The 57164-nt window shown below is 61.7% G+C and carries 50 protein-coding genes, 1 other RNA gene and 1 pseudogene (2 of these 52 cut by a window edge); 29 read left to right on the forward strand and 23 right to left on the reverse strand.

Annotated features, from left to right (window positions below; translation table 11 throughout):
* Both ligA and ABHU32_RS00235 read left to right on the forward strand, forming a co-directional pair.
* On the forward strand, window positions 1-1286 hold the 3' portion of the coding sequence (gene ligA, locus ABHU32_RS00230) for an NAD-dependent DNA ligase LigA (RefSeq protein WP_346978392.1). It extends 943 nt beyond the left edge of the window; only the last 1286 of its 2229 coding nucleotides appear in the window; the start codon falls outside the window, past its left edge; the stop codon is at window positions 1284-1286.
* Window positions 1286-1465 (forward strand): hypothetical protein, encoded by a 180-nt coding sequence (locus ABHU32_RS00235; protein ID WP_346978393.1) that lies wholly within the window; start codon window positions 1286-1288, stop codon window positions 1463-1465. Before ligA ends, ABHU32_RS00235 begins: the two co-directional genes overlap by 1 nt.
* A gap of 86 nt (window positions 1466-1551) precedes the next feature.
* On the opposite strand, the gene ABHU32_RS00240 is transcribed toward ABHU32_RS00235, so the two are convergent.
* A complete protein-coding gene (locus ABHU32_RS00240) occupies window positions 1552-2898 on the reverse strand; it encodes an MATE family efflux transporter (protein ID WP_217107564.1) in 1347 nt (448 codons plus the stop codon).
* 260 nt (window positions 2899-3158) lie between these two features.
* Between ABHU32_RS00240 and ABHU32_RS00245 the strand changes: the two genes are divergently transcribed.
* The 20 genes from ABHU32_RS00245 to ABHU32_RS00340 all read left to right on the forward strand — a co-directional run bounded on the left by ABHU32_RS00245 (window position 3159) and on the right by ABHU32_RS00340 (window position 32254).
* Entirely contained in the window at window positions 3159-4988 is a 1830-nt protein-coding gene (locus ABHU32_RS00245; RefSeq protein WP_346978394.1) for an ABC transporter ATP-binding protein, read from the forward strand.
* A complete protein-coding gene (locus tag ABHU32_RS00250) occupies window positions 4981-6879 on the forward strand; it encodes an ABC transporter ATP-binding protein (RefSeq protein WP_346978395.1) in 1899 nt (632 codons plus the stop codon). The genes ABHU32_RS00245 and ABHU32_RS00250 overlap by 8 nt, the downstream gene beginning before the upstream one ends.
* 215 nt (window positions 6880-7094) lie before the next feature.
* Complete coding sequence (locus ABHU32_RS00255) at window positions 7095-8132, forward strand: hypothetical protein (protein WP_346978397.1); 1038 nt, start codon at window positions 7095-7097, stop codon at window positions 8130-8132.
* A 235-nt stretch (window positions 8133-8367) separates the two neighbouring features.
* Window positions 8368-9423, forward strand: a complete 1056-nt coding sequence (gene moaA, locus ABHU32_RS00260; RefSeq protein ID WP_346978398.1) for a GTP 3',8-cyclase MoaA — start codon at window positions 8368-8370, stop codon at window positions 9421-9423.
* A gap of 4 nt (window positions 9424-9427) precedes the next feature.
* Entirely contained in the window at window positions 9428-10732 is a 1305-nt protein-coding gene (gene moaC, locus ABHU32_RS00265; protein ID WP_346978400.1) for a cyclic pyranopterin monophosphate synthase MoaC, read from the forward strand.
* Between the two features lie 265 nt (window positions 10733-10997).
* Window positions 10998-12284 carry an MFS transporter gene (locus ABHU32_RS00270; RefSeq protein ID WP_346978401.1) on the forward strand — a complete coding sequence of 429 codons (1287 nt, stop codon included), beginning with the start codon at window positions 10998-11000 and terminating at the stop codon, window positions 12282-12284.
* 225 nt (window positions 12285-12509) lie between these two features.
* A complete protein-coding gene (locus ABHU32_RS00275) occupies window positions 12510-13331 on the forward strand; it encodes an HAD family hydrolase (protein WP_346978402.1) in 822 nt (273 codons plus the stop codon).
* Window positions 13332-13835: 504 nt separating this feature from the next.
* A complete protein-coding gene (locus ABHU32_RS00280; protein WP_346978403.1) occupies window positions 13836-17111 on the forward strand; it encodes a SpaA isopeptide-forming pilin-related protein in 3276 nt (1091 codons plus the stop codon).
* Window positions 17104-18768, forward strand: coding sequence for a SpaA isopeptide-forming pilin-related protein (locus tag ABHU32_RS00285; protein ID WP_346978404.1), 1665 nt, complete (start codon window positions 17104-17106; stop codon window positions 18766-18768). The genes ABHU32_RS00280 and ABHU32_RS00285 overlap by 8 nt, the downstream gene beginning before the upstream one ends.
* Before the next feature lie 114 nt (window positions 18769-18882).
* Window positions 18883-20631 carry an isopeptide-forming domain-containing fimbrial protein gene (locus tag ABHU32_RS00290; RefSeq protein WP_346978406.1) on the forward strand — a complete coding sequence of 583 codons (1749 nt, stop codon included), beginning with the start codon at window positions 18883-18885 and terminating at the stop codon, window positions 20629-20631.
* 366 nt (window positions 20632-20997) lie between these two features.
* Window positions 20998-22053: an IS1595 family transposase gene (locus ABHU32_RS00295; RefSeq protein WP_346978407.1), complete on the forward strand. Its 1056-nt coding sequence runs from the start codon at window positions 20998-21000 to the stop codon at window positions 22051-22053.
* 48 nt (window positions 22054-22101) lie between these two features.
* Window positions 22102-22287 (forward strand): type II toxin-antitoxin system RelB/DinJ family antitoxin, encoded by a 186-nt coding sequence (locus ABHU32_RS00300; protein ID WP_346978408.1) that lies wholly within the window; start codon window positions 22102-22104, stop codon window positions 22285-22287.
* On the forward strand, window positions 22271-23581 hold the full coding sequence (locus ABHU32_RS00305; protein ID WP_346978409.1) for a methyltransferase: 1311 nt from the start codon (window positions 22271-22273) through the stop codon (window positions 23579-23581). The genes ABHU32_RS00300 and ABHU32_RS00305 overlap by 17 nt, the downstream gene beginning before the upstream one ends.
* Window positions 23582-23585: 4 nt before the next feature.
* A complete protein-coding gene (locus ABHU32_RS00310; protein WP_346978410.1) occupies window positions 23586-24569 on the forward strand; it encodes a BsuBI/PstI family type II restriction endonuclease in 984 nt (327 codons plus the stop codon).
* Window positions 24570-24933: 364 nt separating this feature from the next.
* Window positions 24934-25086 (forward strand): hypothetical protein, encoded by a 153-nt coding sequence (locus ABHU32_RS00315; RefSeq protein ID WP_192919544.1) that lies wholly within the window; start codon window positions 24934-24936, stop codon window positions 25084-25086.
* A gap of 763 nt (window positions 25087-25849) precedes the next feature.
* Window positions 25850-26767 carry a class C sortase gene (locus tag ABHU32_RS00320; protein ID WP_195543875.1) on the forward strand — a complete coding sequence of 306 codons (918 nt, stop codon included), beginning with the start codon at window positions 25850-25852 and terminating at the stop codon, window positions 26765-26767.
* 270 nt (window positions 26768-27037) lie between these two features.
* Window positions 27038-27349: an Asp-tRNA(Asn)/Glu-tRNA(Gln) amidotransferase subunit GatC gene (gene gatC, locus ABHU32_RS00325; protein WP_346978411.1), complete on the forward strand. Its 312-nt coding sequence runs from the start codon at window positions 27038-27040 to the stop codon at window positions 27347-27349.
* Window positions 27349-28863: an Asp-tRNA(Asn)/Glu-tRNA(Gln) amidotransferase subunit GatA gene (gene gatA / locus ABHU32_RS00330; RefSeq protein ID WP_346978412.1), complete on the forward strand. Its 1515-nt coding sequence runs from the start codon at window positions 27349-27351 to the stop codon at window positions 28861-28863. The genes gatC and gatA overlap by 1 nt, the downstream gene beginning before the upstream one ends.
* Window positions 28863-30539, forward strand: a complete 1677-nt coding sequence (gene gatB / locus ABHU32_RS00335; protein WP_346978413.1) for an Asp-tRNA(Asn)/Glu-tRNA(Gln) amidotransferase subunit GatB — start codon at window positions 28863-28865, stop codon at window positions 30537-30539. Before gatA ends, gatB begins: the two co-directional genes overlap by 1 nt.
* Window positions 30540-30889: 350 nt before the next feature.
* Window positions 30890-32254 carry an ATP-binding protein gene (locus ABHU32_RS00340; RefSeq protein ID WP_346978414.1) on the forward strand — a complete coding sequence of 455 codons (1365 nt, stop codon included), beginning with the start codon at window positions 30890-30892 and terminating at the stop codon, window positions 32252-32254.
* A 64-nt stretch (window positions 32255-32318) separates the two neighbouring features.
* Here ABHU32_RS00340 and ABHU32_RS00345 read toward each other — a convergent pair whose 3' ends face one another.
* Window positions 32319-33323 carry a helix-turn-helix domain-containing protein gene (locus ABHU32_RS00345; RefSeq protein ID WP_346978415.1) on the reverse strand — a complete coding sequence of 335 codons (1005 nt, stop codon included), beginning with the start codon at window positions 33321-33323 and terminating at the stop codon, window positions 32319-32321.
* Window positions 33324-33437: 114 nt separating this feature from the next.
* Between ABHU32_RS00345 and ABHU32_RS00350 the strand changes: the two genes are divergently transcribed.
* The 6 genes from ABHU32_RS00350 (at window position 33438) to ABHU32_RS00375 (ending at window position 40512) form a co-directional block, all read left to right on the forward strand.
* A complete protein-coding gene (locus tag ABHU32_RS00350; RefSeq protein WP_346978416.1) occupies window positions 33438-35264 on the forward strand; it encodes an ABC transporter ATP-binding protein in 1827 nt (608 codons plus the stop codon).
* Window positions 35265-37022, forward strand: coding sequence for an ABC transporter ATP-binding protein (locus ABHU32_RS00355; RefSeq protein WP_346978417.1), 1758 nt, complete (start codon window positions 35265-35267; stop codon window positions 37020-37022).
* A 145-nt stretch (window positions 37023-37167) separates the two neighbouring features.
* Window positions 37168-37413, forward strand: a complete 246-nt coding sequence (locus ABHU32_RS00360) for a DUF6110 family protein (RefSeq protein WP_022094642.1) — start codon at window positions 37168-37170, stop codon at window positions 37411-37413.
* A gap of 78 nt (window positions 37414-37491) precedes the next feature.
* The gene (locus tag ABHU32_RS00365) at window positions 37492-39507 is read left to right on the forward strand and encodes a heavy metal translocating P-type ATPase (RefSeq protein ID WP_346978418.1); all 2016 of its coding nucleotides are present in this window, start codon (window positions 37492-37494) and stop codon (window positions 39505-39507) included.
* 139 nt (window positions 39508-39646) lie between these two features.
* Window positions 39647-40000 (forward strand): hypothetical protein, encoded by a 354-nt coding sequence (locus ABHU32_RS00370; RefSeq protein ID WP_346978420.1) that lies wholly within the window; start codon window positions 39647-39649, stop codon window positions 39998-40000.
* Window positions 39997-40512: a type II toxin-antitoxin system VapC family toxin gene (locus tag ABHU32_RS00375; protein WP_346978422.1), complete on the forward strand. Its 516-nt coding sequence runs from the start codon at window positions 39997-39999 to the stop codon at window positions 40510-40512. Before ABHU32_RS00370 ends, ABHU32_RS00375 begins: the two co-directional genes overlap by 4 nt.
* A gap of 58 nt (window positions 40513-40570) precedes the next feature.
* Here the strand turns inward: ABHU32_RS00375 and ABHU32_RS00380 are convergent, their stop codons facing one another.
* Entirely contained in the window at window positions 40571-41005 is a 435-nt protein-coding gene (locus ABHU32_RS00380) for a hypothetical protein (RefSeq protein ID WP_346978423.1), read from the reverse strand.
* A gap of 237 nt (window positions 41006-41242) precedes the next feature.
* Between ABHU32_RS00380 and ssrA the strand changes: the two genes are divergently transcribed.
* Window positions 41243-41606: a transfer-messenger RNA gene (ssrA, locus tag ABHU32_RS00385) on the forward strand.
* Between the two features lie 105 nt (window positions 41607-41711).
* On the opposite strand, the gene ABHU32_RS00390 is transcribed toward ssrA, so the two are convergent.
* The 20 genes and pseudogenes from ABHU32_RS00390 to ABHU32_RS00480 form a co-directional block, all read right to left on the reverse strand.
* Entirely contained in the window at window positions 41712-42023 is a 312-nt protein-coding gene (locus ABHU32_RS00390; protein WP_117637894.1) for a hypothetical protein, read from the reverse strand.
* Between the two features lie 3 nt (window positions 42024-42026).
* On the reverse strand, window positions 42027-42839 hold the full coding sequence (locus ABHU32_RS00395; protein WP_346978425.1) for an N-acetylmuramoyl-L-alanine amidase: 813 nt from the start codon (window positions 42837-42839) through the stop codon (window positions 42027-42029).
* 3 nt (window positions 42840-42842) lie between these two features.
* Window positions 42843-43148, reverse strand: a complete 306-nt coding sequence (locus ABHU32_RS00400; RefSeq protein ID WP_117637892.1) for a hypothetical protein — start codon at window positions 43146-43148, stop codon at window positions 42843-42845.
* 13 nt (window positions 43149-43161) lie between these two features.
* Window positions 43162-43575, reverse strand: a complete 414-nt coding sequence (locus ABHU32_RS00405) for a hypothetical protein (RefSeq protein WP_117765361.1) — start codon at window positions 43573-43575, stop codon at window positions 43162-43164.
* 86 nt (window positions 43576-43661) lie between these two features.
* Entirely contained in the window at window positions 43662-43907 is a 246-nt protein-coding gene (locus tag ABHU32_RS00410) for a hypothetical protein (protein WP_117637890.1), read from the reverse strand.
* Window positions 43904-45106 (reverse strand): RNA-directed DNA polymerase, encoded by a 1203-nt coding sequence (locus ABHU32_RS00415; protein WP_346978426.1) that lies wholly within the window; start codon window positions 45104-45106, stop codon window positions 43904-43906. Before ABHU32_RS00415 ends, ABHU32_RS00410 begins: the two co-directional genes overlap by 4 nt.
* A 192-nt stretch (window positions 45107-45298) precedes the next feature.
* Window positions 45299-45439, reverse strand: a pseudogene (locus ABHU32_RS10055) (DUF6273 domain-containing protein); the annotation flags it as partial.
* A gap of 31 nt (window positions 45440-45470) precedes the next feature.
* The gene (locus tag ABHU32_RS00420) at window positions 45471-45941 is read right to left on the reverse strand and encodes a hypothetical protein (protein ID WP_035136722.1); all 471 of its coding nucleotides are present in this window, start codon (window positions 45939-45941) and stop codon (window positions 45471-45473) included.
* Window positions 45942-46046: 105 nt separating this feature from the next.
* Window positions 46047-46955, reverse strand: a complete 909-nt coding sequence (locus tag ABHU32_RS00425) for a DUF6273 domain-containing protein (RefSeq protein ID WP_346978427.1) — start codon at window positions 46953-46955, stop codon at window positions 46047-46049.
* A 12-nt stretch (window positions 46956-46967) separates the two neighbouring features.
* Entirely contained in the window at window positions 46968-47870 is a 903-nt protein-coding gene (locus ABHU32_RS00430) for a BppU family phage baseplate upper protein (protein WP_346978428.1), read from the reverse strand.
* A 3-nt stretch (window positions 47871-47873) separates the two neighbouring features.
* Complete coding sequence (locus tag ABHU32_RS00435; RefSeq protein ID WP_346978430.1) at window positions 47874-48194, reverse strand: hypothetical protein; 321 nt, start codon at window positions 48192-48194, stop codon at window positions 47874-47876.
* Between the two features lie 21 nt (window positions 48195-48215).
* Window positions 48216-50768 (reverse strand): phage tail spike protein, encoded by a 2553-nt coding sequence (locus tag ABHU32_RS00440; RefSeq protein ID WP_346978431.1) that lies wholly within the window; start codon window positions 50766-50768, stop codon window positions 48216-48218.
* Window positions 50768-51481, reverse strand: a complete 714-nt coding sequence (locus ABHU32_RS00445) for a distal tail protein Dit (protein WP_117637885.1) — start codon at window positions 51479-51481, stop codon at window positions 50768-50770. The genes ABHU32_RS00440 and ABHU32_RS00445 overlap by 1 nt, the downstream gene beginning before the upstream one ends.
* The gene (locus ABHU32_RS00450; protein ID WP_346978432.1) at window positions 51478-54168 is read right to left on the reverse strand and encodes a phage tail tape measure protein; all 2691 of its coding nucleotides are present in this window, start codon (window positions 54166-54168) and stop codon (window positions 51478-51480) included. Before ABHU32_RS00450 ends, ABHU32_RS00445 begins: the two co-directional genes overlap by 4 nt.
* 2 nt (window positions 54169-54170) lie before the next feature.
* On the reverse strand, window positions 54171-54827 hold the full coding sequence (locus ABHU32_RS00455) for a Gp15 family bacteriophage protein (protein WP_346978434.1): 657 nt from the start codon (window positions 54825-54827) through the stop codon (window positions 54171-54173).
* On the reverse strand, window positions 54827-55330 hold the full coding sequence (locus ABHU32_RS00460) for a hypothetical protein (RefSeq protein ID WP_158573936.1): 504 nt from the start codon (window positions 55328-55330) through the stop codon (window positions 54827-54829). The genes ABHU32_RS00455 and ABHU32_RS00460 overlap by 1 nt, the downstream gene beginning before the upstream one ends.
* A gap of 108 nt (window positions 55331-55438) precedes the next feature.
* Window positions 55439-56155, reverse strand: a complete 717-nt coding sequence (locus ABHU32_RS00465; RefSeq protein WP_117637882.1) for a phage tail tube protein — start codon at window positions 56153-56155, stop codon at window positions 55439-55441.
* 2 nt (window positions 56156-56157) lie between these two features.
* Window positions 56158-56556 carry a phage tail terminator protein gene (locus tag ABHU32_RS00470; RefSeq protein WP_346978435.1) on the reverse strand — a complete coding sequence of 133 codons (399 nt, stop codon included), beginning with the start codon at window positions 56554-56556 and terminating at the stop codon, window positions 56158-56160.
* A 1-nt stretch (window position 56557) separates the two neighbouring features.
* Window positions 56558-56956, reverse strand: a complete 399-nt coding sequence (locus tag ABHU32_RS00475; protein WP_346978436.1) for a minor capsid protein — start codon at window positions 56954-56956, stop codon at window positions 56558-56560.
* A 2-nt stretch (window positions 56957-56958) separates the two neighbouring features.
* Window positions 56959-57164, reverse strand: partial view of a putative minor capsid protein gene (locus ABHU32_RS00480; protein ID WP_147336073.1) — the 3' portion only. It continues 88 nt past the right edge of the window; only the last 206 of its 294 coding nucleotides appear in the window; its start codon lies off the right edge, out of view — the gene reads right to left on this strand; it ends in the stop codon at window positions 56959-56961.

Raw genomic sequence — 57164 nt, forward strand, 5'->3', positions numbered from 1 at the left:
ACTACGACATCGACGGCGTGGTCGTAAAGGTCGATAGCTTCCAGCAGCAGCTCGACCTGGGCTTTACCGCCCGCGCACCGCGCTGGGCCATTGCCTTTAAGTTCCCGCCCGAGGAAAAGCAGACCGTCCTGCGCGAGATTCGCATCCAGGTGGGCCGCACCGGTGTGCTCACGCCGGTTGCCGAGTTCGACCCGGTGACGGTCGCCGGCTCCACCATCGCGCGCGCCACGCTGCACAACATCGACGAGATCCGTCGCAAAAACGTGCGCGAGGGCGACACCATCATCGTGCACAAGGCAGGTGACGTGATTCCCGAGGTCGTGGGCCCGGTACTTGACAAGCGCCCGGCCGACTCGGTCGACTGGCACATGCCCGAGGTCTGCCCCGTGTGCGGCAGCCCCGTGGTCCACGAGGACGGTGAGGTTGCCTACCGCTGCGTCTCCATCGACTGTCCCGCGCAGCTCAAGGAGTGCCTGCTTCACTGGGTGAGCCGCGGCTGCATGGACGTCGACGGCCTGGGCGACGAGATCGTCGACAAGATGATCGCCGCCGGCCTGATCCACGATGTCGCAGACTTCTACCAGCTCACGGTCGATGACATCGCAGGCCTGGACACGGGGCGCACCTATGCCAGCTCCAACAGCAAAAAGGGCGTCAAGAAGGGCGACCCCATTCCGGTGGGCCTCAAGACAGCCGAAAAGATCGTCGCCGAGCTCAACAAGTCCAAGAGCCAGCCGCTCGGTCGCGTGCTGTTTGCCCTGGGCATCCGCCACGTGGGCAAGAGCGTGGGCGAGGTCATCGCCGAGCGATTCCTGTCGATCGACAAGCTTATCTTGGCGAGCGAAGAGGACATCGCCGAGTGCGAGGGCATCGGTCCCAAGATTGCGGCGAGCGTCAAGCAGTTCCTGTCCGTGCCCGAGAACCTAGCCGTGCTGGAACGTCTGCGCCAAGCGGGCCTTTCGCTCGAGGTCGACCTGAGCGCCGCACATGCGCAAGCCGCAGCCGACGCTGGCGTGGCGGGCGAGCTCGCCGACGCACAACCACTCGCGGGCCTGACCTTCGTGCTTACTGGCACGCTTGTCAATCGCACGCGCGACGAGGCGGGCGCGGCGCTCAAGGTGCTTGGTGCCAAGGTCTCGGGCAGTGTTTCAAAGAAGACGAGCTATCTGGTCGCCGGTCCCAAAGCGGGCTCCAAGCTCACCAAGGCCGAGCAGCTGGGCGTGCCCGTATTAGATGAGGATGCACTCGAGCAGATCCTGGCGACTGGTGAGGTGCCGGTGGCGTAATGGATATAGAGAATCGCAATTGCTCGCAGGCGGAAGGGCGCACGAAGCACGACCAAGTGCAGGCAAAAGAGCACCTGATGGCGCGAATTCGCATTGCGGAACGTGAGCGCTCGGCAGGTGCGTCTCGCGATGCTTTTGAGGCGTTGACCGAGCTAGAGACGCGGCTCGGTCTAGCCTAGCGATACGGGCACCGTGATCTGCGTCACGTAGGTTGTGGGGTCGTCGCTGATGATATCGTCGATGAGGGCGATTTCGCGTCGTCCCGCTACGCTACCAACTTGTCAAAAGCCCCGCGCCGGTTGAGCACGGTAAACGCGACAACACAGATGACCGCCGACAAAATCGATCCGCACGGCGAGGCGATGCCCATGGGAAACAGCGTGTCGGAATAGGCGTTCGACAGCAGCCACGCGCCCGGCACGCGAATGAGCGCCACGGCTAGTACGTTGTGCGCAAAGCCGATGTAGCTCTTGCCGTATGCAGCGAAAAAGCCACTAAAGCAAATGTGGATGCCGGCAAAGATCGCGTCGAAAATGTAGCTGCGCATGTAGCCAGTGCCGGCCGCGACCACTGCGGCGTCCTTGGCAAAAAAGCCGATAAACGCCGGCGCTACCAGCCACATCAGCACCGTGATCAGGCAGCCGTACACCACCGAGATGGTCATGGCGTCTTTGAGCACCTGACGAGCGCGATCGCCCTTGCCCGCGCCGGCATTTTGCGCCGTGAGCGCGCTGACGGTGGCGCCCATGGAGCTCGGCACAATGAACAAAAAGCTGATCATCTTCTCGACCAGGCCCACGGCGGCGGCGTCGACCAGGCCGCGGTGGTTGGCGATGACGGTGATAAACATAAACGCCACCTGGATGCAGCCGTCCTGCACGGCCACGGGCACGCCGATCTTAAGAATGCTGCCGAGCACCTCGGGCTGGGGGCGCAGGTCGCTGCGCTTAACGTGGATGTTCGTGCGGCGGCTCTTGAGCCACACGAGCGCGAGGGCAACGCTGGCCGTCTGGGCGGTCACCGTGCCGAGTGCCGCGCCCACGGGGCCGAGCCCCATGTGGCCGATAAACAGAAAATCGAGCGCGATGTTGATGATGCACGCCACGCCAATCACGTACATGGGCGAGCGCGAATCGCCCAGGCCGCGAAAAATGGCCGAGAGGATGTTGTATGCGGCGATAAACGGAATGCCGACAAAGCAGATGCGCAGGTAGGCGGCGGTGCCTTCGACCGCCTCGGCCGGCGTGCCAATGAGCGCCACGATCTGTGGGCACAGTGCGAGCAGGACAGCGGCCAGCACCACCGAGACACCCATAAAGAGCGTAATGGTGTTGCCGATGGCGGTCTCGGCGCGGTCAAACCGGCGCGAGCCCACGGCGTGACCGACGATGACCGTCGTTCCCATGGCCAGGCCCACGAGCGTCACGGTAATGATATAGAGCGTCTGCGCGCCATTGCCCACGGCGGTGATGCCGGCGGCGCCGCTAAACTGCCCCATCATGTACAGGTCGGCCATGCCGTAGAGCATCTGCAAAAAGTACGAGAGCATATAAGGCAGGGCAAAGACCGCGATGGTCTTAAGGACATTACCGCGTGTGAGGTCGTGTTCCATGGGCGAGGCACTTTCTGGCTGGGTTTGTTTACGTACCAGTGTAGTGAAAACCCTATAACGATTGTAGAGTCAAGGTTTGTGATGACGCCGGAGCGAAAAAGTCTCGCGCACCATTATTCCGAGTGAATATGGACACACATCACGAGAACTCGCCGCCGGCGCTAACCTTGCAGAAAACGATTTCGGAATACTTGACACCATTATTCGGCGCGCAATAATACGTGCGTTTGCGAACAACGTTTGATGGGGGTTGAACCTGCGTGCGCAATCTCAAAATACTGTTTTCCTATCTAGGGGCATACCGTCGCGATGCCATCCTCGGCGTGTTCTTTGTGTCGGTCGAGACGGTGCTCGAACTGTTTATCCCGGTCATCATGGCCAACATCATCGATGTGGGCGTGCCTGCGGGTGATATCAACTACATGCTGCTGCAGGGCGCGTACATGTTGGTGTGCGCTGCGCTTTCGCTGGTACTGGGCTTGGGTTATGCCCGCACGTCCGCCCGCGTTGCCTCGGGCCTAGGCGCTAACCTGCGCGAGGCCGAGTACAAAAAGATTCAAACGCTCGCCTTTGGCAACCTGGACAACTACGACGCCAGCTCGCTCGTCACCCGCATGACCACGGACATCACCGTTATCCAAAATGCTGTGGGCAACGGCTTTCGCCCTATGGTGCGCGGCCCGGTGACGCTTATCGTCGGCCTTATCTACGCGCTGATGCTGTCGCGCCCGCTCGCCACCGTCTTTGCGATCATCTTGCCCGTGCTGGCAATCGTACTGGGCGTCATCACCTATCGCGTCAGTCCGCTCTACCGCCAACTCCAGACCTCGATGGACCGCCTCAACGGCGTGGTACAGGAGGACCTCACCGCCGTGCGTGCCGTCAAGGCCTACGTTCGTACCGAGCACGAGGAGGCCAAGTTCGACACCGTCAATACCGAGCTCGCCGGCACGGCGACCAAGACCTTCGGCACCGCCGTGCTCAACCTGCCGGTGTTTCAGCTGTCGATGTACGTGGCTGCGCTCTCCATCCTGTGGATTGGCGGCCGCATGATTCTCGCCGGCAAGCTGGGCGTGGGCTCGCTCACGGGCTTTATGAGCTACGTGCTGCTGATCATGAACTCACTCATGATGATTTCCAACGTGTTTTTGCTGCTCACGCGCGCTCTCACGAGTGTGGGCCGTATCGCCGAGGTGCTCGATGAGGAACCCTTTATCGCCAACCCCGCGGGAGACCTCGCGATTGCGGCGCCAGCGGACGGCAGTATCGAGTTTCGCGACGTTTCCTTTAAATACCGCGCGGATGCAGCTGAGGATGTGCTCGAGCATATCGACCTTCGCATCGAGAGCGGCTCGACGGTGGGCATCCTCGGCGGCACGGGCTCGGGCAAGAGCTCGCTTGTGCAGCTGATTGCGCGCCTGTACGACGCCACCGAAGGCGCCGTGCTTGTGGGCGGACGCGACGTGCGCGACTACGACCTCGCGACTCTACGCGACGCTGTGGGCATTGTGCTGCAAAAGAATGTGCTGTTTACGGGTACCGTGCGCGAGAACCTGCAGTGGGGCAATCCGCAGGCGTCGGACGATGAACTCCTCGCGGCTTGCCGCGCGGCGTGCGTGGACGAGTTCCTTGATCGCATCGGCGGGCTGGACGGCGAGTTGGGCCAAGGCGGCGCTGGTGTTTCGGGTGGCCAGAAGCAACGCCTGTGCATCGCGCGCACGCTGCTCAAGCATCCGCGCGTGCTCATTTTTGATGACTCCACCAGCGCGGTCGATATGGCGACCGACGCTAAGCTTCGCGAGCACATCGCTCGGATTTCCGATACGACCGTGCTCATCATCGCCCAGCGTATCGCGAGCGTCATGGATGCCGATCGCATTGTGGTGTTGGACGACGGTCGTGTCCACGGCGTGGGCACGCACGAGGAGCTGCTGGCGGGCGACAACATCTACCAGGAGATTTACGCCTCGCAGATGGAGTTTGCGGGGAACGCGGACGCCGGCGACGGCAGCGACGATGGTTGCGCGAATGATCCGTTTTCCTCCGTCCCCGGAGGATCGCCCTTGGAAGGGGGTGAGCGCCATGCCTAAGACCGCAGCCCAAGCACGCCCGGCCGACCTCAAGCGCACCGTGCGCCGCCTGCTCTCCTACATGGGGCATGCCAAGTTCTCGTTGCTCGCGGTGGGCGTGCTCGCCTCCGTCGCCGCCATCGCGAGCCTCGCCGGCACCTACATGGTGCGCCCCATCGTTAACGGCTTGGCTACGGGCGGGGAGGAACTGCTCGCCAAGCAGGTCATCCTGACGGCGATCATCTACGCCGCGGGCGTGCTCTCGGCCCTGGGCTACTCGCAGATCATGGTGCGCGCGGCCCAACGCGTGGTGTCCGATATTCGCCGCGACCTGTTCGCGCACATCCAGACGCTGCCGCTCAGTTATTTTGACAGCACGCGCTCGGGCGACATCATGAGCTTTTTCACCAATGACGTCGACACCGTCTCCGAGGCGCTTAACAACAGCTTTGCCAACGTGATTCAGGCCACCATTCAGGTTGTGGGCACCACGGCCATGCTCATCATCCTTAACTGGCAGCTCACGATTATCACACTCGTGTGCGATGCGGCCATTGTGCTGTATGCGCGCTATTCGGGCGCGCGCTCTAAGCGCTTCTTTGCCGCCCAGCAGGCATCGCTTGGCGACCTGGACGGATATATCGAAGAGATGGTCTCGGGCCAAAAGGTCATCAAGGTCTTTAACCGCGAGGCGGCGAATGTCACCGGCTTCACCTTCCGCAACGACGAGCTTCGCCGCACCGGCACCGCCGCCGTGAGCTATGCCAACTCCATGGTGCCCATGACCGTCGTGATCGGCTACGTCAACTATGCCATCGTCGCCGTGGCGGGCGGCATGCTCTGCATCAAGGGGCTTGCCGACGTGGGCGCGCTTGCAAGCTATCTGGTCTTTGTGCGCCAAGCCGCCATGCCCATCAACCAGTTTACGCAGCTGGGCAACTTCTTGCTCAACGCGTTGGCCGGTGCCGAGCGCCTGTTTGCAGCCATGGACCTTAAGCCCGAGGTGGACGAGGGCTGCGTGGAGCTGGTGCAGACGGGCGACGCCGCGTGGGCGTGGAAGATTCCCGAGGGCCAGGGCGTGGGCGCGTACGGGCACTTGCATGACGTGGCAGCCGTTGATGAGTCGGGCCGCGCGGTGGCCGCCGACGGCACCGAGCTCACGTGCGGCTTGGTCCCGCTTGCCGGCGACGTGCGCTTCCATGCCGTGGACTTTTCCTACGTGCCGGGCGCCCGCGTGCTCACGGACCTCAACCTGTTTGCCAAGCCGGGGCAAAAGATTGCGTTTGTGGGCTCCACGGGCGCCGGCAAGACGACCATCACCAACCTCATCAACCGCTTCTACGAGGTCGATGACGGCGAGATCACGTACGACGGCATCGACGTCAAGCACATTGCCAAGGCCAGCCTGCGCGGGTCGCTCGGCATTGTGCTGCAGGACACGCACCTGTTTAGCGGCACCATTGCGCAGAACATCCGCTTTGGCAAGCTCGACGCGACCGACGAGGAGGTGCGCGCCGCTGCCGAGGCCGCCTGCGCGGATTCGTTTATCCGCCGCCTGCCGCGGGGCTACGACACACCGGTCACGGCCGACGGCGCCAACCTGTCGCAGGGTCAGCGTCAGCTGCTCGCCATCGCGCGCGTGGCCGTCGCCGATCCGCCGGTGCTCATCCTGGACGAGGCCACTTCGAGCATCGACACGCGTACCGAAAAGCTCATCGAGCGCGGTATGGACCGCATCATGCGTGGACGCACCACGTTTATGATTGCGCACCGCCTGTCCACCGTCCGCGACGCCGATGCCATCATGGTCCTCGAACACGGCCGCATCATCGAGCGCGGCACGCACGAAGAGCTGCTCGCCCAGCACGGCGAGTACTGGCAGCTGGCGCATGGCTTAAAAGAGTTGGATTAACCCGTCCGAGCACGATGCCTTGACCTCTCCGTGCCTCTTACCTCGCCTCAAACCATCACAACATTCGACGTTTTTCGCCAAAATCGGGAAAAGCATCGAATGTTGTGATGGTTTTTCTACCACTTGACCGGGTGGAATCGCTTTCTTGCGCACGAAGGTGTGCGGACCCGTGGGCAGGGGAATAAGGTTGGTTATCCGACTCCATTGGAGGGCTCATGGACCTGCCGATCGTCCTGTCCCATAAGACTGCCTGGCTGTACCACAACGTGGCGCGCCCGTCCGAGCCGCTCTCGCGAGCAAGCAGCCTATACGATGAGGACTCGCTTGCTAACGAGGCGGAGCCGACCGCGAACCTGCCCAAATTGGGACTCGATGCCAAGGGGCTGAGGGCTTCAACGGCAGTTGGGATCGTTGCCGACCATCTAGTCTCGCTCGGTATTCCACGAGGAGAGCTCGATCATATCGACACGCTCGTCAACTTCGATTTTGAGCGCTCGACGCCGGCTGGATTCAGGTGCCACGTGTTTGGAGCGCCGGTACCTCCGGGCCATCTTATCGAGGTGGCAGAGGGCCTTCTGGTGGTTGATGAGGTCATGTGCTTTGTCCAAGCGGGTTCGTGGATGAGCGAGCCCGAGCAGCTGGAATATGGCTACGAAATCTGCGCCCGATACCATTTGAATCATCTGTCGACAGGCGATTATATCGAGATGGGTCAGAGGTATACCGTTGCCGACTTGATTGCCTATTGCAATGAGAACCGATCTCGTCAGGGGGCTATACGCGCGGCCGCCGTGCTCAAGCGCGTGCACGATGGCGCGCGGTCGCCCATGGAGACGGCCACCGCAATCATGGTTGTAGCAAAACGTTCCCAGGGCGGGCTGGGATACGCCAAGATCGAGCTCAACCATCGGGTCAATGTTCCCAACGAGTTCAAGTATCTTGCAAAGGCCGGGTATTTCGAGATCGATGTATATGCGCCTGCAAGCGGTACGGGGATTGAATACAACGGCTCGGACCATCTTGATAAACAGCGCAGCGCGTCGGATGCGGAGCGTATGACCGTGCTGAGCGCGCTGGGCTTTAGGATGATCGTCCTCACCGGGACTCAGTCTGCCCACCAGCTGCAATTGCACCGGGCGATGAACGCCATCGCGCTCGCTATGGGCCTTAAGTGCGACCGAAGCGAAGCGTTCCAGAAACGTCAAAACGACCTGCGAGAATTCGTGATTCGGCACTGGGACGGCGGCCTTTAGGGGCGCTTTGGTCCTTCTGCGGGGTGCCGTGGGCAGGCAAACCATCACAACATTCGACGTTTTTTGCCAAAATCGGGAAAAGCATCGAATGTTGTGATGGTTTGTATGCTGAGGATGGGCTTGGAAAGTCCGTTTTGCTCGAAGCGACCTGTCCTGTCGTACGGGTGTCGGCATGATTCTCTCGTGGGGTATTATGTTTTCCGAAGAATAAAACGCCGCGTGAGGGGAGGGCTGCGTGGACGGGCGCGTGCAACATGACGGCTTTGGTCGCGATATCAACTACCTGCGCATTGCCGTTACCGACAAGTGCAATTTCCGCTGCATTTACTGCATGCCGGCCGATGGCGTGGCGCCCCGCGCACACGACGAGCTACTCAGCGCCGAGGAAATTGCCCGCTTTGTGCGCTTGGTAGCGGGGGAGGGCATTCGCCGCGTGCGCCTGACGGGTGGCGAGCCGCTGGTCAGCCGCCGTATTATTCCGCTCATTCGCGATATCCGCGCGATCCCGCAGATCGAGGACATTTCGCTTACCACCAACGGCGCCCTGCTGCCCAAGCTGGCGCCGCAGCTCAAAGATGCCGGGCTTAACCGCGTCAACATCTCGCTCGACACACTCGACCCTACGCTGTTTGGGAAGATCACGCGCTTGGGTCGACTCGAGCAGACCATGTCTGGCATCGACGCGGCGCTGGCTTGGGGCTTTGAGCCCGTTAAGGTCAACTGCGTTGTGGTGCGCCGGCTCAACCAGGATGTAGCGGCCCTTGCGCGGCTCACGCTCGACCGCCCCATCCACCTGCGCTTTATCGAATACATGCCTATCGGCGACGAACACACGAGCTCGCATTGCGCTGTGGACCCGCATGCGCCCACGCTCAATCCCGAGCTGTGGGACGCGAGCGATACCGTGCCGAGCGACGAGCTGCGGGCGCGCATCAATGCCGGGGCCACCGCGGCGGGACTGGGCGAGCTCGAGCCGCTCGACATCAACGACGCTCCTGCCGGCGCGGGCCCTGCGCGCTATTGGCACTTTCCGGGTGCGGCAGGAACGGTCGGCTTTATTAGCGCCATGTCCAACCATTTTTGTGCGAATTGCAACCGCCTGCGCCTGACGGCCGATGGCAATGTGCGTCCGTGCCTGTTCAGCGATGCCGAGTATTCGGTGCGTGACGCCCTGCGCCGTGGTGATGATATGCAGGTACTTTCGATTTGGCGCGATGCCGTGGCCCACAAACCGCAGGAACACGCGATAATTGAGGGCACGCAACGATTTATGTCCCAAATCGGAGGATGATCATATGGCCAAGAGCAGGTACGCCGATGCCACCAAGGCCGCTCGCAGGGCCGCAATGTCTGCCCATAATGCCATGGCTGCGGCCAGCAAAGCCGCTGAGTCCGCGTCCGCACAGCCGACTGCCAGCGCTGGCACCGAGCCCACCCGTGACGCCCGTCGCGACGAGCTGACGCACGTGGACGCCAAGGGCGAGGTGCGCATGGTCGACGTGTCCGACAAGGCCGAGACCCATCGCATTGCCATCGCCGAGGGCACCATCCTCATGCACCCCGAGACACAGGCCATGGTGCTGCAGGACCGCGCCAAAAAGGGCGACGTGCTTGCCTGCGCGCGCGTGGCGGGCATCATGGCCATCAAACGCACGAGCGATATCATCCCCATGTGCCATCCGTTGCTCATTACCAAGAGCAAGTGCGACATTGCGCCCATCGCTCCGGCGGGGACGCCTGTCGAGGACGTGCCCGAGGACTGGGCCCCGGCGCGCACGGACGGACAGGTTGGCTTTCACGTGCTGGTCACGGCCGGCGTGACGGGCAAGACCGGCATCGAGATGGAGGCACTGACCGGCGCGAGCGCCGCGTGCCTAACCATCTACGACATGTGCAAGGCGGTTGATCGCGGCATGGAGATCGTCGACGTGCGCCTGCTGCACAAGGAGGGCGGCCGCTCGGGCGTATGGGACCGCGCAGAGCGTCAGGCCGCTGCTGTTGAGGCCGTGGGAGCCGCAGGCGACGCACCCGCGAGCGCACCCGTCGCCGTTGCGCCTGCAGCTCCGGCCCCGGCCGTCCCCGCGATCGCGTTTATCGGCTACCAAAACTCGGGCAAGACTACGCTCGTCGAGAAGGTCATTGCCGAGCTCACTCGCCGCGGCCTGCGCGTGGGGTCGCTCAAGCATCATGGGCATCACGGCTTCGATATCGATGTGCCCGCTAAAGATACGTGGCGCCATCACCAGGCCGGATCCAAGCATGTGGGCCTCATCTGCGCCACGCGCTGGGCGGAGTACGCCGACACGCGCGAGGAGGACGAGATGCCCGCGCGCGAGCTGCTGTCGCGTTACAACGATGTCGACGTGGTGATCATCGAGGGTTACAAGACCGAGGGCTTCGACAACATCGTCGTCGCGCGATCGGGTGTCGACCGTCTGCGCGGCAAGAGCTCGCTCGACCTGGTCGACGGCCACACGCTGGCCCTTGCCTGCAACGAGGCCCTGGCGCGTCAGGCCTTCGATGCCGGCTTTGCGACCCGAGCCATCAACATCAACGACGCTCGAGCCATCTGCGATCTGATCCAAGATCATCTGGCCTAAAACCTGCCAAAAAGGGACAGGATTCTTTTGGCAGGTTTTATCTGGGCAAACGTCATTTCCACCACAAAGGGGCCAGGCACCTTTGTGGTGGTTTTTGCTTTGGTAGATGCGTGGGGCATGCCTTACAATCTACCAAGTAGTTCATGACGGGCGAAAAACGGGGAGAAGGGGCCTGATGCGTCCTTAATGTTTCATGCGGATAGATTGATTTGACAGACGGTGGCGAATTCCCGCCGCCCGTATTCGTATGAAACAAGGAGTCTCCATGCTCTCCTCTTTTTTCTCAAAGCCTCAATCATCGCTGTCCGTCCAGGCCAAGCACCTGGTGGCGATGCGCTTTCTCATCTACACTGGCTTTCAGACGAGTTATTTTATCGGCGTCATCGGAACGCTCACCTATGCGGACGATGCCTCGGTCGTGGCGACATCGCTGGCCGTCCTGTTTATGAATGTATTTGTGATCCTGGGATCCTTTGCGGGCGGAGCGGCGCTTGACGCTTGGGGTCCGTGCTGGCATTTTCGGGCGAGTATCGTCGGCACGTTGGCAACCGGCGCGGCAATCCTCGCCTTTGGCAGCGCGACCGGCATCGTCCTGCTCGGCGCGGTACTCCTGGGCTTTGTGATGGGATTCGCCCAGCCCATCGCCACATCCTATCCAGCCTACCTCACCGACGATCCTGTCGAGCTCAAAGGCATCAACTCCGCTATCGCCATGTTTTCAAACGTGAGCATCATCGTTGGCCCCACACTGGGCGGCTTTGTCGCGGCGGCCGCGTCGTCGCGCGCGGTGTTCGTGCTCATGATGATCTTTACCGTACTGGCGCTCGTCGCCGGTTGGGGCTTTAGGCCGCAAGCAGGTCACGTCGCCACGCGCGAAAGCGGTCCCGCGGACAGCAGCGCAACGGCAAGTACCGCCAGCCAAAGCCCCGACCCCAGCGCGTCCACCCGCGCCACCTTCGCGACCAGCATCAAGACAGTCTTCACCAACAGCGTCCTCGCGCTACTTTTCTGCATCATCTTCCTCTCGAACTTTGGCTACGGTGCCTTCGATCCGCTGGAGTCGTTCTTCTACCGCGATGTCCTGCACGTCGGTGTCGAATGGATGGGCTGGCTCTCGTCGGCCTCGGGCGTGGGCGCGGTGCTGGGCGCCGTGGCCGCGCTCCGTTTGCCGCCGCATCTGATCAACCTTAAAACGCTGCTCGCGGCGCTTATGTCCGTGGGCCTGGGAAGTCTGCTCTATGTGGGGACGCCGTACGTGGGCGTAGCCCTTGTCGGCCAGATTGTCCTTGGCGTGGCCTGGGGCGTCGTCAACCCGCTCCACAACACGATCGTGCAAACGACGGCTCCGCTCGAGCAGCTCGGTCGCGTCAACTCGGTCATGGGCTTTGGCAACATGTTCGCCGGCGTGGCCCCGCTGGCGATTGCCCCGTGGCTGGCGGCGACGTTTGGTGTGCAGCAGACGCTCATCGGGGCGGGCATGGTCGTGACGGCGGTTCCCGCGGCGTTGCTGCTGTTTGGTCGCTGGCACTTGGATCGTGCCGCAAAGCAGTAAAAAACCATCACAACATTCGATGAAAATCGCGATTTTGCGGAAAAGCGTCGAATGTTGTGATGGTTTGCGCCCCGGGCCAGGCCATCCTGCGAGTCCGGCCACCACAAAGGGGCCAGGCACCTTTGTGGTGGTTTTTGCTTTGACGGGCCGCGCCCGCGCTTTGGTATACCATGAACGCCACATCCAGATACACCCCACACCGCCGCACAACCCAGAAAGGCCCCCATGGACGCCACCTTCAGCCACATCAAAGCCGTGTTCTGCGATATCGACGGCACGCTGCTCACGAGCCAGCACACGGTGTCCCCGCGCACCGTGGCGGCGATCCGCGCCTTGCGCGAGCGTGGCGTGCTCTTTGGCCTGTGTACCGGGCGCGACGCCCACGCGACCGAGGCCATGTACGAGCTCTGGGGTATCGAAGGCCTGGTGGACGTGCTCGTGGGCTGCGGTGGCGCCGAGGTCATCGACCGCGCGCACGACATCAACGAGCTGAGCTATCCGCTGCCGGGCGAGACCATCGCGCGCATTTGCGAGCACATGGCAGACCTGCCGGCAACGCCCGTTTGCCCTCGGGACGGCGTGCTCTATGTGCCCGAGAGCAATGCGTGCGTCGAGCACTTGTCGCGTGTCGACGGCGTGCCCTACAAGGTGGTCGACTTTTCCGAGTTTTTGCGCGAGCCGCAGGCCAAGGTGATGTTTACCATGGCGCCCGAGGCGATGCCGCAGGTCATCGAGCGGGCGTCGACGCTCGCCGACGACACTGTTAAGGCTGCGGCTCTGCAGACCACGCAACGGCTCTACGAGTTCATGGATCCGCGCGTGTCCAAGACGCGCGGCCTTGTGCGCGTGGCAGAGCTCAACGGCATGGAGCTCCGGAACATCTGCGTGTTTGGCGATGCCGATAACGACACCTGCATGGTGGCTGACGCCGGCGTGGGCGTGGCCATGGCAAATGGCAGCGATGCCACCCGCTCCGCAGCCGACTTTGTAACCGCCAGTAACGACAAAGACGGCATCGCGATCTTTATTGAGGAACATCTGCTGTAGCGCCGGGGGAGAACCACCACAATGGGGACAGGCACCTTTGTGGTGACCTCAAGCGATTTGGGCGAATTGATGCCTAAAAGCTGCGCGAAAATTCAAATATGGTTGTCTGAACATTACGCTTCCAACCACCGATGGGTTTAAGATATTCTCATCAATTTGGTAGGATATTCATCCCGGTTAATGACCTACCGCTCACGGTCGATTTTCGACCGTTCACAGGATGTTTGCTCTTGAGCAAAATGTTGTGCAAATAAATCTAATGCCATTAAAAAATAATAGGCAACTAAATTACCAGCAGAAACAAAAATTAGATAGCGAATAAACGAAGGTAAATCTGAGCAAATGTCAAGAGAATTGAGAACTTGCTACAAAAATGTCGGTTTTGTTGCTCAGATGTTTAAACAATTGTTATAATTGCATTACTAAACGAGCGCAATTACAGATTGCGCAGATACGTTTGATGGTGAAAGAGCAAGATCGCGGTCTCTTGGGGAGGAGACATCGATGAAAGCGAATTCGGACAAATCTAAGCAGAGTAATAAAGCGACGCGCCGTGTATTGGCAGGCGTTTTGTGCGGAGCCTCCGTGTTGAGCCTGGTACTGTCGCTCGTCATGCCCCCGATCTCGCAGGCCATTGCCAACGATGCCCAGACGGTTTCTACCGAGGAAACTGTAATGGGTTCCTCAAGTGAGTCCGCTGCTGTAGATAACACCAGCGAGGATGCCGAAAACCAGAATAGCGACGAGACCAATGGCGGCGAGGCTGGCTCTTCAAATAGTGCTGGGCAGGCTCAGAGTGCGAATGCGGCTTCAGCGAGAGCGACGGCCACCGTGGAGAAGGGAATTTATGTTCCCACGTCTATCGGTATCGGTACGAATATCGATGTCTCCACCCCCGATCCCGGCGTGGCCACCTACGTCGGCCGCGACATGTACATCGGTGGTAAGCCGAGCGACACTAGTAATCTTGATGCGGAGAACGCCCCCACCGGCTCATATGCCGCTGAGGCGGAGGGCCTTACCTTGGTCCGTGGCAAGCTTGCCATGAATCCAGTCAAAGAGAGCTGGCCCTATCAATCAATTGGTGCTGGTTTCCGCTTTGGCACCGTTGGTTTTGGTTCCCAGTTCCGTCCTGTCGCCGGCAGCACCGTGCTTGCGGTGGCCGGAATTAAAAGTGCGATCACCAAGATGAGCGTTGGTTATAGCGGCGACTCGCCGGAGACGACTACCGTTGGCGCTTGGGAGAAAGGCGCTTGGGTCGGACGGCAGAAATCTTCTGAGGGCGCGACTCCTTCCGGCTTTGCCTACACTGCGCAGATCGCAGGCCCCATCACATACTGGCGCGATAACAATAAACGCCAATCCGTGGTGACAACGCAGGGTAATTGGTACGAGGGCAAGAACTTTCAGGAAAGCAACCTGTTCAATCAAACTGTTGATTTGACTAATGTCAACAATAACGATTATTCGAGCTACAACGGTGAAGATGGGTACCTCTCGAAGCTATCGAAACAGCTCAACTCGTTTGCAAATACCGGCACGCTCGAGGTTGGTTTCGCGAGCAATCACAACAACTACGTAATCAACAAGTACGACAAGACGGATTGTAATTATGGCCTGGTGTTTGATGAGTCGTATAAGACCATATATTCGGACTGCGCCGATACGTCGCTCAATGGTAAGCATTTCAAGAATAGCGAGCGTCTTATCACGTTTAAGGGCGACAACACCTCTATGCAGCAGGTGTTCACCATCGATGCTTCTCAGCTGAGCAATACATACAACAACGAGTATTATCGTGGCGTTGATTTCGCATTCGAGGGCATTCCCAAGGGCGCCTCGGTTGTTGTGAACGTTACCGGATCTTCGAATATTGAGTTTCACAATGGCTGGCGCTTTTGGTGGAACGGTACCGAGATTTCGCGTGGTTACGAAACTCAATATTCCGGCAAGGAGCTGGGCGAGGCATACGCGACGGCTTCCCAGTCCATCATGTGGAACTTTGTCGATACGCAAAGCCTTACCATTCGAGGCGGCATCGCGGGAGAAAACCGCGCGGACTGGGGATACGGCGGCACAGCCACCGGTGCCAAGTGGACTGACGACGATCCTGCGGCGGCTATGATCGGATCGATTCTCGTTCCCAACGGAAGTTTCGACGACCATGTGACTACCAACGGCCGCGTTTATGTGGGCGTCGATTTCTCAATGAACAGCCCGAAGGTTGCCGCAGCATTTGGTGAGGGTAACTCGGCTTCCGTCATCGATATGGATCAGGAGCGTCACAACTTCCCGTGGTCTGGGTCGTATACGCCCGACGGCTCCGCCGTTGCGTGGAGCAAGGTCGATGCGGCGAACGGCAACACGTCGCTTCCTGGTTCCTCGTGGGCTATCTATGGTTCTGTCGAGAATGCTGTCGCGGGCAAGGACGCTATCGTGACGGTGACTGACGGTGGCGCAAATGATTACGCTTCGGGTGATGGCAAGCTTCAGTTCAACTATCTGAACCAGAAGGCAAACATCGGCAATTCCAACGATACCAACTACTTCACGTATTACATCAAAGAGGAGACGGCGCCGGCTGGCTACCAGAAGTCAGACACCATCTACTATGCCACTATGAACAATACTGGCGAGAAGCCGAACTACGTTCAGGGTTACGTGGATGAGAACGGCAAAAATGTTCCGTTCGAGAATAACCCCACAGGTGCCATTCCCAACACCAAGATCATCACCGGTACGGTGTCTTGGACCAAGGTGGCGGAGGACGACACAAAACACACTCCTTTGCCTGGTTCTGAGTGGAAGCTCACCAAGAAAAAGGACGCCGATGGTACGGCCGACCAGTCCTGGACCGTGATCGACCGGGAGAGCGACCAGTCGACTTCGAGCGATACCACGTGGGCAGACACCGACACCGCGCCTGGCAAGTTCACGCTCGAGGGTCTGCTGCCGGGTACGTACACGCTTGTTGAGACCCAGGCTCCGTTTGGCTACAACTTGAACACCACGGTTTATGAGTTCACGGTGTCCAACGAGAACGGTTCCGTCACGTGGACCGAGGGAAAGAGCCCGACGATTGACGGGAACAACGTCTACATTTCCGACGCCCTTACCACTACGTCCGTGAAGATCCCGGTGACCAAATCTGTTCGCAATACGGACTGGCCGAAGGGCGATAAAGACAAATATGTGCCGTTCGAGTTCAGCATCGAGGCTACGGGGGCAAATAAGGATAGCGCACCTAAGCTTGATCCGACGACTATTTCCGTCGCTCCCGCAGCGGGCTCCACCAAGGTCAACGACATCGTGGCATCCTTTGGCGGTATCTCGTTCTCCAAAAAGTACCTCGCCGAGATCGACGATTCGAACCCGACTGGCGCCAAGACCTACACCTACACGGTGAAGGAGGTCGCGCCTACCACCGGTGCCATCGACAAGCTTCGCTACTCCAAGGCCGAGTACCAGGTGGCCGTCACGGTGAAGGCCGTCATGGATGAGACCACTGGCAAGTACTCCGGCCTCACCACCTCCACCACGGTCACGCAGGTGAAGGACGACATGGGCAACACCGTGAGTAACACCATCGGCAAGGACGCCGCGCCCAACGCCATTCCCGCCTCCACCTTCACCAACACCTACTCCACCACTCTGCCTCTTTCCGGTATGTCGGGCGTCACTGTGACATACCTTGCCGGCGCGGCGGTGCTTTGCGCTGCTGCGGCCTGGATGCACATTCGTCGCAAGGCGAATGCGAAGGGAGGCGAGCGTCGTGAATAAGAAAGTTTGCTCCTTCCCGATCTTGTTTGCGCTGCTTGCCCTCCTGATCGGCACCTGCGCGGTTGTGTTCCCCGCTTCCGCGCAGGCCGCGCCGACCTCGACCGGTTCCATCACGGTGAGCGGCACCGTGGCGCGCAGCTACGACGCCTACCAGATCTTTAGCGCCAACGTCGTCGACGACAGCGGCGACGCCAAGATCGCCACCGACCTCGCCTGGGCAAGCGACGCCGCACGCGACGCCGCGCTGCCTGTGCTGCACAGCGCCGGCATGCCCAATTCCCAGTCCACCGCGCAGGAAGCTGCCGAGTGGCTCAACACCGATTCCCACCTTACGAGCGCGCTGAGCGCACAGCTCGCTCGTTCCCTCCAGAGCTCTGACGCCGTGTCCGTGGCCCTTAACGCGGGCACGACGACCGAGCTGTCCTGTGGCTACTGGCTCATCGTCGCCGACGACGACGCCATCGCCCAGGGCGAGGTCGGCACCGCGCCGATCATGGTTCTGGTCGGCGGCAGCGCCGTCACCGTCAAGCCCAAGGCCGCCACTCCCAAGGTGGCCAAGCACGTGCTGGAGGACAGCACCGCCGCCTGGGGCAAGGCCGCCGACGCCACGGTCGCCGACGACCTGTACTGGCGCCTCTCGGCCACGGTTCCAGCGGGTCTTGCTGCCTACGACACCTACACGGTGCGGTTCGTCGACACCATGGGCGCGGGGCTCGACCCCTCCAAGGTGGCCGCGAGCATGCGCGTGTACGCGGCGGCGGGCGCGGACGGCGGCTTCGGTGCCGTCTCGGCCGGCAAGGACGGGCGCACCGGTACCGAGCCCGCGAAGGGTTGGACCGATATCACGGCCCAGTGCAGGGTCTCGGTCGACGGTAAGACCTTCACCGTGCGCACCGGCGACCTGATCGCCGCGCTCGGCGGGGCCGACGCCTTCACAGCTGGCGCCCGCGTGGTCGCCGTGTACAATGCGCCGCTCAACAGCGCATGCAGCCACGGCATCGCCAAGGGCAACCCCAACGAGGTCTACCTGCGCTACCCGCGCTCTCCCTTTGCCGACCAGTCCGGCGACGCCGGATTCACCCGCACGCCGAGCGATGATGCGTGCGCCTACACCTGGGATCTCGCGCTCACCAAGCGCGGCAGCGACGGCGACAAACCGCTTGCCGGGGCGGTCCTGAGCATCGCCGACGCCCGCGGTCGCACACTGGCGGCCGACGGCACGTGGGATGCGGAGGGCAAGGCCACCGTCACAACGGGCGAGGACGGCCGCGTGACCGTCTCGGGCGTGGACTCGGGCAAGCTGGAGGTCCGCGAGCTCAAGGCACCCAAGGGCTACACCGCCTTTGAGGGCATACGATCCGTGACGGTCAAGGCCGAGGGCCTGGACGTCGATCAGGTGGCCGCCGCCAAGCCCAAGCTCACCATCACGGCCGAGTCGCCCCTGCGCGCCGACAGCGCGGACGGGTCGACGGGCAGCCTGGAGGCGTCGCTCATCAACACGCCCACCGGCACACCCCCTAGCATTACCACCGGAGGCTTTATGCCCTCGACTGGCGATATGGCAATGTACGCCGCGGCCGCCGCAGCGGTCGCCGGAGCCGCGCTCATCGTGGTCGCGCTCCTGGTCAAGCGGGGAGGTGGCAGCCATAAAGAGTAGCTGGCAGCCCCACAGAGAGCGGGGCGAGACGTAGCGAAGTAGATGCTAAGACACAGACAGACAGATTTAGATCAAATGGAATTCGAGCAGAAAGCAGAGGAAAAGAAGATGAGCATGAGCAAGAACATCGCACGCCTGGCAGTAACCGCCGGCCTCACAGCAGCGCTGAGCTTCGGCGGCGTCATGGCCCCGGTGACCATGGCGTTTGCAGCTGAGGGTGCGGCTGCAACGGCCAATAGCATCACCATCAAGAAGAACGAAAACAATGGTGATGTGAAGTACAAGGCATATCAAATCTTTAAGGCCGATGTCGTGGACAAGGACGGGAAGAGGGTCGCGTCCAACGTCGATTGGGCCAACGGGCTATCTGAAACTGTTAGGGCTGGCATCATTGCCGCCATAAAGAATGCCGACAAAAGCGGCGAGCTTTCCAATGATCCCTCCGCACAGGACGTCGCCGACTGGATGGCCACAAATCTCCAGGATGCTTCTCAGGTTGTGAACAATGGTGATTTGCTCGATACGATTGCTAGCTTGGTCAAGGGCACTACTCCTGTCACGCCAAAGGGAGCTTCTACCGCTGCTTTCGCCGCGGACATCTCAGTATCATTTGATAACTCTGGCTACTATCTCTTCCTGACGGACGATGACTCTATCGGCACTGCGGATAGCTATTCCGGCAAAAAGCAGACTGGCACTTCGCCGATTTTCGCTGTCGTGGGCGGCAGTGCTGTTGAGGTTACCGAGAAGACCGGCATTCCTACGGTTACAAAGAAGATTAAGGACGACAAGCCTGGCAGCCGTTGGGCCGACAAGGCTGACTCGCAGGTTGGTCAGAATGTTCAATATCAGCTGACCGGCACCGTTGCCGAAAACGTGGCCTCGTTCAATACTTACTACTACGAGTTCCGCGACGAACTGTCTGCTGGCCTGATTGCCGACAATAATTCGGTCCATGTTACGGTTTATGCGAACAACGAGGATACGAGTGGAACCGAGGTAAACCTTCCCACGGGCGCGGTTGAATACAATACGACTGGCAACAATAATGTTCTGACGGTTAAGTTTAATGATTTGAAGGCTGTGACCGCCAAGAACGGTTCCTCTGCCATTAGCATCACCAAGGACTCCAGGGTCGTCGTCACCTACACCGCAAAACTCAATCCCGCGAGGACTGAGAAGGTTACCGTTGGCGGCGTGGGCAATGACAACAATGTTAAGCTCATCTACTCCAATAACCCCATGAGCGGTGGCAAGGGTGAGTCCGTGCCCGATACCGTTCGTGATTACACCTATGCGCTTAAGCTCGTCAAGGAAGACTCTGTCGATAGTAACACCAAGCTCAAGGACGTCATGTTTACCATCAAAGCCACGGGCGCTGACGAGCTTGAGTCTGGCAAAGTGGGCACGCAGTATGTTCATGAGAACGGTTCGCTTGGCGATGGCGAGTACAAGTTCAAGACTAATGAGAATGGTGAAATCAACGTAAAGGGCCTCGATGCCGGTACCTACACGGTGCACGAGGTTGAGGGCAGTAACCCTGGCTACAACACGTTGGATGACTTTACCTTCACCATTACCGCCGAGGGCCTTGATGAACTCGAGGACGCGACGCTCGATGGGAACACTGATCCGAATACGCTGAATGTGACCGCGGGGAAGAACGGCTCCACTTTGGTCACCCCGTCAGTCGATGGCGGCACCGTCACCCTTGTCGTCCGGAACAAGAAGGGCTCCAACCTTCCTCTCACCGGCCTCAACGGCGTGACCTTCACTTGGATCGCTGGTGGCGCGGTGCTGTGCATCGGCGTGGCGCACCTCATCCGCAGCCGTAAGCAGGCTGAGGAGTCCGAGCAGGAGTAACGCTCGCTCACCCATCTCTTTGGCAGGTGGGATGTGATGGCCATGAGACTTGCGGACACTTTTCTCGTCCATCTACGTTCTTGCTTTGCCATTCTCTTTTCGGGGCAGACTCCGCGCTGGAGTTTGCCCCGTTTTTTTGGGATAACGTAGCCAGCCTCCATTGCCCGATGCGGGCACGTTCGTCATCGCGTTTCTTGACTCGTATGAGGTTCGGTTTAAGGTCCGTAGGCGCACGCGCGGTGCGGACGGTGGACGGCATTTGCGCCGCAACAAGCGCAAATAAAAAGGCTCTGTTAGACCGCCGTTGACATATAGGTGATGCCACAGTGATATAATTAAACCAGTAACCACGGCATTGGAGCAGGTATGAACGCCGAGGATCTGGTCATCACCCTCAAGAAGAATATGGCGAAGCTCGGCAAGTCCGAGCGACGCCGCGCAATCGAGTCAGTGCGCGACATCATTCGTGCCGCCATGTTCGACGATGCAGCGGGGAGCGGCTACGCGATAGAGCGTTGCCCCCGCTGCGGCTCAGTCGCTATCGTCAAGAAGGGCAAGTCCAGGAACGGTGAGCAGCGCTACCTCTGCCGCGACTGCGGCAGGACGTTCTCCGGCTCCACCGACCGGATCCTCGGCACGAGCAAGCTGCCCCGCGAGACCTGGATGGCCTATGCCGAGTGCTTCGTCCTCATGCTCCCGCTGCGCGAGTGCGCCGACCGCTGCGGCGTCTGCCTCGAGACCGCCTACACCATGCGTCACAGGCTCATCGAGTGCCTGAAGGTATATTCGCCCGAGTTTCACGTCGGGCAGGGGCAGGCCTGCGAACTTGACGAGACGTACTTCCCCGAGTCTTTCAAGGGCAACCATTCAAAGGGTTCCTTCACCCTGCCGAGAAAGGCCCGCCATCGCGGTAAGCAGGTCCACAAGCGCGGCCTTTCCCGCGAGCAGATCTGCGTCATGACGGGCATCAGCGACACGAACGCCACCTTCTTCGAGGTCTCGGGGCGCGGCGTGGTCTCTCGCAAGCGAGCAGCGGAGGCACTTCGCGACCGTATCGGCGCGGGCGCGGTCGTCGCCACGGACAAGGCGACCGCATACATCGACGTGCTGCACGACCTGAAGGTCGCCTCGCATGAGTCCTATGACTCCAAGGACCGCTCGGAGGGCACCATCAACCGCATCAACACCGTCCACTCGCTCCTCGATTCGTTCATGGCCCGCTTCAAGGGCGTGTCCACCAAGCACCTCGGCGCCTACCTCGATTGGTTCCGCTGGTGCCGCACCTTCATGGCGACCGACTCCCGTACCGCGGAGTCCACGGTCGCACGCCAGCTCGTCAACGGCACCTGCACGATCCGCATCCGCGACATGTTCAACGTCCTGCCGCCCTATATGGACTACTGGGTCCCGCGGGCGGCATAGTCCGCTAAAATGGTGGCACCGTGGTATACACGAGAGATAGGAGCCGCCATGCCGTCGAACATACCTGCAACCACCATCAGGATCGAGCCGGAGGTGAAGAGGGAGGCGTCTGCCATCCTCGATGAGCTCGGTTTGTCCATGTCCACAGCGATGAACATGTTCCTCCGAGCGGTGATCCGCGAGGGCGGCATGCCGTTTGAGATGAAGGTTTCGAAAGATGCCAACAGGCAATAATCGGGAAAACAGCATCCGAATCGCAATCGAGGAGCGCGGCAAGGCAATCATCTCGACGCAAAAAAGTAGAGAGGATTATCGGCAGTATTTCACTCCACCGGAAATTGCGGCGCTCGCTGCCTCCCTATTTTCGTCTACCTCTGCCTCCCTCCCTCTTATTGACCTTGGGGCGGGTACGGGAATCCTCGGCGTGTATACCGCGCTGTCTGTCCCGACATCGAGTGTCACCGCTGTTGAATCGGATATATCGCTGGTAGAAGGTTGCAGGCGCTCGCTGGCAACGCTTGGCTTGGAGTATTCCGTCGTCTGCAATGACGCTCTCGATGTCTCTTTCGATCGAGACTTTGGCAGGGCAGTTCTAAATCCGCCGTATCAGAAGGCAGTCACCGATCTTACCGACGACGATGGCGTAACCGTCAGGACGCCGAACCTGTATGCAGCCTTCATCGTAAAGGCGATCAGCTTGCTTTCATCTAAAGGTGAGCTGGTGGCGATTGTTCCGAGGTCATGGATGTCCGGGGCCTACTATGCACCGTTTAGACATTACATACTTTCACGATGCTCCCTCGACTCGATAATCGTTTTGGACAGCAGGACGGATGCGTTTTCCGAATTTGGGGTATTGCAGGAAATCTGCATTGTCAAGTTGACCAAAGACGGATGCCAACATCTGGTATCCGTAGCTGAAAATCATCGCATCGGAGACAAACCGGCTTTTCAGCCGGTAGAACTCAAACAGCTCCTATTGGGCGACGATCTCGTTATCGCGACGGCGAATGTCGGCGGAAAACAAAGGGCTACCCTCGCCGAAGCCGGATTTAGGGCATCGACGGGGAAAATCGTCATGCATCGCAACGGTGCAAGCGCGACTGCCTCGAAAGGGCGGGGAGTGCAGGTGCCTTTAATCCAAGTTGAGAACCTGTCGAACGGCGGGGTGCTTCATCCTGCCGAGAACCCCAAAAAGCCACAGTGGCTTGACGCCCACGGCGCTCGCAATGGGCTGATTCCTGCGGGGTATTACGTGCTCGTAAAGCGCTTCTCCCCGAAAGAGGAGAAGAAAAGGTTGAGAGGGTTCCTATTGGCTGCAAAGGAGCCCGTCGCGGTCGAAAATCATATCAACATCCTCCATGCCGGTACGGCTAGGAGCGTGGTTCCTCTGAAACGGGCGCAAGCCGAGCGTCTACTTCAGTGGGTAAACTCCAGCGAGACCGAATCCTATTTCAACAGTTTCGCTTCCACAACCCAGGTAAATGCCGGGGATCTTAATCGCCTTCCGTTAGAGAGAGGAATTTAGGCCAATGAGGGTGACGATACAGAGGGCGCGGAACATCCTTGCCGATCTCGAGCTGGATTCACGGCTCATGAACGATCGCTCGGCCTACGTTGCCATGGTTTGCTGCGGGCTGAACAATTCTTCACAATGGGATGAAGCCCATAAAACAAGTCTTGGAATCAACGACATGATCCTCGCGATTAACTCTGGTTTTCCGAAAGCGAACAAGGGGCATGGATATAAACCGAATACCCGAGAGACGATTCGAGATAAAACGGTGAAGCCATTTATTGCAAACGGCCTTCTTAGCATTGAGGACCCTGCAATCTCGGCAAACTCTTCCAAAGTGCGCTATACGAGCTCAGACCATCTAGTCAATCTCTTCAAATCCGTATCTAAGAATTCATACAAGACCGAGTTGCTGCGATTGAAGAAGGTTGCCGAGAAAAGACGAAGCGTCTACCAGAACCAAAGGGAACTTGAAATGAATCCCGTTGTCCTGCCGGATGATCAAGTAGTGTTCATTTCAAACGAAGGCCAAGGTCCACTGGTCCAGTCAATACTGGAGTCAATGCTTCCTAAATTTGCAGGAGGTTCACAGGTTTTAGCTATGGACACAGCAGATGGTCTCAAGTTTTTTAGAAGGAAAAAGAGTGCCGATTGTTGCAAACAGCTAGAGGCGCTTATCTCTGCACAGGAAAAGACTGCAGGAAACACCCCAATCTATCCTGATGTCATTGCATATGATTGCGATAAGAACTGGCTGTTTTTGATCGAAGCCTGCAATAGCGAGGGTATTTTCGATGATGAGAGGAAGACAAAACTGCAGGAGCTGTTATCGCCCGTGTTTCCGAATCTAATTTTCATAACCTGTTTTAACTCGCGCACTTCAATGAAGACTTGGCTTCCTGACCTGGCTTGGGAGACCGAAGTGTGGGTAAGAGACAACCCCGACCATATGATTCACTTGGACGGTTTTAAATACCTGTCGCCGTATACGGAGGACTAAGACTTCATGTCAACGGTGGTCTAACAGAGCCAATAAAAATGCCCGGGGTTAGAGGCCCGGGCATTTAACAACGTCGGAAACTGGTCGCCCGCGCTCCTAAGTACTTACGCGGGGTGCGTCGTTTCCTATTGATATTGTATCCCGAATCGCCCCGCCGATCCGGGACATTTTGAAAACGCAAACACGTCGGGCAAACCCGGACAATGCGGCCAGGCTCCGCTGGACGAGGAACCGTGTGTGTAACTATCGAACAGATGTTTGTCAAAATCGCGTTTACCAGCTGTGGGTGCATACGCTCGCAGTAAAATGGCATTGCGACGCATCCCGTGCGCGGGCGGCCGACGACTCGATCGGAGGTCCCCAAATGCTGAAATTCCTTAACGCGCTCGCCGCCCTCGCGGCGGTGGGCACGTTCGTCATCGCGTTTCTTGACTCGTATGAGGTTCGGTTTAAGGTCCGTAGGCGCACGCGCGGTGCGGACGGTAGAAGGCATTTGCGCCGCAACAAGCGCAAATAAGAATGCCCGGGGTTAGCGGCCCGGGCATTTAACAAAACCAGAAAACTAGGCCGCCCGCGCTTTCGAACACTTACGCGGGGTGCGTCGTTTCCTATTGACATTGTATCCCGAATCGCCCCGCCGATCCGGGACATTTTGAAAACGCAAACACGTTGGGCAAACCCGGACAATGCGGCCAGGCTCCTCTGGACGGGGAATCGTGTGTGTAACTATCGAACAGATGTTTGTCAAAATCGCGTTTACCAGCTGTGGGTGCATACGCTCGTAGTAAAATGGCATTGCGACGCATCCCGTGCGCGGGCGGCCGACGACTCGATCGGAGGTCCCCAAATGCTGAAATTCCTTAACGCGCTCGCCGCCCTCGCGGCGGTGGGCACGTTCGTCATCGCGTTTCTTGACTCGTATGAAGTTCGGTTTAAGGTCCGTAGGCGCACGCGCGGTGCGGACGGTGGACGGCATTTGCGTCGAAAGCGCAAATAAGAATGCCCGGGGGTCGGATCCCGGGCATTTAACAAAAGCTGAAAACTAGGCCGCCCGCGCTCTCGTACACTTACGCGGGGTGCGTCGTTTTCTATTGACATTGTATCCCGAATCGCTCAGCCGATTCGGGACATTTTGAAAACTCAAATGCGGGCCCATACTCGCACTGCGCAATGCTGCCAGGCTGCGTTGTCCGGCGCATGAGCTCGCTAATCGGCTATTATTTGTTCAGACAACCTGAGCTGTAGAGGAGTGACCGGCGATGGTGCAGGGCGCCAAACATATGAAGAGCAATAACGCCGCGGACAACGGCGGCTCAAGCCCTCAGCCCAAACCTCAACCAAAGCCCAAGCGTCGCCGCAAGCGACTTCCGCGCTGGGCCGATCGGCTCATCACCATCGTCATCATCCTTATTGGCGTGGGCCTTATGACCTGGCCGTGGATCTTGGACCGGCTCGAGGCCTCGGGCGTGTTCAACCAGATCAGCACGGTGTCCAGCACCGTGGACGCGCTGTCTGCCGAGGAGCGCGAGCGTATCCTGCTCCAGGCGCGCTCCTTTAACGAGCAGCTGGCGGGCGAGGCCACCGAGCTTCCCGCCGACCAGATCGAGCCCTACGCCCAGCAGCTCATCTTTGACCGCGACCCCATGATGAGCTGGGTCGAGATCCCCTCCATCGACGTGAGCATGCCCATCTACCACGGCACGAGCGAGGAAGTCCTTATGGCGGGCGTCGGCCACCTGGAGGGCACGAGCCTGCCGGTGGGCGGCACCTCGACGCATTGCGTGCTCACCGCGCACTCGGGTATGCGCAACCTGAGCATGTTCGACGACATTCACTCGCTGGAGCCCGGCGACCTGGTGCTGCTGCACACCATGAACAAGACGCTCGCCTACAAGATGGTGGACTCCGAGGTCGTGCTGCCCGAGGAGATGGAGTCGCTGACCATCGAACCCGGCGCCGACAAGGTGACGCTCGTCACCTGCACGCCCTACGGCGTGAACGACCATCGCCTGCTGGTGCATTGCGTGCGCACCAAGTACAACAAGAAGGACGTCGACAAGCAAAAGTCGCTGGCCGGCCGCCACTGGGGCAAGCGCGAGTTTGCCGTGCTCATCGTGGTCGTAGCCATTGTGCTGTTGCTGCTGGACATCGTGATCCACGCGGTCCGTAAGCGCCGCAAGGCCAAGGCCTCGGCATAGGACATCGTTCAGAACCACCACAATGGGGACAGGCGCCTTTGTGGTGGTCGGGGGCTTCCAAACCATCACAACATTCGATGAAAATTTCGATTTTGACGAAAAGCATCGAATGTTGTGATGGTTTTCGTTGCGGGCGAGACGGTTTCGCTGCAGAACCGCCAGCCCGCCGCCCTCGTTACGTTTTCGCTGCATTTGGCTAAAGCGCCTGCTCCAAGCCGGCGTTGCCCTGTATACTAGAGCGGTTTAACTGTTATGCGGAAGGGAGCGCCTATGGCACTCAGCGAGAAAGACGTGCGCGGCATCGCCGAGTACGCAAAGATCGCACTGACCGATGACGAGCTCGCCCAGATGACGTCCTACATGAACGACGCCGTCCAGATGCTCGAGCCCGTCTTGCAATATGACTTGCCCGACGTGGAGCCCACGTTCCATCCCATCGGAAGCCTGTCCAACGTGATGGGCGACGACCTGCGCGAGCCCGAGCGCGATCTGCCGCTCGACGTCGCGCTCGAAAACGCCAGCAGCGCGCGCGACCGTTACTTCCGCGTGCCGTCCATTTTGGGAGAGGGGGAGAGCGAGTAATGGCGCTAAGCTTCGATTCCCTTACCGCCGCCCAGATCGCCGCGGGCGTTGCCGCCGGCGACTTTACCGCTACCGAGGTGGCCCAGGCCTCCCTTGCCGCCATCGAGGCGCGCGAGGGCGGGGTCCAGGCATTTCTGCAGGTGGCACCCGAGCTCGCGCTCGAGGCCGCTGCGCGCGTGGATGCCGACCGTGCCGCAGGCAAGTCGCTGCCCCCGCTCGCGGGCGTGCCGCTGGCCATTAAGGACAACATGAACCTTGTGGGCACGCGCACCACCTGCGCTTCCCGCATGCTCGGGGACTACCAGAGTGCTTACACCGCCACCTGCGTCCAACGCATGCTCGACGCCGGCTGCTTGCCCATGGGCAAGGCCAACATGGACGAGTTCGCCTTTGGCAGCTCTACCGAGAGCTCGGCGTTCCATCGCACCAACAACCCCTGGGATACCGAGCGCGTGCCCGGCGGCTCTTCGGGCGGCTCTGCTGCCGCCGTCGCCGCGGGCGAGGTCGCGCTCTCGCTGGGCTCGGACACCGGCGGCTCCATTCGCCAGCCGGCGTCGCTGTGCGGCGTGGTGGGCTTTAAGCCCACGTATGGCGCCGTGAGTCGTTACGGCGTGGTTGCCTTTGGCTCGTCGCTCGACCAGGTGGGACCCTTTGGCCGCACGGTCGAGGATGTCGCGCTGGCCATGAACGCGCTTACCGGCGCGGGCCACGATCCGTACGACTGCACCAGCCAGGATTGCGCCGTCGACTTTACCGAGCATCTTAACGACAGCATCGAGGGCAAGCGCGTGGGCATTATCCCCGCGTTCATGGAGGCCGAGGGCCTGACGCCCGAGGTCAAGGCCGCTGTTCAGCGCGCCGCCCAGGAGCTGCAGAACCAGGGCGCCGAGCTGGTCGAGGTCGACCTGCCGCACCTGGACGCCGCCATCGCCGCCTACTACGTCATCGGGCCTGCCGAGGCGTTCTCCAACCTGGCACGTTTCGACGGCATTCGCTACGGCTATCAGGAGGAGGGCTGCGCCAACCTGTCCGACCAGAGTTCGCTCTCACGCGCCCACGGCTTTGGCGCCGAGGCCAAGCGCCGTCAGATGCTCGGCGCCTACCTGCTGAGCTCGGGCGTGTACGACAAGTACTACTACGCTGCGCAAAAGGCCCGCACGCTCATCACGCAGGACTACGATGCCGCGTATGCCAAGGTGGACACCATCCTCATGCCCGCCTCGCCGCGCACGGCCTTTAAGTTTGGCGAGATCAGCGACCCCACGCAGATGTACCTCTCCGACCTGTACACCATCTCGCTCAACATTTGCGGCAACGGCGGTATCTCGGTGCCGCTGGGCCTGGGTGAGGATACTCAGCTGCCTGTTTCTGCCCAGCTGGTGGGTCCGGCGTTTAAGGACCGTCAGCTGCTCACGTTTGCCCGCGCCCTGGAGCGCGGCTTTGCCGATGCCGCCACGGGTGCGCCCGCGCTTTCCGTCGCGCCCGATTTTGCCGGGAAGGGAGGCGAGCTGTAATGAAGGAGCTTTCCGAGGTCCTGCAGGATTGGGAGGCCGTGATCGGCCTGGAGATCCATACCGAGCTCACCGCACTCGATACCAAGATGTTCTGCAACTGCAAGCTCAGCCACGATGACGAGCCCAACGCCAACGTGTGCCCGGTGTGCCTGGGCCTGCCCGGCGCCCTGCCGGTGCCCAACAAGCGCGCCATCGAGAGCATCGTCAAGGCCGGTCTGGCCACCAACTGCGAGATCCAGCGCCACTCGATGTTCTACCGCAAGCACTATTTCTATCCCGATATGGCCAAGAACTTCCAGACTACGCAGGGTCCGGTCGCCTTTGCCATGTACGGTCACCTGGATCTGGACGTGACCGGTCGCGGTGCCGCCGAGCGCCCCGACTGCGCGTTTGGCGAGGCCGAGGCTCAGAGCCTGGCGAGCGCCTCGGCCAACGCCGAGGGCCTGTCCACGTCCATGACGTCGACCATGCGCGAGGGTAACCAGCGCGCCGGTCACCTGGCCAGCTACGACGCGTCCAACCTGCAGATGCCCGAGCGTCGCGAGGACGGTTCCTACACGGTGCCCATCCGCATCCTGCGCATCCATATGGAGGAGGACGCCGCCAAGATGGTCCATGTGGGCGGCGCCGAGGGCCGCATTACCGCCGCGGCCGAGTCGCTCGTCGACTACAACCGCTGCGGCACGCCGCTCATTGAGCTCGTCACCGAGCCCGATCTGCGCACGCCCGAGGAGGCTCGCCTGTTTATGGAGAAGCTCCGTCGCATCTTTGTGACACTGGGCATCTCCGACTGCTCCATGGAGAAGGGCTCCATGCGTTGCGACGGCAATGTGTCGCTGCGCCGCCGCGGCGAGACCAGGCTGGGCACCAAGACCGAGCTCAAGAACCTCAACTCGTTTAAGAGTCTGCATGACGGCCTTGCCTACGAGATCTGCCGCCAGGCCGAGGTGCTCGAGGAGGGCGGCATTATCTACCAGGAGACCCGCCACTGGGAGCCTAGCCGCAAGCGCACCGTTGTCATGCGTGTGAAGGAAACGGCAGACGACTATCGTCTGTTCCCCGATCCCGATCTGGCGCCGTTCGATCTGGACGACGAGTTCATCGACCGCTGCCGTGGCGAGATCCCCGAGCTGCCCGATGCCAAGCGTGCCCGTTTTGAGGCCGACTTTGGCATTAAGACGGCTGATGCCGAGCAGATTGCCGGCGACCCCGAGTTTGCCGACTTCTTTGAGGCCGCCGCTGCCGGTATGGCTGGCAAGGAGGCCCAGACGGTCGCAAACCTGCTGGTCAACGAGATGATCGCCTACCTTAAGGGCGCCGGCGTCTCGCTGGCCGAGTCCGGCATCGCGCCGGCTCAGGTGGCGGCGCTTGCCAAGCTGCTAGCGACCGATGCCATCAGCTCCAACCAGGCGCACGAGGTCTTTGAGGCCATGGCCCAGACCGGCGACGATCCCAACAAGATCGTCGATGAGCGCGGTATGCGTCAGGTGAGCGATGCCGGCGCGCTGCAGCCGATCGTGGAAGAGGTGCTGGCTAACTGTGCCGAGCAGGCGCAGCAGTATCGTGACGGCAACCAGAAGGTCATCGGCTTTTTGGTGGGCCAGTGCATGAAGGCGAGCCGCGGCAAGGGCAACCCGAAGCTCTTCAACGAGTTGCTGAGAACGTCGCTCTCGTAAGCGGGAACTCGGGAGCCCCGGCAGGGCGGGTGCTTCCTCAAAATTTCAAACAGTCCTGCGCAAGACGAAGGCCACATTAAGTGGCCTTCTTTGCGTGCGGAACTCATTTTGAGCAAGCACCCGCCCTGCCGGGGCTCCCGGGTTCTGTGACGACTCGGCCGTTCGGGTCAGGTAGGCTGATAGGAAAGATGGTGGCGGAGGCGCAAAATGCGCCTCCGCCTTTTGAATGTGATGAAAGTGTGGCGAAATGAGCTTAAAACTTCCGTAAATGTGATAAATGTCACGTTTTACCTAGGGTAAAATGTGGGAAATATCACGTTTACGGAAGTTTCTTTGCGGGAGGTTCGGTCATGCAGCGAGATATCATTGCCAAGCTTAACGCTTGGAAAGCGTCGGAATATCGTAAGCCGCTTATTCTTAAGGGGGCGCGCCAAGTTGGAAAGACATGGGCGCTTAAGGAGTTCGGACGAACCTCATACCGCAATTTTGTGTATCTGACGCTCGAGGAGCCGTCACCTGGGGTACAGAGCGAGTACGCTCAGTTTTTCGAAGGTACGCGCGATCCTCGACGGATCATCTCAAACCTTTCCCTGGCACTTGGACAGCCTATCGATCCCGGCGAGACGCTGCTTATTATTGATGAGATTCAGGATTGTCCTTCTGCAGTCGGCGCCCTTAAATACTTCTGTGACGAGGCCCCCGAGTATCACGTCGCATGCGCAGGGTCTTTGTTGGGCGTTCGCTTGTCCCGTGAGACCAGCGCTTTTCCGGTGGGAAAGGTCGAGTTCATGGAGATGCGCCCCATGAGCTTTTCCGAGTTTCTGAAAGCCGAGGGCGCTGCAAACTACGACGAATACCTTGGCGGCCTGGATCAGATCGAGACAGTGCCCGATTTCTTCCATGTCCGTCTCGTCGAGCATCTTCGTCGTTATTTTGCATGTGGCGGCATGCCAGAGGCTCTTGGCCGGTGGGCGGAGACGGGCGATATCGTTCAGGTCGATAAGGTGTTGTCTGATCTCTTGGATTCCTACGAGCGCGATTTTGCCAAGCATGGTGGCCGTGCGCAGTTCGCCAAGCTTTCGCAAATATGGAACTCGATTCCAGCTCAGTTGGCGCGCGAGAACAAAAAGTTCGTTTGGGGTGCGGTGCGCGAGGGGGCTCGTGCTCGAGAATACGAGGATGCTCTGGAATGGCTTGCCGATGCTGGGCTCATCACGGCGGTTCGCCTTAATGCTGCCGGTGGTGTGCCGCTCTCTGCGTACGATGACCTCAAGGCATTTAAAGTCTACTGTCTTGATGTCGGCTTGCTGCGCCGCATGGCAAGGCTGGATGCGTCCGCTTTTGCCATCTCGGATGCGCTATTTTCGGAGTTCAAAGGTTCGTTCGCCGAGAACTATGTGCTTCAGGCATTACTTTCACAGTTAGATGCTGCTCCGCGTTATTGGACAAACGAGAAGCCGAAGCACGAAGTCGATTTTTTGATTCAAGTCGGAAACGAAATCGTTCCCGTCGAGGTCAAATCGGGAGAGGTCGTTCATTCCAAGAGCCTTAAGTACTATGCCGACAAGCATGCGGAGACGACTCCATTGAGGGTCCGCTACTCGCTTAAGAACCTAAAGCTCGACGACGGGGTGCTCAACATTCCGTTGTATTTGGCTGATCGATCTGTCCCTCTTATCAAAAAGGCGCTTGATTGTGCGCATCTTGACGTTTAGATCCTGGGTGAGCTGACGGGCGGCGGCTAATTAATCGCTCCGTTACGGCCAGGGAGCTTGGGCCTTAGCGATACTTGCTTCGCCAAGCCGTGGGTGTCATGCCGGTGTATTGTTTGAAGGCTTGGGCGAAGGCGGCCTGCTGAGGGTAGCCTAGACGTTCTGCCACCTGCGCTATCGTGAGCGCGCTATCTGCCAAAAGGTCCTGTGCTCGCTCCATGCGGCGTCTGCGAATGTAGGCGCCCAAGGGCTCGCCAGTTTGGGCCTTAAAGGTGGCGCATAGTTTGGAGCGGCTTGTGTAGAGCCTCTCGGCCACCTCGTTGATACCCACACGTCTGCCTTTGTCGAGCGCGCGCTCAATCATTGCCGTTGCTTCTTCGGCAATGGTTATGCTGACGCGTGTGTCTGCCGCCTGCCGCGCCTGCTTGTGGGCCGCGCGCGAACAGGCGAGCTCCGCGACCATGGTCTCCACGATGCCCTGCATATAGACGCGTCCGCCTACGGTGCGGGCGCGGTCCTCGTTAATCCGGCGCAGCGTGTGGCAGATGGCAGACGTCGCCTCCTCGTGCCATGGCTCGGCAAACGCCTCAAAGGTTCCCGCGAACTCGGTGGGATAGCGGTGCTCCAGTTCGTCAAAATATCCAGGCAAAAAGAGCACCGAGCGCGAGTGATAGAGCTCCCCCGCAAACAGCGGGCTTAATTCCTCGCCACAGCTATCTTGGATAAAGCTGCAAACGGCATTGTTTGGCCACGGTCCATGCAATGGTTTGAGGTTCGCGGGCGTTATGCCAGCCTCGGGCATGCATGTAAGTGTGGGCGCGCTGACTTCGCTCACGCAGGCGTATGGCTCGGGTGTGTATTCGGCCAGGTACATATCGCGCGTCGGGGTGATGAAATGCTCCATGACGATGCAGGCAGGGGAGAGAGGCATGATCCATGCGCGGCCGTGCGCCCGGTCGTTTGCCACCTCGCCGGTAAAGACGGCGCCCTTGCCGATAAGCTCCAGGCCAAACTGCTCAAATTGCGGTGCGTAGAGCTCGGTTATGTCGGTCGCTGCCCGCCGTATTTGCAAAAGCGTCCCTTTCCTTTGCAGAAACGTCCACGCCTGGCTCGATTGTGAGCCGTGGCTAACACATCAATGATAAGTTGAATACGGTTAACTCTCAAGCCGTTAGAAAGGAATCTCATGGCAAAGGGATCAAAAAGGGAAGGTGGAGGCATCGGCGAGTTGCTCGCGTATGCCGGTGACCGCAAATTCCTAACGTATTTGGGCATGGCGCTCTCGGCGCTCTCGCAGCTGCTGAGCTTTGGCCCGTACGTGTGCATTTGGCTTGTCGCGCGAGACCTTATTGCTGTGGCGCCCAACTGGAGCGAAGCCTGCAATATCGCGACGTATGGCTGGTGGGCCGTGGGGTTTGCGCTGGCAAGCATCGTAGCTTATTTCGTGGGGCTCATGTGCACGCACCTGTCTGCGTTTCGCTGCGCGTCCAATATCCGCAAGACTACGAGCGAGCACCTGCTTAAGCTGCCGCTCGGCTACTTTGACACGCACGCCACCGGTGAGCTGCGTCGTGTTGTAGACGGATGCGCCGCCTCCACCGAGACTTTGCTCGCGCACATGCTGCCCGATATCGCCGGCGCCGCCGCCATGGTCGTGGGCCTGCTCGTGTTGCTGTTCGCCCTCGATTGGCGCTTGGGCGCGGCATGCCTTATCTCGGTCGTCGTTTCGTTTGGCGCTATGGCCACCATGATGGGTGGCAAAGGCGCCGAGTTTATGAAGGCCTACATGGGAGCGCTGGTCAAGATGAACAAGACCGGCACCGAATACGTACGAGGCATCCCCGTGGTCAAGGTGTTTCAGCAGACGGTTTACTCCTTTAAGGCCTTCCACGATGCGATCGCCGAATACGCCGACATGGCACAAACCTATGCGGGCACGTTCTGTCGAGGTCCGCAGGTACTCAACCTTACCGCGCTCAATGGTCTTGTGGCATTCCTGTTGCCCGTGGCGTTGCTGTTGGCGCCGGGCGAGACGGACTTCGCGCATTTTATGGCCAACTTCACGTTTTACGCGATATTTTCGGCCGTGGTACCGACGGCCATGACCAAGCTCATGTTTGTGGGCGAGGCCTCTCAGATGAGTGCCGATTCGCTGGCGCGTATCCGAAGCATCATGGATTCCAAGCAGCTCTCCGTGCCCGCCCAACCCAAGCACCCTGCCGGCGGCGACGTGCGATTTGAGGACGTGAGCTTTACCTACGAGGGTGCCGAAGCACCTGCCGTCAGCCATGTGAGTTTTAGCGTTTCCGCGGGTAGCACCCTCGCCCTGGTGGGTCCCTCGGGTGGCGGTAAGTCAACCTGCGCAAGCCTGATCCCGCGTTTTTGGGATGTCTCCTCGGGTCGAGTGCTCGTAGGCGGTGTGGACGTTCGCGATATGGATCCGCACGAGCTTATGGACCAGGTCGCCTTCGTGTTCCAGACCAACCAGCTGTTCCGGCAAACACTTGCCGATAACGTGCGCGCCTCCAAGCCTACGGCCACTGACGACGAAGTGCGTGCGGCCCTCTCCGCAGCTCAGTGCGACGACATTGTGGCCAAGCTCCCCCAGGGCATCAATACCATGCTCGGTGCCGGCGGAGCATATCTTTCGGGCGGCGAGGTTCAGCGCGTGGCACTCGCCCGCGCGATCCTTAAAGACGCGCCTATCGTGGTGCTCGATGAGGCCACGGCGTTTGCCGATCCCGAGAACGAGGCGCTCATCCAGCGCGCTTTTAGCAAGCTGGCGGCGGGTCGCACGGTCATTATGATTGCGCACCGACTCTCGACTGTAGTGGGCGCAGACCAAATCGTGGTGCTCAAACAGGGCAGCGTGCAGGAGTCGGGTACCCATGCCGAGTTGCTGTCCCAAAACGGTCTGTATGCCAAGATGTGGGCCGAATACGAACAGGCCGCGAGCTGGAAAATCACTGCAGCGACCGCGGATGCCGCCGTCACGAAGGGAGGCGAGGCCTAAATGTTCGCCTCATTCCAAAAGAAGTATTTCCTATCCGATAAAGGCGTCGCCGGCGTAAAACGCGGCATTTTCTGGACCACGCTCACCAATCTCATTACCATGGCCGGCATGGGCTTTTTATTCCTGGTCATGGCCGGCTTTGTCGAGCATCTCGTCAGCGGGGCCGACCTGCCGGATGCCCTGCCGATCGTGGGCGGCCTCCTGGTCTTTTTCGTGTTGCTCTTTGCCTCTAACTGGCAGCAGTATTACTACACCTACTGCATCTTTTACGAGGAGTGCGGCAAGCAGCGTATGGAGATTGCCGAGCGCTTGCGCAAACTGCCGCTGTCGTTTTTTGGTCGTCGTGATCTGGCCGATTTAACCGAGACCATCATGGGTGACGTCCAGGCCATGGAGCACGCCTACAGCCACGTGCTGGGAGAGCTTTGGGGTGCCATCATCGCAAGCGCCATTGTGTTCGTGGCGTCGCTGTTCTTTTGCTGGCAGCTGGCGATTGCGGCGTTTTGGAGCGTTCCCGTGGCCTTTGCCGCGCTGTATCTAACACGCGGCCCCATGGTCCCGGTGTTCGACCGTGTTCGCGCCGAGAAGGTCAAAGTCGCTGAGGCGATCCAGGAGACGCTCGATTGTGTGCGCGAGATCCGCGCCACCAACCAGGAGGCCTATTATCTTGAGGGACTCGGCGCCGTGATTGATGCCGAGGAGCGCGAGACCACTAAGGGAGAACTCGTTAACGGGCTTTTGGTCAACTCCGCCTTTGTCATTTTGCGTCTGGGGATCGCTTCCACGCTGGTAACGGGCGCCGCGATGGTTACCTCGGGGCGGGTCGACTTTTTGGTGATGTTTGCCTTCTTGCTTATGGTGAGCCGCATCTATGCGCCTTTTGACCAGGCGTTGATGCTGGTGTCCGAGCTGTTTGCCGCCGAGTCGTCTGCCAAGCGCATGCGTTCCATCATGGAAGAGCCTGTGGCGCGGGGCAGCGAGAAATTTGAGCCCGCGGGCCACGATGTGGTGTTCGATCACGTGGCATTTGGCTATGGTGCGGGCGAGGACGGCCGTGCCGGCGAGAAAGTTCTTACCGATGTGAGCTTTACCGCCAAGGAAGGCGAGGTCACGGCGCTGGTCGGTCCTTCGGGTTCCGGTAAGTCTACGGTGAGCCGCCTGGCCGCGCGCTTTTGGGATGCTACCGAAGGCACGGTCACCGTGGGTGGCGTGGATGTTGCGAGCGTCGATCCCGAGGTGCTGCTGCGCGACTACGCCATTGTGTTCCAAGACGTGCTGCTCTTTGACGACACGGTGATGGGCAACATCCGCCTTGGCCGCCGCGACGCCACCGACGAGGAGGTCTTGGCCGCCGCACATGCCGCCAACTGCGATGAGTTCGTGAGCCGTCTGCCGCAGGGCTACGACACCATGATCGGCGAGAACGGCTCCAAGCTCTCCGGCGGCGAGCGCCAGCGCATCTCCATCGCCCGCGCGCTGCTCAAAGACGCGCCCATCGTGCTGTTGGACGAGGCGACGGCGAGCTTGGATGTGGAAAACGAGACCGTGGTGCAGCAGGCGCTCTCCCGTCTGCTTGCAGGTAAGACGGTTATCGTTATTGCCCACCGTATGCGTACGGTGGAAAATGCCGACAAAATCGTTGTGCTCAAGGATGGCGTGGTTGCCGAGCAGGGCGCTCCGGCGCAGCTCAAGGCAGCAGGTGGAGAATTTGCCCGCATGGTTGCGCTGCAAAAGGAGGCGGCGGACTGGCAGCTGTAGGAAAGGGGACCAAGATTTCCAAAGGTTAACTTTGGTTGACCATAATAGTTCGACTAAACTAGTCTCAAAAGCGTGCTCGAGCAAACTAATGAACTCGGGTGCTAAGGCACCATGCCGCGCTTGTGCGGCAAAAGGGAGAAGCAACATGAAGAAGTCGACGTTTAACACCCTGCTTGTCGGTGGCGGTTTTCTGCTTGGTACGGCCGGCATCAAGCTGCTCACCAGCGCTCCGGTAAAGAATGCCTGCGTGCAGGGCATTGCGTGCGGTATGCGCGTCAAGAACTGCTACCAGGACATGGTCGAGCAGGCCAAGGCCAATGTCGATGACATGGTTGCCGAGGCTGCCTACATCACCCAGAGCGAGGCCGCTGCTGACGAGGCAGCCGAGTAACGCTCCCAGGCACAAACTATGAGATTCTCGATTATCAGCGAGATCCCCGGCAGGACCCGTCTTCAATTGGCGGGTCCTGTGCCAGAGAGCGATCTCGATGCACTTCTTAAGCTTGGCGGCGATATCGACGGCGTGCACAAGGTGCGCGTTTATGGCCGTATTGGCCAGATGGCGCTGGAGTACGACGAGCCGCGCCGCGCGAGCGTGCTCGACGCCTTGGGCGCACTCGATGCTCAAGCTATCGCCGATGCCAAGTCGGGCTACGTGATGCAACTCGAGCCGCGCAAGCACAAACTCGTTATGGACCTGGCGACACTCGTCGGTGCCCATTACGCACGTCGCTGGTTCTTGCCGACGCCTCTGCGTGCGGTGTTTGTCGTGGCCGGTTACATGGCATTTTTGCGCGCTGCCCTTCATGAGCTGGCGCAGCCGCGCCTAACCGTTCCCGTGCTCGACGCTTCGGCCATTGGCATTTCGTTCGTCAAGCGTGATGTCGACACCGCGGGCCAGACGATGTTCCTGCTCAACGTGGGCGAGCTGCTCGAGGACTACACGCGCGCCATGAGCGAAAACGAACTCATCAACTCGCTGCTCGATGTGCCCGACAAGGCGCAAAAGGTCGTCGGCGACACCGAGGTATGCGTTGCCGCGACCGAGCTTGAGCCCGGCGATCTGGTCGCCGTGCGCACTGGCATGTCCATTTGCATCGACGGCGTGGTTGAGCAGGGGAGCGCTATGGTCAACCAGGCGACCCTGACTGGCGAGCCGCTGGCCGTCGAGCGCAGCGCAGGCGACGACGTGTTCGCCGGCACCGTCGTGGAAGACGGCAGCATCTTGGTGCGTGTGCGCGCCAATACGGCGCAAACCAAACTGCGCTCAATCGTCTCACTCGTGCAGACGGCCGATTCGCTCAAGTCCGAGGGCCAGTCGCATATGGAGGACCTTGCCAACAGGATCGTCCCGTGGAACTTCCTGCTCGCGGGCCTGGTTGCGCTTACCACCCGCAGCCTCATCAAGACCTCGGCGGCACTGATGGTCGACTACTCGTGTGCACTCAAGCTCACGGGTTCCGTTGCCGTCATGACCGCTATGAGCGATGCTGCCAAGATGGGCGTCATGGTCAAGGGCGCCAAGTACTTTGAGTCGTTTGCCAAGGCCGATACCATTGTCTTTGACAAGACCGGTACGCTGACCGAGGCCCAGCCGCGCCTAGCTTGCGTACTCACCACCGACGGCTGGAGCGAGGACGAGATTCTGCGCCTTTCTGCCTGTCTGGAGGAGCATTTCCCGCATCCGGTGGCGCGTGCCGTGGTCAACGCCGCCCGCGAGCGCGGGCTCGAGCACCGCGAGCGCCATGCTGCGGTCGAGTATATTGTGGCGCACGGCATCGCTTCGTCCATCGAGGGGCGTCGCGCCATCATCGGCTCCGCTCACTTTGTGTTCGATGACGAGCATGCCCAGCTAGAGGCAGAGACGCAAGAGCAAATTGAGTCCCAGATGCAGGGCTTGTCGCCGCTGTACTTGGCGGTCGATGGTACCGTTGTGGGCGTGCTCGGTATCGAGGATCCGCTCAAGCCCGGGGTCCGCGAGGCCATCGCCGACCTGCATGCGCTGGGCGTTAAGCACGTGGTCATGCTCACGGGCGACTCGGAGCGCACGGCCGAGCGCATTGCGCGCGAGGCGGGAGTCGACGAGTTTAAGGCCGAGCTGCTGCCCGAGGACAAGTACGCGTATGTGGAGCGGATTAAGCGCGAGGGGCGCCACGTTGCCATGGTGGGCGACGGCGTCAACGATTCACCGGCGCTCGGTTTGGCCGACGTGGGCTTGGCCATGGGTGGCGGAAGCGACATCGCCAAGGAGGTCGCCGATATCATCCTGACCGATACGGATCTGGCCGCGATCGTGCGTCTGCGCCGCATGAGCCAGGGCCTCATTGATCGTCTGACGAGTTCGTATTCCAAGGTGATGCTCACCAACTCGGCGCTGTTGGCATTGGGTATTACCGGCATGATCACTCCGCAGACGTCGTCACTGCTGCACAACGGCTCAACGATCGCCTACAGCCTGGGCAACGCAAAGGCTTACCTGCATTAGCGTTTTCGATTGAGTATATGGCCTGCATTCGGGCGGCACCGCAGCCGCCAGGGTGCAGGCCTTCTTTTGTTTGACGAGATGTTAGCTCGGATATATGCTAGTGCTAGCAATGCTAGCAAACGCTGAAGGTGAGGTTGAGATGGCTACCGTTGGCAGCATGGCGCAGGTGAATGTTCGCGTAGATCGCTCGGTTAAAGAGCGCGCCGAGGAAGCGCTGCAGCTTTCGGGCAGGTCACTGCCCGAGCTCATCAAAAAGGTTGTTGCCAAGGTCGCACAGGGTGGCGGGCAGTGTGAGGAAGTGCTGTCTGCCGTTGATGGTCGGCAACAGACCGTCGCACCCGATACTCCGTTCGCCGCATCATGGGCGGCGGCGGATCAACTTTACGCGGACCTGGGCATCGCTACGTCGTCCGTGTCCGACGATTGCGATTGGGACGCAATCTATTCCGAAGCCATGGACGAGCATTATCGCCAAAAGGGGATGATCCAGTGAGTGGGGCGCCTCTCAAGATTATGGTGGACGCCAACGTATGGGTCGATTCGTTTTGCGTCGACCATGCCGAGTCGCTTGCCGCGCGTGCGTTTATTGGGCAGGCGACGGAGACGGGGGCGTTGCTGTTCTTCCCGGTGCATATCGCTAAGGACGTGCTGTATGTTGTCCAACACGAGCTGAAGCGAAGCGTTCTTACCAGCGGGGGAGCGCTCGACGAGGCTTCTGCCCGCGCGATTGGCGATGCGGCGTTGGCGTTTGTGCGGAACATGACCGAAAACGCCACGGCCGTGGGTGCAGATGCGTCGGACCTTTGGCTGGCCGACAAATACTTAGCGCTCCATCGCGATTACGAGGACAACTTGGTGCTCGCCGCGTGCAAGCGCGCACAGGTCGATTACTTGGTGACCAACGATCGCAAGCTGCTCGAACATGCCGATCTTGCAGCAAAGACCCCGCGCCAAATGATGCCGATTCTGGCTTTGACCGAACGCGGCGGCGCGGCTATCGGTTAACGCGAACTGTTTGCGGGCCTCTTGGACGACGATGCGCCAAGGGGCCCGCGTCTGCTATTTACAAAAGCTCGGCCTTAATGGCGGGACTTTCTGCGAGCTGCTCGGCTGCCTTTTCGTCAGAGCTGTCGAGTGCTGCCAGGCTGCGGTAGACCCACTCGTTGACCTGGGTGTTCTTGACGCCTGCGGTCTGCATAAGGGCGCCTACCTCACGGATTGCTGCGAACAGATCGGCCTTGGGCCCCGCGAGCTCGACCTCAATGCCGTGGTAGGCGGTCACGCCGCGGTTTCCGCTCACGTGGTCGATAAAGCCTTCGACGGTCTCAAGCTGCTGAGCGAGAGCTGCATCATCGTCAGCGTCCAGCGCGACGAGTGCGTTCGATACCGTGAGGGCGGGATGTCCGCAGGGGACAAAGCCCTCGATGACGTCCATAGCTTCGGTAATGGTTGAGCCCAGGCCTACGAGGGCATTGACGAGTTGCTGCTTGGTATCCATAACGGTCCTTTCGACGGGTCAGTTGTGCTTGGCGAAAATATACGTGACGAGATCGGTAGCAAAAGTGCGAAGTGCAGCGCACATTGGGGTCTTCACAGCTCGTGCATAGAACAGCTGTCCGCTTTCAGAACGTGGTAAGATAACACTCCACAAGCGGGGCTCGCCCCGTATGTTCCTTGAAAAGTCGACGGGTGTTGGGTACTCGTGCCCAATGCCATCCAGACTTTCCCGACATTCGGGGGCGACTGGTTTCGACACGATAGCTCTGAGAGAGGAAGCAAGCCGAGGTCTCCTCGCCTCGTTAAACAGGGGTACCGTCAAATTGAATTGACAACAACTCTTCTTTTGAGCCTATGGCTCTCGCTGCTTAGTTTATAGCGGCGCGTCAACCCGGTGATTTCCCCGACACCGGCGCGACGTCATTTTAGGGGAATGCTCCTGCGCACGTAATCGGTATGGCGCAGGCTAAGACCGAACCGGTTAGGACGCCGCGAGCGTGTCGCTGCGCGCAAAGCGTCCGAGACTAAACCAGCGACTGAGCTTGGAGATGCCAATCAGGGGGCTTTCGTGGACCGGAGTTCGATTCTCCGCGCCTCCACCAACTGTTCAGTAGGCGAACACATACGCGTGTTCGTCGTTAGGCGGGCGTTCGTATTGCTCGTCAGATAGAAAGAAGCCGCTCCATACGGGGCGGCTTCTTTGCGTTCTAGGCCTGCGGCATGATCTCCTGCTCGCCGTCCTCGTCCATGTACGGCATGAGGAACACGCCGCCCTGCTCGGTGGTAAGCAGCAGGTACTCGCGGTTGTGCTCGTCGCACACGATTTCCTGGCCGATGCCCTCGGGCAGGTCGTATATGGGGCCGTCCGTGCGGGCTTGCCTCACGGTCACGTCCTGCGCTCCCATGGCCTGCGACGCGCAGCTGGCGGCGGCCAGGACGATGAACAGCAGGACGACCGCCGCGAGGATGGGGCCGCACCCGCCGTTGCGCTCCTCGTCTGCGGGGCTCGGGTACGGCATGGCCTATCCCACCTTCACCAGATAGTCGTCGGCCTCTGGCTTGCCCGTGGCCTTGCCCACGGCGATGTAGCGCGTTGCGCCGCTGTAGCCCGTGTATCGGCCCCACACGTAGCCGTCGGCGATCTTATACCAGTTATCCAGCGTCACGGTCTCGCCGCTGGAATAGTGCGCCACCTCGGTGCCGCCCAGGCCGGGGGCGTCGCGCACGCGCAGGTAGTCCACAGTGCAGCGGTAGGTGCCGCCGAAGTTCTCGGTCGTTTCCTGCTGCGCAGGCTGCGGCTGCGGGACGGTTGCGGGGGCGCTTCCAGCAGTGATGCCGAAGCATTCCAGGTAGATGCGCGCCAGCTCGTCCAGGTTGCCGTTGAACTTCTCGCGGTCGCCGTCGTTGTCGATGAAGCCGTTCTCGCACAGGCGGTAGTTGATGCCGCGCGCGGCGGCTCGGTTCGGGTTCGCGAGGTCGGAACGGCGCACCAGCTTCTCGGAGCGCCCGGGCATGAACGCCGCCAGCCTGTCGGCCAGCGCATTGTCGTACTCGTCAGGCTCGAAGCCCTCCTTGATGATGACGTGCGCGCCGTGGGCCGTGGCGATGCCGCTGGCGTCCATGTGCAGCTCCACCACCGGCGCGTCGGTGCTCAGGCGGTTAAGCCCGCCGTCGGCGTACCAGTTGCGGGACGTATCGCCCAGCTCGACCTCGGAACCGCCCAGTTCCTTGATTCGCTGGCCCAGGGCGCGAACGCGCTCGGCCTCGGTGTAGCCGCCTGCGCAGCAGCCGGGGTCGCCAGCGCCGTGGCCGCAGATGATGAACAGTTTAGCCATTGCCTACTCCTTCCCGCCTACGGTCACGCCCAGCAGGGCGTCGAGCCACTTGGATGTGATGCCTACCGACTTGAACAGCGTGTAGGCCGCCTGCACGCCGCCTACCACGGCGAAGGCGCACGTGACCCATGCGCCCGGGTCTGCGGGCACGCCGCCCACGAAGCCGGTCACGACGCCCGCCAGGAGCGAGCAGCCCAGCGCCAGGATGCGCGCGGCCTTGCCGGTCATGGCCTCGGTCTTGATCAGCTGCACCGCGAACGGCACGGCGAAAGACAGCACGATGGCTGCGATTGCTTGCATTTCTGTCATTTCGGATTCCTTTCTATCGAGCCGATTCCTTGTAGAGCAGGTCGACGCGGTCGGCGATGTGGTCGACCTTCGCCGCCATGCCCTGGCTGCGCGCCTGGCTGTTCGCCAGGTCGGCGTGCAGCACCTCGTTGGAGGTCACGACGGACTCCATGAGCGCCTTCATGGCCTCCATCAGCGCGTTGCTGCGCTCCATCTGCGCGGCGATGCGGCCCTCCATCTGGCTGCGCTCGCGGTCGCGCTGCGCCCGCTCGTTCACCTCGTCCTGCTTTCGCTCCTCGCGCTTGAGGTCGATGTTCGCCTTGCGCTCGTTTTGGGCCTTGAACTCTTCGAGGAACTGCTTGCCGAAATACAGGACCACCAGGACGAGCAGCGCGCCGAAAAGCGACCCGGGGCCGTACGGCGCGAAGATTTCCAGCACGTCGGTCATTCGTTTTCTCACCTCCTCGAATCGCTGCCGCGATTGTCCGCGAGGTGTCGCCGGGCAAAAGAAAAGCGCCCCCGAAGGGGCGCTCGCTACTCCTGCGGCGCTTCCGGCTGGTCGGGCTCCATGGCCTCCAGCTCGTTGATGCGGTCGCGCCACGTCTGGCGCTGCGAGATGATCTCGGCCACCTCCTTGGCAGCTGCGGCGATGGCCGAGAGCAGGTCGGTGATGGATGATGCGGAGAAGATGCGCTCCACCGCCTTCATGACCTTGTAGTCGCTCTGCTCAAGCTGCTGTTTGTAGCCGTTGATCTCCCCGGCGATTTCCTGTTCCGTCATGGGTCGCTCCTTCCGTTGCTAGGGTAGGGGCATGTTCCCATCCGTGTCGCCTCCAGGTTTGGATTGCATTGAGCAACCCCCCCCGCGGGATTTCCGAACAGGCTGCGGTACAGCGCGTCCATGGCCCGCACGCTGCGGTGCGCGTCCAGCCGCTTCATGCCGCCGCGCCAGCTCTGGTAGCTCTGCTCCACCTGCCCGGGGGTCATGATGCCATCGGCGACCATGCGGGCCATCTTCTTGAGCTTGCGGCGCTCCCGCGTTATGGAGTCTCGGCACGGCTTCACGACTATGCGGCCCGTCTCCGTGTAGAAGATGCGCTTCTTCAGCCACGTGAAACCGCGCGTGAGCTTCACCACGCGGGTCTTGCGCGGGTTCAGCTCGATGCCCAGCTCGGCGCACTTGCACTCTATGAGCAGCAGGCATACCTGCAGGTAGCCCTTGGACTCGTGTATCAGGTAGAAGTCGTCCATGTATCGCCCGTAGGCCTCGGGGCGCAGCATCTCGGTCACATAGTGGTCGATGCGGTTGGGGTGGGCCACGGCGCATATCTGGTTCGGCTCGCTGCCCAGCCCCAGGCCCACATCGCCCTGCGCGTCTATCAGACGGTGTTCCAAGGCGACCACGCGCGGATCTAGCAGCGCGGAGGCCACCTGGTTTTTGACGGGTTGGTGCGCTATGCGCGCGAAGTAGTCGGAGAAGTCGCCCAGGAGGATGTAGCCCTCGCGGCCGTGCCGCCTCCAGTGGTCGGCCAGGTGGCGCTTGAGCAGCTTCAGGGCGTAGTCGGTGCCGCGCCCTTTAATGTTCGCGGAGTTCGCGGCTATGAGGGTGGGCACGATTGCGGGCACGAGCGCGTTCTGCGACAGCGACTTCTGCACCACGCGCTCGGGGAAGTGCACGGCGCTGATATGCCTCAGCTTGCCGCGCTCCCATAGGTCGAACCGTATGAAGCCCCGGCATATGTCGCGGCCCTCCAAAAGGTCGCGGCGGGAAAGGACGGCGTTGCGCAGGTAGCTTCTCATGTACCGCTGCGTGGACGACTTCCACATGACGCCCCGCGCGGCCTGCTTGGAGGCCTTGCACAGGCTGTTGAGGTCGGCCACCGTCTCAAGGGTGCACGCCTTGACGCGCTCGGCCTTTGCCTTGGCCCGCTTCTCCTCGCGGCGCTTGCGGCGTGCGGTCCTTCTTTGCTCTGAGTTCATAGAGAGCACCCCGCACGGCTTGCAATGTGGCTCTGACAGCCGCTTGAGGTATGGCCATGAAACGCGGCGAAGCCACGGAGCGCCGCGTCATGCAAGCAGCGTCCGGCCACCCTCGCGGGGTGCGTATTTACGGGCGCATGCCCGATGGTCGCGCCTTCCTTCCTCTTCGCGCTCTGCTTTCGGCCCTGGGGCCTACTCGGTCTGGCAATAAGGGAATCCGGGGCGGGGGCGAACCCAGACGTTCGTCGCCGAGTTGTAGTTGGCATTGCCGTTGTTGTTGACGTAGCACACGTTGGACGAGGAGCCACCCATGACGGAACGCAACCACCAATTGTACCGATAAACAAGGCGCGACCGCCGTCCATTATAGCGAACGCAGGCGCTCTAGCTCGGCCTCGGCCTCGGCTATGCGCTCCTCGGTGGACTTCTTGCCCGTCACGCGCACGTTCTTGCGCGCCCCCTTCAGCAGCCTGATCTCCTCCTCGACCATGGCCGCCAGCTCCTCGAAGCGGTTGGCGTTCACGGGCAGGCCGATATCCATGAGGCACTGCATGTCCAGCATCAGCTGCTCGCAGTCAGCTATGGCCAGCGTCAGGTAGCGTTTCCTCTCCAGCGCGTTGAACGAGGTGTTGGGGTAGAAGCAGTCGGCGCGGTTGACGTTGTACACGATGCTGCGCGCCGTCTCCACGGTCGGCACCGCGTTCAGCAGCCGGTAGGCCTTCGGAACCACGGAGGAGGACGCCATCAACTTGTTGACCTCCACGCGGATGGCGATGGCCTGCGTGAAGAACTTGTACTCGGAAACCTCGCGGTTGCGCTGGTAGACGCCGCTCATGGCACCTCCTGGGAAAATGTGGCGAAAAAATCCGGCCCGCTGCGCGGGCAGGAGGCGACCGCGCAAGGCGGTCGCCTAAAAGCAGAGTATAGAGCACTCGGCTGGCTAGCCGACGAGGAAGCCGGGGCGGGGGCGAACCCAGACGTACGTCGCCGAGTAGCAGCCGGCACCGCCGCCGTAGTAGACGTAGCACACGTAGGACGAGGAGCCACCCAAGACGGAACGCAACCACCAATGGTACCGATTTCCGTTGACTCGGTGCGCCGTGTCATGGAACAGGTCGAACTGACAGTCGAAGCCGACCGACCAGCCTGGCGTGCCCCACACGGGACAGCCGTAGACCTCCATCTCCGATAGCGACCATACCTTGCCGATATCCTGCCAGCTCCACGAGTTGGAGTCGTTGAGCGCGCCGCTGGCGCTGTAACGCTCCTCAAGCAGGACGCGCTGGGTCAGCAGGTACTTGGTCAGTCCCTCGGGCAGGCACGCCTCGAAGGCCGTCTCCCACGCCTTGAGGTTGCTGTTGGGGTAGGGGCATTTCCGGTCGGCGGTGCCCTGGTTCGTGTTGGTCGTGTTCCACATCAGGAAGCTATCGTTGGCAACGCCGGTCACGGTCTTGGCCACGGCGATGGGCGCGGAGGCCACGAAGGCGATGTGGTGGCCTTTGGAGCTGTCACCGCAGCAGTAGTACGGGTCGAAGTGCGCCAGGAGGAAGCGCGCGGACTGCTGGGCCGCCACGCCCGACGCGCTTACCAGCGGCACGTCGATGTAGTCTCCCACGCGCAGGCCCGCGAAGTTGCCGTTGGCGGCTCGCTTGTGCAGCGCGTCGTACACGCTGCCGCTGCCGATCTCTCCCGCCAGGATGGTGGCGATGTTCTGCCCGCCGTACTTGCCGATTTGGCCCTGGCGGTTGTACTCGGCGTTGTTGAGCGCCGTCTGCGCGTTGCTGCGCGCGGTATCGTCGATGACCTCGTAGCCGATGCCGCCCACCGACAGGGTTTTCGCTTGTGCCATTTCGTTGCCTTTCTACTTGAGGTTGAGGGTTGTGCCGGACGCCGTGCAGGTGCTCCCGAACGTGATGGTGCTGCCAGATGCACTGGCCTTGGAGGCGGGGCAGTACACGGTGCCGTCGTCGTAGATGAACGCGCCCGTGGCGTCGGCCAGCTTGCCGTACAGGTCGGCTATCTGCTGCTTCTGCTTGGCCATGTCCGAGCTGCCCGCGCTGCCCTGCGCCACGCTGTTGGCTATCTGCAGGGCGATGTTTGCCGCCGCGTCGGCGTTCGAGGCCGCGCCGTTTGCCGCAGCCGTGGCGGCTTGCGAGGCCGTCTTCAGCTGCGACGCCTCGGTCACGCGGTCGCTTTCCGCCGTGGCTCGCTTCTTCTCGGCCTCTGCGCGCCCGGTTTCGGCGGTCTGGCGTGCCTTCTCGCTCGCGGCGCGCTGGTTTTCCGCGCTCGCGCGGGAGGCCTCGGCCTTCTGCATCTGCGCGTTCAGCGCGCTCACGTCGGCTAGCTGCCCTTCGAGGTTCGCGATGATCGCCTCCACCGCATCGACGTACGGGCCGGATATCTCGCCCGACGCGCTCGCCGAGGGCAGCACGTTCACCAGGACGTTCTCGGTGGTGGCGTCCAGCCCCGCCGCGTTCCGCACACGCACGTAGCACACCTTGAGCAGCCCGGCCACGCCGAAGACGGCGGGGTCGACCGTCACGGTGGCCACGTTGTCGCTGATGCCAGTGAACTGCTGCTCCACGTAGGTGTGGTCGGGCTTCGCAGCCATGAGGTGCACCTTGCAGCCCGTCAGGGCCGCCTTCTTGTCGCCGTCGTAGATGGCGGCCTTCAGGACCTCGGCGCTGTCGCCCTGGTGCACGGTGATGACGGGCGGCGCTATGTTGGTCTTCTTGAGGTTGAGCGTAAGCTCGTGCGTTGCCATGCCTCACTCCTTCCCTTCGGGCGCAAGTGTCCGCGACATGTCGCCGGGCTGCGCTCTGTGGACCCCGCATATCTCCTCGTCGGTGAGCGCCGAGAAGTCCACGGCGTTGGCCTCGCCGCCTTCCGCGTCCATGACGGCCACGGGGCTGGACACGAGCGTGAAGCCGCCCTTGCCATCGAACTCGAACACGTCTTCCGATTCCACGATGGCCCGCGCCGTGGCCGGGTCGCTGATGCACTCGAACACCGGAAGCGCCTCGGGCGGCTTCGGCGCGCCGTCGAGCGCCTGTGGCGCTTCGGGCTGCTGCACAAGGTGGTAGAACATTCCGTTTCCTCTCTCGCTGGTCTAGTTTCCCGTGATGCTGCTCATGCCGGTGATGATTCCGTTCACCACGTTGATGGTGCCCCACGTCCAGTTGTTGCCGTTGTTGGTGATGCACCCGATGAACTGCGTGGAGCCCGTGTACCCGTAGGTGCCGCCGCTGCTCGGACTGGTTCCTATGGCGAACTTCGGGGCGAGTATCCTGGCGGTGCCCGACGACCCAATGTCTGCGCGGCTGCTATCCAGGTACACGTAGTTGTTGGAGTTCTCCTGCAGCTTCACGTACGCCGAGCTGCCCGCGTTGTTGTTGCCGCTCTTCATGTACAGCTGCTCGTCGGGATGGCTCATGTAGCCCGCGTAGTAGGGGGTCGTCAGCCACGTCTGGCGGTAGTAGCGGTTGACTGCCAGGAAGCCGTAGCCGCAGGCGGACATGCCCACGCCGTCGGTCGAGCTCGCCGTGGGGCTGTCCTTCGCGTGGACGGCCTCGATGGTGCAGTACTCGGTCGAGCCGTTCACGAACGACGCTCCCGGGTGGTTGTTCGTTGTCGTGCCGGTGGTGATGTAGTTGGTTGACGACGTGCCGACCATGTTGCAGCGGAACATGGAGGTGCTGCCCACCAGCACGGTGCCCGCGATGATGGAGCCGTTCTTGTCGTATATCTGGAAGCCGTTGGTAGCGTTGATATAGACCCTGTTGCCGTTGCTGTCGGTCATGAAGATGGAGCCGTCGCGCAGGTAGAATGCCCCGCTGTCGAGGTCCCAGTACGAGTTCCCGCCTTTGATGCGGCCCGTGGTCAGCTCGTCGGCGGTCACGCCGTCGCCGGTTATGGCCGTGCGCCACTTCCACGCGCCGCTGGAGTACTTGGAGTTGGCCACGCCGATGATTCCGCCGCCTATCTTGACGCACTTGGTGGCGCTCTCGGGCTTTTTGTCGTACACGAGGATGCCCTGGCCTGGCTCCTCGTACACCCAGCCGCCCGTGGTGTTTATCTCGCTGTTGAGCATTTCCACGATCTTCTTGCGGATATCCGTCGGCAGTTGGTCGAGCTGCTTCTGCAGACCATCCACCTCGCCCTCGGCGCTCGTCAGCCGTTCGTCCAGCTTGTCCGTGACGCCTTCCAGGTACTCCTTGTTGGCCTCGTCTATTTTCTTGAGCACGCTCTCGCTTTGCTCTATCGACGTGTCGGTGTACAGGCGCAGCACCTCGTCCAGGGTCAGGTTGCCGTCGTCGGAATACTTCTTCAGCGCCTCCTCCAGCGTGGTGTCCCCGTTGTCGGCGTACTCCTTGAGGGCCTTGTCCAGCTCGTCCCTTATCTGGTCGGTGTAGTCCTGGGCGGCGCCGCCGACCTCCTTGGCGTACGCCTTCTGGCGCTCCTCGGCGGCCGCCAGGCTCTCGCCCCATTTGCCGGTCGATGCCTTGTTCGAGGCGTTCACGGCCTCGGTCACGGTGGCGCGGATGCTCGAAGCCGTTCTCTTTGCGCTGGACTTCTGGGCGGCCATCAGCTCGGCCACGGTCTGGTAGTTGCCGAACGTGTAGGTGACCTCGCCGGGGCGCAGCTGATCCTCCACCACCTTGGTGATGCGCGTGCGCACGCGCAGCGGCGGGTCGTACACCTTGTCCACCACGGTCACCAGGTCGCCCTCGTCCGCGCCCTCGAAGCCCTCGCCGGCGCGCGCAAGCGCCGTGGCGTCCACGGTGTAGGACACGGTGGGCACGCACGACTTCGCCAGCTGCGCCTCGGTGAGCTTCTTCAGCTCGGCGGCGTCCTCGCAGTCGGAGAACTCCACGTCGCCGAACACGTGCGCCTTGCCGCCCTTGCCGTCGGGCCGTCCCCAGCGCGCCAGCGCGTCGGCCGACCCCACCCAGTTCTGCCCGCCGTTCACGTCGCCGAAGGTCAGCTTGCGGTCGTAGCCGCCCGTCAGGTTGCCGTCCTCGTCGGCGGTCTGCAGGGACTTGCCGTAGCCGTACAGGGCGGTGCACACGTTGCCCTCGTCCACGCTGCGCTTGACGCTCACGAGGTCCTTGGCGTAGGTGAAACGCTTGCCGTTGTCCTCGCCGACCTGCTTGGCCATGCACACGCGGCGTGCGGTCACCTTGGTGCCGCTCACCTGGATTTCGAACGACAGCTCGCCGCCCCAAGTGTCTGCCACGTCGTGGATGGCCGCCCATGCGTTGGTGTGGTAGAAGTTCGTGCCGGCCTGCCCGAGGTCGGCCACGGTTCCGACCTGCCAGCGCGAGGAGGACAGCGCCGAGGCCAGAGCGGCGTAGGCGCTCACGTCGTAGGGGCGCTTGTCCTCCAGGTAGTCGCCCAGGAGCTCGATTTGCGCCGAGGTCGGGCAGTAGTACGTGTAGAGGATGCCCGCGCTTGCGCGCTCCTCCTCCACGCCGTCCACGATGTTCTCGTGCCAGCGGCCCTTGAGGTCGCGCCACACCAGGCGGTCGCCCTTGTCCAGGCGCGCCAGCGTTGTGATGCTCAGGGCGTTCTCGCCGTTGACCTCGCGCGTGTCCTCGCACTCGAACAGCGTCTTGATGGGTCCCTTGTACGCCTCCCAGCGGTCGCATGCCCACAGAATCATCAGCCCACGTACCTTTCCGTCCACTGTACCGTCGCGGTGCCGCTGGACAGCTTGAGGCTGTTGGCCCCCGGCTCCAGCGGGAAGAAGTCACTCTCGAAGGTCACGGGCGCGGGGCTGCCGTCCACCGTGGCCTGCGGGGCGGCCATGTCGATGACCACCGCGCTCGATGCCGTCACCGCCTTGTCGATCTGCACGAACTCGCCCGTGCCCATGTTCGTCAGCCGCAGCGCCGACGTGCTGCCGCCGGGCCTGACGGTCACGGTGGGGTAGGTGCGGAACGTCCCGCCCACCTGCACGCCCGAGGTGCCCGACACGGTTGCGCGCCCCTCGGCCCCGTAGGCCACGGGGTCGTATGCCGTGAACGTCAGCGTGGCCTCGCCGGTGTGCCACAGCGTGTCGAGCGCGCCCGGCGAGGTCAGCACGGCCATGTAGCGCAGGCCCAGGTGCCTCTCGTCGTCCAGCCACAGCTCGGCCTCCTTGAGGCACAGCAGGCGCGAGGCCATGAGGCGGCGAAGGGCCGCCATGTCGTCGGCGGGGCGCGCCCTCCAGGCCGCCGCCACGTCTATCGTCAGGGGTTTCAGCTCTGCGCGCATGAAGCGCGAGCCGGGCTGCCCGGGCACGTCGCGCGTGGCGATTTCGTACTCGGGCAGCAGCGAGCGGGTCACGAGCCGGGTGTCGAACCACGGCGCGAAGTCGAAGCCGTTGTATATCATGCGAAGCACTCCTGCCGTTTGATTTCCTTGGCTATCTGGCGGGAGATTTTCTCGATGTCGGCCTCCTCCCGCACGGTCGCGTACAGGTTGATTGTCACGTTCGTGTCGCCATGGGCCGCGCCGCCCTTGCCGTCGAGCAGCTTGGCGATGCCCTCGGCCAGCGGGCGCGCGCCGCGCTCGTTGAACGGCACCACGCCCTCGGGGCCCGCCTCGCCGACGCCGATGACGCTGGGGCCGTTGAACACGCCGCCCTTGGCGTACCAGTCGATGCCGAAGTGCGGCACGCTCGGCGGGGCGATGCTGAAGCTGCCGGAGATGGACAGGTGCGGCAGCTTCAGGTGGGGCAGCGACCACGAGAAGTTGAAGAACCCCTTGATGGAGTCGATGACGTTGCGCACGGTGTCGCGGGCGTTCTGTATCGGCGTCTCGATGGCGCTCTTGATGGAGTTCCACACGCTGCTCACGGTGTCCTTGGCGGCGTTGAACACGCTGGAGATCGTGTCGCGGATGCCGTTCACGATGCTGGATATGGTGGAGCTGATGCCGCCCCACACGCTCGACGCCGTGCTGCTCACGGCCCCCCATATGGAGTCCCACACCGCCTGAATTGCCGACAGCACCGCCGATATGGTGGAGCTGATGGCATTGATGGCCGCGCCTATCGCCGAGCTGATGGCAACCCATATGCTGGAGGCGGTGGAGCTCACCGCGCCCCACACCGTGTCCCACACGCCCTGGATGACCCCAAGGGCCGCGCCTATCACGTCGCTGACGTACTGGATGTATGCGCTCACCGCGCCGTAGATGGCCTCCCATATGGCGCTGGCGGTGCAGCTGATGCCTTCCCACGTCGCGCCCCACCATTCGGAGAGCGCCGTCACCACGTCGGTGATGGCCTGGCTCACCGCGTCGATGTAGCCTCCCACCGCGCTGCAGATTGCGTCCCATGCCGCCGTCAGCTGCTCGCCGAAGTTCTCCCAGATGAAGTTCCAGGGTATGAGCAGCGTCTCGATGGCCAGGTTCAGAATCTCGCCCAGCAGCATCACGGCGACCTGCACCACGTTGCAGATGCCGTCCCAGATGGACGAGGCGGTGTCGGCCAGGCCTTGGAAGAACCCGGCTATGGCGTCGATGGCCCCCTGCACCGTGGAGCAGATGCCGTCCCACACGCCGCCCAGCGTCTCGCCGAGCTGCGAGAAGAACTCGCCGACGCTTTGGGCCACGTCGCCCGCCACCTGGATGGCCACCTCGAACGCGGCGCACACGGCATCCCACACGGCGGTCACCGCGTCGCGGAACTCCTCGCAGTTGTTCCACAACAGCACCACGGCGGCGATGATGGCCGCTATGGCCGCTATCACGGGGTGCGCGGCTATGAGCCCCAGCGCGCCGGTGCCCAGCTTGCCGACGGTCTGGAACGCCGCGCCTATCTTGGGCACGGTGTCGATGACGGTGCCGACGGTGGACAGCACGGGGCCGAGCGCCGCGACGATGCCCGCTATCACGAGCACGGCGGTCTGGCCGCCCTCGCCGATGCCGGCGAACCACTCGGAGAACGACTTGACGACGCCCGCCACGTTGGTGGCGATGTTGAGCAGCGGCTCGCCAAGCGGCTCGATGGAGCCCTGCAGCTCGCGCATGGCCTCCTGCGATTTCACGGCGAAGCTGTCGGAGGCGGCCTCCTGGGCCTGCTGCGCAGCGCCCGCCACGTCGCCGAAGCTGTCCTGCACGCCCGCCAGGGACTCGATCATGCCCATGGCGTTGTCCTCGCCCAGCGAGGACCACAGGGTGGAGGCCAGCGCGGCCTTGTCGTACTCGTTTGGCATCTGCGTGAGGTCGCCCAGCACCGCCTGCAGCATGTCCTCGGCGGTGGCGCTGCCGTTCTTGAAGTTCTCGAAGACCTCCTGCGTGCCCTCGCTGAACGAGCCGATGGACTCCTCCATGCGGCCGTCGGACAGCGCCGTCAGGAACTCGTTGAGGTAGTCGCCCACCTTGTCCAGGTTGTACGCGCCGTTGGACGTGCCCGCTTCGAGCAGCGAGAAGTACTCGCTGGCGCTCATTCCAGCCTCGCCCCATCGCACGGAGTATTCGCTCAGGTTGTCGCCCAGCTCGTCGGTGTAGTTCAGGCCGCGCTGCATGCCCGCCGTCAGAAGGTCGCTGGCCTCGGTGGCGGACAGCCCGAAGCCCTCCATGAGGGCGTTGGTGCCGCGTATGGACTCGTTCACGTCCGCGCCGAAGGTGTCAGACAGCATGAGCGCGTTGGTGGTGACCGTCTGCAGGTCCTCGTCGGACACGTCGCGAAGGGTGGACTTGCACTGGATCAGCGCATCGTTGACCTCGTCCAGGGACTCGCCCCAGCCGCCCTCGTAGATGCGCTTGCCTATACCGCTGAAACGCTCGGCCTCCTCGCCGGAGACGCCGAACGCGGCGGCTATGCGGGCGTTTGCCTGCTCGTAGTCGCTGGCCACGCCGAAGACGGCCTTGCCAGCCGCCACCACGGGCGCGGTGAGCGTCAGCGTGGCGGCCGTGCCGGCCTTCTTGAACGAGGAGGAAAGCTTCGCCGCCTTCTCGTCGCCCTCGGTTATGTTCTTCCAGGAGATGCCCTGGAGGTCGCGCTCCAGGGCCTTGATGTTCTTGGATACGTCAACGGTGTCGAGCACCGCCTTGATGATGACGTTGCCGTCCATGCTCACCTCGTCGCTCTCTTGAGCGCGGCGAACACATCGCGCATCGCCGCGTCGCTTCCTTCCTCAGAGCCGTGTGAGCTGCGGCCTTTGCCGAGTTCGAACGCCTTGTGGGCGGCGTTCCAGGCCTCGACCTCCTGCCTGTTGTATTTGGTTGGCTTCGGCTTGGTCGCCGGGTTGCGGTAGTGGATGGCCGCGCCGAGCGGCGTGTCCTGCGGGCAGCCGCCCACGAGCGCCACGAACTCGGCGAAGCTGATGCGACCGCGCACCTCGTCCCACTCGATGCCGTAGGCCTGGCGGAAGCTGGTGCGTATGCGCGCCGCGTCCTCCTCCAAGTCCCACAGCGGGGTCTCGTGCGGGCGGTTGCCGGTCAGGTCGAGCCCGCACATGTCCCATACCGCCGCGTCGCGCATCCGCACGAACTCGGCGGCGTCGTAGTCGCATGCGCACCACGCGTCCGCCCAGTCCACGAAGAACAGCGCCAGGAACTCGTCCCGGCGCTGGTCGTCGGACTTGCCCTCGTCGGTCAGCACCTCGATGACGCGGATGATCGTGAGCGCGTCGTCGCGCACCAGCACCTCCTCGCCGTTCCACGGGTAGCGCGTGGCGCTCGTGCCGTCGGGCAGCCGCACCCGCTCGGCCGTGAGCGCGGCTGGCAGCATTACTTGCCGCCCTTCTTCTTGCGCTTGGCCTTGGCGCGGCGCTGGGCGCGGTTGAGCGCCTGGACCTGATCGGCGCGCTCGCTGTATGCAAGGCCGCACGCCATCAGCTGCTCGCTGGTCGCGTGGCGCGCCAACATGTTGAGGAACGTGGCGAAGACCTCGCCCAGGATGCGGATGTTCTCCTCGGGCGCGATGGGGCCCTCGTCGCCGCCCATCCACGCGAGCAGCTGCTCCCAGCCCTCGGTGCCGATGAACGCCGAGATGGTGCGCTTCATGAGGCGGGCCTGCGCGGCGTTGGCCTCGGCCGCCTTCTCGGGGGTGTCGGCCTCGCGGGCCATCTGCTCGTTGGCCTGCGCGCGGTCGATGGCGTTGCCGACCTTGGCCAGGTACTCCTCGATGTGCTTGTCGTCGAACCACACGCGGAAGCGCGGCGTGTCGGGGTTCTCCTCGGGGTCCTCGAAGAACACGTCCTCGTACGCGCGGATGTTTTTCAGAAGTTCCATTTGTTGCCCCTTTCGTGAGCGGTGAGCGTCGGGCATAGAAAAGGGGCGCGGGCCGCTCACTAGCCCGCGCCCCCATGTCCAGGAGGTTATGTCTGGTGTCGCCTGCGGCTACTTCGCCGCCACGGTGACCTTCACCTGCGTGCAGATGCTCGGCTTGGACGCGCATCGCACGGTGATGACCGCCTCGCCTGCGGCCACGCCCGTCACGTTGCCGTCGCTGTCGACGGTGGCCACGTCGGTGTTGCCCGATGCGAAGAAGCACTTGGCGTTCGCCTCGGCGGGCGTGACGGTCGGCGCGAGCTTCATGGACTTGCCCACGGCCGGGCCTGTCGGCGCGGTGCAGGTGACGCCCGTGGGCTGCTTGAGCTTGTTGGCGGGGATGTAGCGCATAGCGCCAGCGCCCGAGATTGTGCAGGAGAACGCGCCGGGGTCGGACGCCGCGCCCTGCTGCGAGCCGACGGTCAGGCCCAGGTAGGTGCAATCGCCCTCAACCACGTCGCCGTTGGGGTCGGTGTGGCGGAAGTGGCCCGTGCGGCCCTCGCCGGTCTCAAGCGCCAGGCTGGCAACGAAGTCCTGCGCGGGGTCGCCGTAGCAGCGGTCGCCAGTGACCTCGTACTGCGGCTGCACGCTCTTCACCTTGTCGGTGGGGGTGCCGTAGCCGTCGTAGTAGTCCTTGGTCTCGGTGGTCTCGTTGGTGGTCGGCTTCACCTCGGTGATGCCGCGCGAGAAGATGGCCCACGTGGGGCTGGCCGCGTCTGGCGTGGTGTCGATCTCCAGCGCGCTCATGTAGTTGGGCGCGAAGCCCAGGTCTTGGTTCTTTGCCATCGTTATCCCTTCTCTATGGTTATGGTCGCTTTGATTCGGAACTCCCACAGGTACGGCCCGCCCTCGGGCGGCGTTATCTCCTGCGGCTCGGTGTACAGCGACGCGCTCGTGAAGCCGTAGGAGCCCGTGGGCGAGGACAGGTCGGCCCCGTCCAGCGCGTCGGCCAGGTCGTAGGCGTCGCCCATGGCCTTGGCCTCGGAGGTGTCCTTCACGATGACCTGCAGCACGTAGCCCACGCGGCGGGTGCCGTCCATGTGGCGCACCACGTCGGTGATGGGCATGGGCCGCAGCACCACCGCGTCGTCGTGGCCGCGCGAGGCGGCCAGGCGGGTGAGCAGCACCGGGCCGTAGCCCAGGGCCTCTATGGCGGCCTTCGCCGCCTCCATCACGTCCGGGGCCATGTCACGCCCCCTCGGTCAGGAGATCGACGGCCAGGCGCTCCCAGTCCTCGCCGTGCGCTTCCTTCGCGGCCTTCGGCCAGTCGGCCTTGGCCCTCGGGTTCTTGCCGTGCTTGATGGAGCTGTCGGGCAGGTCGCGCACGTAGGCGGCGTAGTCGGCGTCCCATGTGACGCGGCCCTGCCTGAAGTCGGAGGCGGCGTAGTCGGCGTCCCATATGACGAGGCCCTGCCTGAAGTCGGAGGCGGCCTGCATGGAGTTGTGCATGCGCTTGGTGTCCTCTGGCGTGAACGCGTTCATGTCCTCGGCCACGCTCATGGCGAACTTCACCTGCTTGGCCTCCAGCTCCTTCGCGCTGAAACGCTTCATGAGCTTGGTCAGGTCGACCGTGACTGCTGCGGGCATGGCTACCTCACCTCCAGTTCCCAGTGGTGGGGACGGGTGCCGAACGCGCGGCGGGGCGTGCACCTCGCCACGTTCATCCACTCGCCCCCGTCGATGCTCACGCGGCTGCCCACTGGCACGTCGAACATGCCGGGGCTGTCCGCGCCGTCCGCTATCACGAGGCCCTGCGCGCCGTCGCCCAGGGCGTACTCGCGCACGAGCCACGCCG

The sequence above is a fragment of the Collinsella aerofaciens genome, assembly GCF_039758965.1.
GTDB classification, from domain to species: domain Bacteria; phylum Actinomycetota; class Coriobacteriia; order Coriobacteriales; family Coriobacteriaceae; genus Collinsella; species Collinsella aerofaciens_BR.

Excerpts from the sequence above, each read along its gene's own strand:
- ABHU32_RS00235 (WP_346978393.1), top strand. The coding sequence starts at position 1,286 with ATGGATATAGAGAATCGCAATTGCTCGCAGGCGGAAGGGCGCACGAAG.
- ABHU32_RS00240 (WP_217107564.1), bottom strand. The coding sequence starts at position 2,898 with ATGGAACACGACCTCACACGCGGTAATGTCCTTAAGACCATCGCGGTC.
- ABHU32_RS00250 (WP_346978395.1), top strand. The coding sequence starts at position 4,981 with ATGCCTAAGACCGCAGCCCAAGCACGCCCGGCCGACCTCAAGCGCACC.
- ABHU32_RS00255 (WP_346978397.1), top strand. The coding sequence starts at position 7,095 with ATGGACCTGCCGATCGTCCTGTCCCATAAGACTGCCTGGCTGTACCAC.
- moaC (WP_346978400.1), top strand. The coding sequence starts at position 9,428 with ATGGCCAAGAGCAGGTACGCCGATGCCACCAAGGCCGCTCGCAGGGCC.
- ABHU32_RS00270 (WP_346978401.1), top strand. The coding sequence starts at position 10,998 with ATGCTCTCCTCTTTTTTCTCAAAGCCTCAATCATCGCTGTCCGTCCAG.
- ABHU32_RS00275 (WP_346978402.1), top strand. The coding sequence starts at position 12,510 with ATGGACGCCACCTTCAGCCACATCAAAGCCGTGTTCTGCGATATCGAC.
- ABHU32_RS00280 (WP_346978403.1), top strand. The coding sequence starts at position 13,836 with ATGAAAGCGAATTCGGACAAATCTAAGCAGAGTAATAAAGCGACGCGC.
- ABHU32_RS00290 (WP_346978406.1), top strand. The coding sequence starts at position 18,883 with ATGAGCAAGAACATCGCACGCCTGGCAGTAACCGCCGGCCTCACAGCA.
- ABHU32_RS00295 (WP_346978407.1), top strand. The coding sequence starts at position 20,998 with ATGAACGCCGAGGATCTGGTCATCACCCTCAAGAAGAATATGGCGAAG.
- ABHU32_RS00300 (WP_346978408.1), top strand. The coding sequence starts at position 22,102 with ATGCCGTCGAACATACCTGCAACCACCATCAGGATCGAGCCGGAGGTG.
- ABHU32_RS00305 (WP_346978409.1), top strand. The coding sequence starts at position 22,271 with ATGCCAACAGGCAATAATCGGGAAAACAGCATCCGAATCGCAATCGAG.
- ABHU32_RS00310 (WP_346978410.1), top strand. The coding sequence starts at position 23,586 with ATGAGGGTGACGATACAGAGGGCGCGGAACATCCTTGCCGATCTCGAG.
- ABHU32_RS00315 (WP_192919544.1), top strand. The coding sequence starts at position 24,934 with ATGCTGAAATTCCTTAACGCGCTCGCCGCCCTCGCGGCGGTGGGCACG.
- ABHU32_RS00320 (WP_195543875.1), top strand. The coding sequence starts at position 25,850 with ATGAAGAGCAATAACGCCGCGGACAACGGCGGCTCAAGCCCTCAGCCC.
- gatC (WP_346978411.1), top strand. The coding sequence starts at position 27,038 with ATGGCACTCAGCGAGAAAGACGTGCGCGGCATCGCCGAGTACGCAAAG.
- gatA (WP_346978412.1), top strand. The coding sequence starts at position 27,349 with ATGGCGCTAAGCTTCGATTCCCTTACCGCCGCCCAGATCGCCGCGGGC.
- gatB (WP_346978413.1), top strand. The coding sequence starts at position 28,863 with ATGAAGGAGCTTTCCGAGGTCCTGCAGGATTGGGAGGCCGTGATCGGC.
- ABHU32_RS00340 (WP_346978414.1), top strand. The coding sequence starts at position 30,890 with ATGCAGCGAGATATCATTGCCAAGCTTAACGCTTGGAAAGCGTCGGAA.
- ABHU32_RS00350 (WP_346978416.1), top strand. The coding sequence starts at position 33,438 with ATGGCAAAGGGATCAAAAAGGGAAGGTGGAGGCATCGGCGAGTTGCTC.
- ABHU32_RS00355 (WP_346978417.1), top strand. The coding sequence starts at position 35,265 with ATGTTCGCCTCATTCCAAAAGAAGTATTTCCTATCCGATAAAGGCGTC.
- ABHU32_RS00360 (WP_022094642.1), top strand. The coding sequence starts at position 37,168 with ATGAAGAAGTCGACGTTTAACACCCTGCTTGTCGGTGGCGGTTTTCTG.
- ABHU32_RS00370 (WP_346978420.1), top strand. The coding sequence starts at position 39,647 with ATGGCTACCGTTGGCAGCATGGCGCAGGTGAATGTTCGCGTAGATCGC.
- ABHU32_RS00380 (WP_346978423.1), bottom strand. The coding sequence starts at position 41,005 with ATGGATACCAAGCAGCAACTCGTCAATGCCCTCGTAGGCCTGGGCTCA.
- ABHU32_RS00390 (WP_117637894.1), bottom strand. The coding sequence starts at position 42,023 with ATGCCGTACCCGAGCCCCGCAGACGAGGAGCGCAACGGCGGGTGCGGC.
- ABHU32_RS00395 (WP_346978425.1), bottom strand. The coding sequence starts at position 42,839 with ATGGCTAAACTGTTCATCATCTGCGGCCACGGCGCTGGCGACCCCGGC.
- ABHU32_RS00400 (WP_117637892.1), bottom strand. The coding sequence starts at position 43,148 with ATGACAGAAATGCAAGCAATCGCAGCCATCGTGCTGTCTTTCGCCGTG.
- ABHU32_RS00405 (WP_117765361.1), bottom strand. The coding sequence starts at position 43,575 with ATGACCGACGTGCTGGAAATCTTCGCGCCGTACGGCCCCGGGTCGCTT.
- ABHU32_RS00410 (WP_117637890.1), bottom strand. The coding sequence starts at position 43,907 with ATGACGGAACAGGAAATCGCCGGGGAGATCAACGGCTACAAACAGCAG.
- ABHU32_RS00415 (WP_346978426.1), bottom strand. The coding sequence starts at position 45,106 with ATGAACTCAGAGCAAAGAAGGACCGCACGCCGCAAGCGCCGCGAGGAG.
- ABHU32_RS00420 (WP_035136722.1), bottom strand. The coding sequence starts at position 45,941 with ATGAGCGGCGTCTACCAGCGCAACCGCGAGGTTTCCGAGTACAAGTTC.
- ABHU32_RS00425 (WP_346978427.1), bottom strand. The coding sequence starts at position 46,955 with ATGGCACAAGCGAAAACCCTGTCGGTGGGCGGCATCGGCTACGAGGTC.
- ABHU32_RS00430 (WP_346978428.1), bottom strand. The coding sequence starts at position 47,870 with ATGGCAACGCACGAGCTTACGCTCAACCTCAAGAAGACCAACATAGCG.
- ABHU32_RS00435 (WP_346978430.1), bottom strand. The coding sequence starts at position 48,194 with ATGTTCTACCACCTTGTGCAGCAGCCCGAAGCGCCACAGGCGCTCGAC.
- ABHU32_RS00440 (WP_346978431.1), bottom strand. The coding sequence starts at position 50,768 with ATGATTCTGTGGGCATGCGACCGCTGGGAGGCGTACAAGGGACCCATC.
- ABHU32_RS00445 (WP_117637885.1), bottom strand. The coding sequence starts at position 51,481 with ATGATATACAACGGCTTCGACTTCGCGCCGTGGTTCGACACCCGGCTC.
- ABHU32_RS00450 (WP_346978432.1), bottom strand. The coding sequence starts at position 54,168 with ATGGACGGCAACGTCATCATCAAGGCGGTGCTCGACACCGTTGACGTA.
- ABHU32_RS00455 (WP_346978434.1), bottom strand. The coding sequence starts at position 54,827 with ATGCTGCCAGCCGCGCTCACGGCCGAGCGGGTGCGGCTGCCCGACGGC.
- ABHU32_RS00460 (WP_158573936.1), bottom strand. The coding sequence starts at position 55,330 with ATGGAACTTCTGAAAAACATCCGCGCGTACGAGGACGTGTTCTTCGAG.
- ABHU32_RS00465 (WP_117637882.1), bottom strand. The coding sequence starts at position 56,155 with ATGGCAAAGAACCAAGACCTGGGCTTCGCGCCCAACTACATGAGCGCG.
- ABHU32_RS00470 (WP_346978435.1), bottom strand. The coding sequence starts at position 56,556 with ATGGCCCCGGACGTGATGGAGGCGGCGAAGGCCGCCATAGAGGCCCTG.
- ABHU32_RS00475 (WP_346978436.1), bottom strand. The coding sequence starts at position 56,956 with ATGCCCGCAGCAGTCACGGTCGACCTGACCAAGCTCATGAAGCGTTTC.